Source organism: Fructobacillus evanidus (assembly GCF_963580165.1).
GTDB classification, from domain to species: domain Bacteria; phylum Bacillota; class Bacilli; order Lactobacillales; family Lactobacillaceae; genus Fructobacillus; species Fructobacillus evanidus.
Map to the genome: position 1 here is coordinate 225,447 of NZ_CAUZLM010000001.1, position 54,184 is coordinate 279,630.

Sequence of the window (54,184 nt, forward strand, 5' to 3'; positions counted from 1 at the left end):
TTACAGGTGAAACGCCTCCAGGACCAGGGCGACCAGGCCAATCCGAAGGTCATTGCGCGAATTATGAAGGTCACGGAACGGGTGGTCGTTGGTCGATTAAAGTCAATGGTTGACCGAGGATTGATGAAGATTGCTGGTCAAGGACGCCAGGGCGAAATCTATGACTTCTTGCCACTATACGACCGCTTGCTCAATGGTCAGGGACTGAGGCCAGCCAATAATGTTGTTTCGGCTGGTGAAAAAAGCCGACAAGAAGTGGTCCGGATTTTGCAGGGTGAATTTGGCCGTAACTTGTCGCCACTGGAAATGCAAACCGTGGCTCAGTGGTTTGACCAAGACCACTTTGATCCAAACATGATGGTCTTGGCGATTCAAGAAGCAGTGGCCAACAACGCTCGGAGCCTGCGCTATATTGAAGCCATTTTGGTGAACTGGCAACGTGACAATTTAACTTCGCCTCAGGCAGTGCAAATCGCTAAAGAAAAGCGCCGCGGTGTGGTTTATCAAGCAAAGCCTGCCAATGGTCAGGGGCAAAATCAGCCCGAAAAAAAGCAGCCAATTGTACCAACTTTTAAGTTAGATGACCTCTAAAAAGATTGAAAGTGCATTCAAAGGCTGAGATTCGCTGGGTTTTATTGTAAAATTAAGCGACCGAGGTTATCCTGATGAAAACCTAACAATGGTTTGGGACCGGTCTGATCGACCAAGCAAGCTAGCTTCGTTTTTGGACTAACTTGGCTGAGTCGCGTTTGCAGTTGCCCAAGTGTCAATGGCTTTTTCCCAGCGACAAAGGCGATTTCTGTTTGTTGGTTGAAAAAGCGTAATTGGGCCAGGGGTCTGATTTGGTCGCGGTCGTCTTTGATTTGGCCAAACACTTCGGTTTGATTTGGTAGGTAAGTTGTCAGGGCAAAGAATTCACTGAGTATCATAGTATTTATATTATAAAAGGAAAATGATGGAAAAGAAATATCGTTTAATGGCAACAGTTGCGGCGGGCTTAGAGTCCGTCTTAGGCCAAGAATTAAAGGACCTGGGCTTTGACGTTCAGGTTGAAAACTACCGAGTCTTCTTTGAAGGTACTCAGGCCGATATTTTACGGGCTAATTTGTGGCTTCGGACCGCCGACCGAGTGAAAATCGTGATTGGTTCCTTTCATGCAGAAACTTTTGATGAGCTTTTTGAAGGCATCAAGGCCTTGCCTATGGAAGATTACCTTAATTATGATTCGGAATTCCCTGTTGCCGGTCGTTCTCAAAAATCAGCCTTGCACTCAGTGCCAGACGTTCAGTCAATCACAAAAAAGGCGATTGTTTCCCGTTTGCAGGAAGCTTTTCACGTTCGGACTCGCCTACCAGAAACCGGCTTTTTTGCACAATTAGAAGTCATGGTGACCAAGGACGAAGTCATGTTGACTTTGGACACAACCGGACCATCACTTTTTAAGCGCGGTTACCGAGTTGAAAAAGGACCAGCGCCGTTGAAGGAAAACTTTGCGGCGGCCTTAGTGCTCTTGACCAATTGGAAGAAGGACTTACCCTTTGTCGATCCGACTTGTGGTTCTGGAACTATTCCAATTGAAGCGGCTTTAATTGGTCGCAACTTGGCACCAGGTTTGACCCGTGACTTTGATATTGAAAAGATGGATTGGTTTGATCACAGCCTCTCGGATACGATTCGTGATGAGGCCGAAGATCAGGCCGATTACGACACACCATTGAACATTCGTGGCTATGATATTGATCCGAAAATGGTCAAGATTGCCCAAGAAAACGCTAAGCATGCTGGTTTGTCGCAAGATATCACTTTTGAGGCCCTGGCTGCCGGCGATTGGCAACCAGAAGAAGAGCGCGGCGTCTTAGTAGCAAACCCACCGTACGGTCAACGACTCGGTGAACTTGAAGAGGCGGAGGGCCTTTATAAGCAGATGGGAGCAGTTTATAGTCGTCTGCCTTACTGGTCGAAGTACATCCTAACTTCTGATTTATCCTTTGAAAAAGTTTTCGGTCAAAAAGCGACGAAAAAGCGCAAACTGTTTAACGGGCAGTTGCGGGTTGATTATTTTCAGTTTTGGGCTAAAAAAGCCGAAAAAAAGTAAAATATTCCAAATCAGAATAAAAAATCAGCGAAAAAGATTGTCATTTGACAATCTTTTTTTGTGTTTATTTTTGAATTTATTTTCGTGAAATTGATAAAAATTAAAAAACGAGTGTACGCTTTTCTTGAAGAAGATTGAAAGCGCTATCGTTACAAAAGTGTTGATTTTAAAATTATAAAAGAAAGCGTTTTCTTTTATAATTTGTCTTTTTATAAAGCAGACTATATAATCAAATTGCAACAAACGAAAATAAAGTAAAGGAATGTAAAAATAATGGATACAAATATCAAGAAAAAGTATACAATCTATCAATCGCGTCGCGCTTGGTTGGTTGCGTCGACCGTCTTGGCTTCGAGTGGTTTCACCTTAGTGGATGGCCACTACCAGATTAGTGGTCATGCTGCACAAGTGCAAACGGTAGAAAATGCTCGGGCTGATGACGACCGACAGCAAAATGAGGGACAGTTGGCTGCTAGGGTTAACCTTGACCAGGCTGATTTTGGTGTTGATGTTGACACCAAGGATGATGACAAGAGGGAAAATGAAGCGGATGACGATATCACCGTTGACAATCCGCGCCCTGAGCGCCGGCACCAGGGGCCGGGAACGGTTGTGGTCGTACCAGACAATCCAGGGGAGAATGCAGATCAGCAACAGAATCCTAATACAGAAGGTTCACAGTCAAAGCAGGATCAAAAACCGGATAAAGAGGATTCACAGTCAGGGAAAGATCAAAAGTCAGCTGGCGACCAGCAAAAAAATCCGGGAGTGACTGATTTAGCACAACAGCCATTGCCCTCGCTTTATGAGCAAACAACTGATGCTTATGAAAAATTAGTCACTACCTTAAAAACAAGCGAACCGAATTTAAACGGTGGTGGGGACGCTGTGCTAGACAGTGATCAGCGCCATATCGCTCAAGCTGGACAGATGATTTTTGGTGAACCAGATAAGTCGTTACTTGGCTTGACCGGCATTAAAAATGATTATTCCAACGTTTCTGAAATGCGCTTAACAGCTGATGAATCCTTTACCCAACAAATAACGGATCGCGTCAAAAAAATTCTTGGTGAAAATCAGAAAACGACGAAGACGAGCTACTTCCCAACTCAAAACACTCTTGTATTGGGTGGTGGTATGCCGTTAACGGCAAATATTTCTCCCTCGAATGATTCGATTTTAAATCCAGAACGTTATTATAAGATGCTACAAGCAACCCTGAGTTCTGTTGCAAATGTACTGAGCATGGGTATGGCTGATGATAAGCTAACGAGTAATTATGAGCGAGGCCAATATGGAGTTTATCTGCGTGTGGCGGTGCCTCGTGGTGTTGATCCAAATGAATTTGTTAAAACACTTAATCTGGACAGCACTCGTTTTGCGGCTGAAATGAACTTCAATGCCACACTCGGCTTGGATCGGTTGGGCAATATGGTGCCAGGCCTGAATCAAATTTTGTCGCAGGGCTTAGGCGTGCCATTGAGTGGTAACGTTGGTTCACTTGTTGATGCTGTTTTAGGCAAAACAGTTAGTCAGTTAAACGAAAAGTACGGCACTAATTTAACCTTCAAAAATTCGGACAGTCCGTTTTATCCAATCACAGTGTATCCAAAAGCAACTAAGGTCAGTAATCAAGATGATCCTGTCGCGCTGTACCTGCTAGTTCGTGGTGATGAATTGAATCGCTATAGTGGTGCAGTGACTGAGGCAAAAATTATCTTGACGAAGTTCTTTATGGAGACGCTGTCTTGGGCTGGAAACATCAAGGGTGGTGCCTATGGCTATTTGAACTTTGATTTAAATCGCTACCCAGGTAACATGAGTAGCCAAGAGATGGAAAAGCATTACAATGCCGATGGTCAACACCAACAACGGCTGGCAGACTTGAAAGTTTACGCTGACAATAGCCCGTATAAAATTTTGACTCGCCACCAGCTACCGCCACAAAAATATGGTCACGCTTTTTTGTCGTTAAACCTGATGGATAGCAACGATATGCTTTCTCGGTCGAGTCATGACTATGGTAAAAATGGGGATTTGGGCAGTGACATTGCATTGAAGTATGCAGACCAAAAAGAAGTCCATCCATTACCATTATCAAAAGTACCAACATGGCGGGCCTATATTTCGCTTTTTGATCAAAAGCAAGCCTTAAACACAAAGGAAGTGGCTGGTCATTCTGAAGAATGGGCGGAAGTTGATCATCAGGAACGAGTTTTGCCTGGTCAAGACCTTGACCACCGCGTTGTGAAATTAGCTGATGGGCAGAATTTTTACGATCAAGCATCGCGGTTTGATCGAGTAATTGATTACTTTGACCATCAGGTCTTGCTCGATGAACAAGGTTTCCATCCAAGCCAGAACGTGCAATCACTTCGTCTAGCGCGGTCCGTGGACCCAGCTGGTCAAAAGACTAGTCGGCAAGATTTTGCCATTTATAACCGACCATTTACGGTTTACTATAATGGTGAAATGACGTTGAAAAACGGTGAGGTTGTCCCAGTGCGGCCAACCAAACTAACAGTCTTCCAGGAAAATCAGACCCTGCAATCACCATTGGATAGTCAGCGGAATTCCGCTTTTGCAACCATCGAAAAGCAGGGGGAATACCTTTTTAGTTTGATTAAGCATTTGCAGCCAAAGCTATTGGATCAAACAGTTGCGGACTATGGTCAAAAAATTCAAACGGTGGTTAGTGAAGCCAACCAGAAATTGAACCAAAGTCAAACCATGGATGATATTCGTTCCGTGCAAAAAGATCGACTTGATCAATTGCTGGCCATTCAAAATCAGGCAACGGCAAAGCACCAGTTGGAACCAGCGGTACTAAATACAAATCGTGACTTAGCTTACCAACAAATTGATCAAGAGGCACTCTCGACCAAAGTAACAATTAATAATGCTACGGAACTAACTAAGGAACAAAAACAAGCGTTGCTCGACCAAGTGGAGACGATTGTTCAAACTGGAAAAAATGATGTTGGCCTCGCACCGGATGTTAAATCAGCCCGGCGCGTTCTAGACCGCATTATCGATGCGTTACGAGCAATTTTCTTAGGCAAGGCCGGCAAGGAGGAGGCTAAGGTAGCCTTGGCACAAGCTGGGCAAGAAAAGAAACAAGATTTTGCTAAAATCGCCCATGTCGATCCAAAAAGTTTACACAAACAAGAAAAAGTGGTGGACCATGAGGTTGCCTTTTACCAAAAACGAGTTAGTCAGTCTAAAACAACGGTTGAGTTGGCTCGGACATTGGCGGATGGTTTACACGCTATTAATGACGTGGCTAATCCTGATTTAGAAATTGATTACCAACCAGTTAGCCTCGATGAAGTGAAGGTTGCGGTTGTTGCCCTTGAAGAAAAGGGACGGTCAACCAAAAAGCGCTTTCACGAAATTGCCCATACGGAACCAGCGAGCCTGCTGAGGCAAGAACAATTGGTGACTGAAGCGGTTAATCAAGGATTAACGGCTATTCACGATGCCAAGACGAAGCAAGAACTGAAAGTGGCGTTAGAACGGGCACTGGTAGCAATCGATGGTGTTGCCGAACCACAGTTAATCAAAGAATTTCAACCGGTTTCGGCAGCCGATCGTAAACAAGCGATTGATCAAGTGGTGGCTGTCGGTCAACAAAAAAAGCAGCAATTCAAGCAAGTGGTGCATGTTGAATCCGATAGCCTTAATCAGCAGGCAGACTTTGTGGACCAGTTAGTTCAAAAAGCGACAATTGCTCTTCAGCAGGCCAAAACAAACGGTGATTTAAATGGTACGATGGCAAAAGCGCTCAAAGATATTAATGCAGTTGCCAACCCAACCATGTTGATTGCTTATCAGCCGGTTAGTCAACATGATATTGGTCGTGCAGTGGCGATTTTGCAGCAAATTGGACAAGAAAAAAGCGATTCCTTTGATCAAATTATCGGCGTTGATCCAATGAGCCTGGCTAATCAGAAGGCTAAATTGAATCTTATAATTTCTAATGGTATCGAGAAATTAAATCGAGCGGAAACGAACCGCGAATTTGAGCAAAGTTTCCAAAAGGTGTGCCAAGCAATTCGAGCTGTTGAAAATCCAACAATTCAAGAAATATTGAAGGAGCCAACGGCAGCTGATAAGACCTTGTCGATTAGTTTCTTAGAACAAGCTGCTCAAGACCAACGTGACCTTTTCCAAAAGGTTGCCCATGCTGACCAACAGAGCTTGGCGCAGCAACTGTCAATTTTAGAAGAGGCTCTCAAAGTTGGAACACAAGCAATTAACCAAGCAAAGACGAAGGGCGAACTCGCTAAAGTCAGCGACCAGGCACTAATAAAAATCAGGGCGGTAGCGAAGCCGGAGGTTGAATTTGCTTACAAAGAGGCGACTGCTTATGACATTGGTGTCGCCTATGGTAACCTTTTAGATATTATTTCGGCCAAGCGCAAGCAGTTTGAAACAATTTTGCATGTTGACCCAATCAGTTTGTCGAAACAACTTCAACTTTTAGACTTGATTAAAAAATCCACGACTATCGAACTGAATCAATCGATGATTCAAAAAGACATTCAGGAAGCCTATGAGAAGGGAGCTAAGGCTGTTCATTTGGTAGCAGCGCCACAAATTTTAAGCGAATACCAACCGGTCACGGCAGAGGAACGCCACCTTGGTGAACAGACTTTACGAAAGGCTGGTGAGGCGAAAAAGGCTGATTTTGCAGCTATTAGCCATGTTGATCAAGAAAGTTTACGGGCTCAGCAATCAGTCGTTGACTCGGTTTTGGCAACCGGATTGCAGGAATTGCAAAAAGCAAAAGCCACTGGTGCCTTTCGAAAGGCTGTGGCTGACAACCTTGATCGCATGCAACGAATTGAAGAGCCTTTAATTCAAAAGGACTATCAGCCGGTGACCGATATGGACCGTTACTTAGCACGGCAGGCAATTAATCATGCCGGTCAGGCTAAAAAGCAAGCCATTCTTGCTGTCGAACATGGCGAGAAAAAGAGCGTCCAGCAACAGGTTGAAGCGGTGCAACAAGCGATTATTCAAGCACAGCAGGGTGTTGTCCGAGCAGTAGTTCAAGGTGATTTGAAGCGGGCTGTCCAAGCTGGCTTTGATTCGATTGCTAAAATTGCCGGGCCAGCACTGGAAGCTGATTATCAACCAATTACCCAGGCTGAGCAAGACCAAGCACTTTTGGCCTTGAATCAAGCAGCAAATGATAAAAAAACCGCTTTTGCTGCCATTGATCATGTCGATTTGGTTAGCCTGTCCTTACAGTCAGGTTTGATTGAAACAAACCGAGTGAATGGGCAGCAGTTGCTATCGGCTGCCAAAATCAAGAAAGATCTTCGCCAAAGTTTGGCGGATGCATTAACGCAAATTGACCAGGTGGCTGCTCCAATCAAGGAAATTGGTTATCGCCAAGTTGAGGCCAACGATCAAGCAGATGCCAAGGAGCAATTACGGACAGCCGGTGAGTCCCAAAAACAAAAATTTGCAGCTTTGGTAGGTGTTGATCCTGACAGCTTAGCGAAACAACAGCTTTTAGTTGATCAAGGAGAAAATGCTGCGAGTCAGGCTGTTGACCAGGCACAAACAAACGGGGAGCTAGTCACTGCTTGCCAACGGGGACTGACAGCAATTCGTCAAATAGCAGCACCTGTTGTTTTGGAAGAACTGAAACCAGCAACTATAGCTGATAAGAAAATGGCTAAGGAGTATCTTGGCCAGGTCGTGGCACAACGTGAAGAGTTATTCCGGCAAATTAGTCATGTGGACCAGGCTAGTTTGGCTCAGCAATTGCAGGTATTGAACCAAGCTTTGTCGCAGGGACAAGAAACCATTGACCGGGCGGCAACTAAGGGAGATTTGAACCAAGCCGTCACACAGGCTGAACAAGCGGTTACTAGTATTAGTCAGCCAAGCTTGCTCCCTCTTTTCCGGCTGGTTAGTCAGGATGAAAAATCAGCTGTCGATGATTTATTGGCACGGCAGGCTAACCTGAAAAAGGGTCAATTTGATGCAGTTACCCATGTTGACCCAGAAAGCCTCAACCAACAAAAACAGGCCGTTGATCAAGCTTTGGCACAGGCGCACGATTTAGTTGCCAAGTCTAAAACAAAGCAGGACTTGAACCAGGCATTAGCAGCTGGCTTGCAGGTTATTCAGGATGTTGTTGAACCGGTCGTTCAAACAGAATTCCGTTCGGTTACCAAGGATGACCGTAACCAGGCGCTAGAAATTCTTAACCAGGCCTTTTTGAAAAAGCAAGAGCATTTTTCCGACATTAAAAATGTGGATGAGCAAAGCCTAAAGGCGCAAGTAGCTGCCCTGAAGGCTGCTCGAAGGACAGCGATTGGGATTCTTTCAGCTGCTGAAAACCAAGGGCAGTTGCAGACTGCCTTGCAGGCTGGACTAAGTGGCTTGAACCAAGTGGCCGACCCAGAAGTACAGTTGGCTTATCGACCAGTGACTTTAGCTGATAAAGCCGGCATCGAAAAGATGTTGACCCAGTATGGTCATGCTAAGCAAGAGCGTTTTTCTAAGATTACTCATGTTGACTTGGAGAGCCTCAAACAGCAACAGCAACAAATTGACCGTATCCTGGAACAAGCTAAGGAAGCACTGGCTCAAGCAAAGTTGCATCAAGATTTAACCGCTGTCCAAAAGCAAGCAGTGGCCAAGATTGACTTAGTGGCTAATCCGGTTCTGATTTTTGCTTATCAAGCAGTTACTGACCAAGAAAAAGCGGAAGCGGCACAGCAGCTTAGCGCTGCTGGCCAGGCAAAGAAGGACGACTTCTTGGTCATTGACCATGTTGATCAGCAAAGTTTGGAAAATCAGTTGGCCCAGCTTGCATATGTTTTGCGGAGCGGCCATCATTCGATTGAAAAGGCGACGGTTCACCATGAACTGGTTGCAGCGCTTAAGCAAAGTTTAGCTGATATACAGGCAGTGGCGAAGCCAAGTTTAGCACCCGAATATCGCCAAGCGACAGTCGACCAAAAAGCGGATGGTCAGCAGATGTTATCGGTGGCTGCCAAAGAAAGGCTAGCACGTTTTGAAGCCCTCGATGGTGTCAATCAAGAAAGTCTGTTGGAACAAAAAGGATTGTTAGCGGGTGTTGTGAAGCGCTATTCTGCTTTGATTGATCAGGCAGAAACTGTTAACGATGTCCATGTGCTTGTCAACAAGGGCTTGCAAGACATTAACCAAGTAGCACAGCCAAAGCAAAATTGGCAGGATCAAGCGGTTAACAAGGAAGAAATGCAAGTTGCTATCCAAGATGTGACGGTAGCGGGTCAACATCGAATCCAAGACTTTGGACAAATTACCGGAGTTGACCTTGATGAATTGGCACAGCAACAGCAAGCCGTGAATAAAGTCGTCAAGGAAGGTCTTACTACTATTAGTTTGGCCAAGAACCATGGCCAATTAAAGACTGCGGTTATGAAAATTAAGGAAGCCATTCAGGCGGTTCAAGCACCGCAAATTCAATGGATTTTCCGACAACCGACTGATGCAGATTGCCAAGAAATCCGTAGGAACGTTCAACAAAAGGCGAATGAGCAAAAGAAAATCTTTGAAAAGAATCCAGGGGTTGATGCTGAGTCGTTAGCAAAGCAAGAAGCTGCTATTGATCAAATTGTTCAGCGAGCCAATCAAAAATTGGTTGAAGCCACAGTGAATGCCAGCTTAGTAGCCATTGAACAAGAAGCACTGGATGCCATTGAAGCGGTTGGTCAGCCAGATATGATGCGTTCTTTCCAACCAGTTGATATTGATGAAGCTAACCGCGCCAAGGGTGTGATTCAAACTGCAGGGGATGAGCTGAAGCAGCGGTTTAACGCAATTGAAAATGTTGATCCAGTTAGCCTCCACCAACAAGTGGAGCGGATTGATCAGTTAATGGCAGTTGCCAATCAACGGATTAATGATGCCAATACGAATGCCGATGTTGACCAAGTTCAAGAAGAAACTTTGGATGATTTTGCCATGATTTTAGCACCAAGTACTTTGACGCCTAAGCGCGAAGAACGAACACAGGCACATCGGTCAATTGACTGGGCCGGTGCTAAGAAACAGGCAGAAATTGACCAGGTACCAAATCCAGACGTATCAATCTACCAAGCGACTATTAACCAGTTACGAGAAGCAATGGACCAGGCGCATCAGGCAATTGATCAAGCAAAAACCGGTCAAGAGCTAACAGAGCAATTAACAAAATCCTTGAAGAAAATTAAGGCGCTAACGGTGCCGGTGGCCAATCAGGAACAGCCAAACCAAGCGGTTATTCAGGCGGCTAAGCAGCAGATTGACTGGGCTGGTGCTAAGAAGCAGGCAGAAATTGATCAGGTACTGAATCCTGACCTATCAACATATCAGGTTAGTGTTAATCGTTTACGAGACGTAATGTCCCAGGCACGTCAAGCTATTGACTAAGCAAAGACTGGTCAAGATTTAACAGAACAATTAACGGGATTTTTGAAGAACATTAATACTCTAACGGTTCCGGTCGCTAATCAAGCTCAACCTAGTCAAGCTGAAATTCAGACAGCCAACCAACAAGTAGACCAGGCTGGTGAAAAGAAGCGTGTAGCAATCGAGGCCGTAAGCAATGCTGACAAACGGTCTTATGAAACAGCTATTGCTCGGTTGCAACAGGCTCTTGAACAGGCTCACCAGGCAATTAGCCAAGTAAAAACTCTGCAAAGTCTTGATGGGGATGTCAAGGCGGCGTTGAAGACAATCGAAACGATTGCTGAACCAATGGTTGATCCATCAGTTGAACCATCAGTTGAACCGAAGACGGATGAAAAGAAAACGATGGTACCAGCTACTCCATCAGTTGAACCAAAGGCCGATGAGAAGGAAACAACGGTACCAGCTACTCCATCTGTTGAACCAAAGGCCGATGAGAAGGAAACAACGGTACCAGCTACTCCATCTGTTGAATCGAAGACGGATAAGAGGGGAGCAGTAGTACCGACCAATCAAACCAAAGCATTGCACATCGATGACAAGCAAGTGGCCACATCAGTGAAAGTTAGTGATAGCAAGCTGGCACAAGCCGTTTCTCGGCCAGCAGAAATCGCGCAGTCGAATGCTGGAGCGCAACAGTTGTTAACTGACTTGTCGGAAGATAATTCTGCAACAGCCAAGGATAGTCATATTGAGCAAAAGCAGAAGACAATGATTGATCAAATTGATGCAACTATCCAGCATCGCCAAATTGATGATACTTATACAGACCAGTCTGATTCAATTAGCATCTTGCCAAAAACAAATCATGGCCATATCAATCATCAGCGTTCAGTGAAATCAAGCATTTTGGTTGCTTGGTTAGTGGTCTTAACAGGACTTGGTTTGATTAAGAAAAAGTATGATGATATTGATTTTTAAAGTTTTTAATAAAATTAAAAAAATCACGAAGTTGGGATGAGTTTGATATTTTTGAATAGAAAAACCTCTTGAATAGCCAGATAGAAAAGTTCGATTAGTCACAGATTAATCGAGCTTTTTTGTTTGGAAATGCTCATGCAAAAATTCATGAAAAAATGTGTTTTCAGAGACTTTATTTCCAAATTTGTTGTGCTATAATTGGTGCCTGATGACATTTGGAAAGGAGTAGCGTACTGATATTAGTGCGCGATATTACGCATATGCCAGCAGTATTTATGCGACGAGCACAGGCTCGTGATGTCTCTGAAATTGTTTCAATTTTACAGACCGCCAAAGGTTATTTAAAGGAGCAGGGGATTGACCAGTGGCAATCCGATTACCCAAATGAAGCGACCGTCCAAGCTGATTTGGATGCGCAACAGGGTTTTGTCTTAGTTGTGGGTGACGAGGTGGCGGGATATGCTGCTGCCTTTGAAGGGGAAGACCCACTCTACACGGACATTAAAGAAGGTAGTTGGGCTGATAGCGGTCACCCGCACGACTATGCCTCACTCCATCGGGTAGCGATGTCGGACAAGTTCCGGGGCCAGCGGCTAACACCACGTTTCTTTACGGCGTTAATTTCATTCTTTTATGCACGGGGAGCACGCGATTTTCGCATCGATACCCATCCAGGGAACATGCCCATGCAAAAGGTGATTGCTAATAATGGTTTTGAAAAACGTGGTTCAGTTGATATGCTCGAAGCAGACCATATCTCAACAAAGCGTTTTGCCTACCAATTAATTATTAATGATTAAAGAAGAAACCGCCAATCGACTGATTGACGGTTTTTTCTGAGCTATAATCTTGGCTTAAATTCATTTTTTTACACTAACAGTGCCCCTAATCTTGTAGGGCCTGCATGGCCAGGTGATGAGGGCCTTGATTTTTTCGATCCGATATCCAGGTGTAAAAGGTTAAATCAGGATTGGGTAAGAAGGCTAAAATCAGATCGACTTCTTTTTGATAATGCTTGGCATAGCCCTTTTGCATGGAGCTGACTAGGATCTTTGAATCCGAGACGATTTCGACGAGTTGACTTGTTTTTAGGATTGTTAATTCTGATTTAACCGCCCAAAGTAGAGCTAAAAATTCAGCTTTGTGGTTATCCTCACAGTCTGCTAAGCGAACTTTTTTTTGGTATTGTTGACCGTCTTGAACGAGAACAAGACCAGCACTGGCGTGGTGGCTATCTTTTTGATAGGCCGCATCGATTGCTAAACGAATCACATTTTTTTCCTTTCTCGGACTTTTCTTCAGTTCTAACAATACCAGAATGCATTAGTAAATGGTAAAATAATAGATGTTTAGATACGGAACAAGGAGAACGTTTCATGCGTGTTATTCGCGGTTTTTATCAACCAAAGGCGGACTGGTCCAATATTGCTTGGATTATGTGGTTATCCGTTTTAATCATTAGTCCTATTTGGGCTAGTGAGCTTTTTTACAGTATCGATTGGTGGTGGGCGACCTATACCATTATCATAGTCTTGATTGGCCTGTGGACTTTTTTTGGCCGTAAAATGATGCTTGAAAATCAAACATTGACGATTAAAAGTGCTTGGATGATGAAGAAACAAGTGATTGACTTGAATGACTCAGCGGTCAATTGGTTTTTTGACCAAAAGGCACTCATTATTGTGATTGGTGGCCGGCCACGGGCCTACCATCTTTCAAAGAAAATGGCGCAAGCGCTGAAAGGAATGGCCTAAATGGCTGAAATAACACCGGTCACAATGACAATTGACCAAGAACAGGGACGGTTAGATGCCGTTTTAGGACAGGCAAAGTTACCTTATTCGCGGTCAACGCTGGCTAACTGGATTAAAGAAGGGCTCGTGTTAGTCAATGATCAAGCCGTGAAACGGTCTTATGTGGTCAAAAAGGGTGATGTTGTTAGTATTAACCCACCGGCGGTCAAAGAAACGACACTCGAGGCAGAAAATATTCCTCTTGATGTTGTATACGAAGACGATGACCTGCTGGTTGTGAATAAACCCCAGGGAATGGTTGTTCATCCCGCACCTGGTCATTCAGGCGGCACTTTGGTCAACGCTTTGCTTTATCATGCCCCTCTATCAACGATTAACGGCGAATTCCGTCCCGGAATCGTCCATCGAATTGACCGGGATACTTCTGGCTTGTTGATGGTGGCGAAAAATGACCAAGCTCATCATGCCTTAGCCGCTGAATTAAAGGCTCATAAAACGCAAAGAATTTACTATGCGTTGGTGAAAGGAAACTTTGAGGAGAATGAGGGAACCATTGATGCACCGATCGGTCGACACCCTAAGGACCGTAAGAAACAGGCGGTGATTGGGGATGGCCGTGAGGCCGTGACTCATTTTAAGGTGATTGAACGTTTTGTCGGTTATACACTGCTAGAATTGGCATTAGAGACTGGTCGAACGCATCAAATCCGGGTGCATTTGGCTTATATTGGTCACCCGGTCGTTGGTGATAGTGTTTATGGCCACCAGGACAAAATTTTTAATATTAAATTACCAGGTCAGTTGCTTCATGCAAAAACGCTGGTGCTGACTCAACCAAAGACACAAGAGGAACTTCGCTTTGATTCAGCATTACCACCGCTATTTGAACAGGTATTGCAAGAATTGCGTGAAAACCAAGGTTGATAATTGGTGGAAAATCAGTTAGTAACGTCAATAGGCCCGACAGAAAGGACGAAACATGGCAAATAAAGTAGTGTTAGACCAAGATTCGATGCAACGAGCATTGACCCGAATTACTTACGAAATTTTGGAACGAAATAAGGGTGGTCAAAACCTGATTTTGGTAGGGATTAAGACTCGTGGCGAATATTTGGCTCACCGGATTGCTGATCGTTTGGAGCAGCTCGAACAGGTTCAAATCCCAGTGATGGCGATTGATGTAACGAACTATCGTGACGATCACCTGGATAGCGGTGATGACTTGGGCTTGGACCCAACCGAAAAGCTTAACATTGCCAACCAAAACATTGTTTTAGTTGATGACGTGTTGTTTACCGGCCGGACAACTCGGGCCGCTTTGGACGCCTTGATTCAAATCGGACGTCCTCAGGCGATTGCTTTGGCAGTGTTGGTTGACCGTGGTCACCGTGAATTACCAATCCGGGCCGATTTCGTTGGTAAAAACATCCCAACTGCCCAAAATGAAAAAATTAAGGTCAAGGTTAAGGAATTTGACGGGGAAGACTCGGTTGAAATTGTTCATTAGGACAATTTAACTCGTCTTAACCTGGAAAATCAGGACTGGAGAGAACCTGATTTTTTTGAAAATAGTAGATAATGAGAGAAAAAAGTATGGAACGGCACCTAATCTTAGAGGATGGCACGGTTTTTTCTGGCCAGGGCTTCGGCGCACCAGCGACGACTTTTGGCGAGATTATTTTTGATACCGCTACCTCCGGCTATCAAGAAACAATTACAAATCCAATTTATGATGGGCAGATGATTGTCTTTGCGATGCCTGTTGTTGGCGCCGATGGGATCCATGCGGAGGCCTATGAGTCGACCACACCAAAAATTCGTGGTGTGGTTGTTCACGATTTAGCGGAAGTTTCCACTAATCGGCAGCGGCGGATGAACCTTGACCGCTTTTTGCAGCATCATAATATTCCGGGATTATATGAGGTGGATACGCGCAAGTTAATTCGCCACCTTCGTGAAACAGGTCCCCAAAAGGCGACAATCGTTGATGTTGTCGATGACCACGCAGTTGACCAATTGGTGGCCACCGTGTTAACGAATAAACAGGTGCAAAACACGGCTACTCCAAAGGCCTATGCCAACCCCGGTCACGGTTTTCATATTATCGTGATTGACTTTGGTTTGAAGCACGGGATTCTGCGAGTCCTTGGTGACTATGATGCCAATGTGACCGTTCTGCCCTATACGACGACGGTGGACGAAGTGTTGACACTAGACCCCGATGGCATTATTTTGTCGACTGGCCCCGGTAACCCCGAGGACTTGCCCGATTCGGTTTTGACTTTGATTCGGGTTTTACAGACGAAAATGCCGTTGTTAGGACTGGGCCTTGGGCACGAACTACTGGCCTTAGCCAATGGGGCGGAAATTCAAGCCTTGCCGGCTGAGTACCATGGAATGAACCATCCAATCCAAGAAATTATTTCACAACAGCTTTTTTATGCCCGGCAGGGACGAGGTTATGTGATTGACGAGGATTCCTTAGATGGCAAGAAACTCTTTGTGACCCACCGCGACTTGGTGGATGGCTCGGTACAAGGAATTCGTTTGCGGGATAACCCAGCCTTTTCGGTGCAATTCTTTCCGGATGGGGCCCCGGGACCCCTTGAAGCAAACGGAATCTTTGCGGACTTTTTTGAAACGGTAGCAGATTATGTACAAAAAAATAGTTGAAACGCCGGTTAAAAAAGTACTCTTTATCGGTGGTGGCGAAACAGACTTTGGCCTTCAAGGCGAAAGTGATGCCGCAATTTACCAAGTTTTGCCAATTTTAAATGGACTTGGTTATACAGTGACAGTTTTGGATGATAATCCCTATTCGTTGGCCCTGGAATCACCAGCGGCCACCGGATTCTTGCGGACTCTGACTGTTCAAAACGTCAAAAAAATTATTAAGTCTCAAAAGATTGACGGCGTGATGCCACTTTTTGGTGGTGTCCGGGCGTTACGTTTATGGGATCAGGTCGTTTCGGAGTGGCGTGAAGAGGATGGCGTTCTGCCACAAACACTTGGTTTGTCAGCCGGCGAATTGCATGAAGTGAATGATGGGGCCTTGCTCTTTGATCGAATCGCTGAAATTGGCTTAAGTGTCACCGCCTCAGCCGTGGTACAAAACCAAGAAGAAGCAAACGAAATGCTCCGCGACTTGGAGCTGCCCTTAGTTATCCGGGCCCATAACCCAATTCAGGGAACAACGAGACAGATTGTTGATCGCTTGGATGACTTTGACCGTGTGGTTAACCGGGTCATGGACCAATCATTGACCAACGAAGTCTTGATTGCTAAGGCGATTAACGGCCTCAAGGAAGTCTCTGTTTTGGTTGTTCGTGACCGTGATGGCAACTGCCTGCAGGTCGGAGCTTCAGAAGACATGGATCCAATTGGCATTCATACGGCCGACTCGCTCTCAGTGGCGCCGGTTTTGACGGTCTCCGACCAAATTTTGCAGCAGATGCGGATTCAGGCCTTTGCGATTGCTGATTTGATTGGTCTCCGTGGCGTTTTACATGTTCAATTTGCCTTTGATGAAAAAACGGGTGAAATTTACGTCATCAAGGTCTCACCATATCTGGACCACTTGGCCAATCGAATGGCCGTGATGACCGGATATCCAGTGATGTTGGTGGCTGCGCAGTTGGCCATGGGTAAGAAAATTACCGAGGTTTACCTGCCGAATGCCTTTCATGAAAAAACGGCGATTATGGAACCGGTGATGGACCACATTGTCGTTAAGTTGCCCGTTTTCTCTTTCGGTGACCTGGAAGCAATGGGCATTAAAGTTAATCGCCAGTTGAATTCCGTGCAAAAATCAGTTGGGTCGGCTTTGGGATTTGGACGAACATTTGTGGAAGCCATGGAAAAGGCCATTCGTTCGGCTCACTTCAATAACCGGTCTTTTTCACCCAAGTATATGGCTGACGTCTCGGATGATGAACTGATTCAACAGTTGATTCATCCGCAAGACAACCGGGTTTTGCTCTTAATCGAGGCCTTGCGCCGTGGTTATGAAGTCGATGAACTGGCCGAATTAACCAATATCGATGAATTTTATTTTTATCAGTTGATTCGCTTAATTGATATTGAGCGGTCGGTTGACCGGGATAATATTGATGCGGATGCACTGCGACGGGCGAAGAAGTTTGGCCTTTCGGATGGGTTGATTGCCCGTTTTTGGCAAACTGATTTTCAAGCAATTCGTGCTTTGGCTCGGCAAAATAATATTCAACCTACCTATAAGGCCTTGGAGCCGTCGGCTGGTGAATTTCCCGAACATGCCCGTCAATTTTTTGCAACTTTTGAAGAAGAAAACGAGTCGGAACCAATTTGCGCCCAGTCCGTTTTGATTATTGGACCAGGGGCCTTTCGCATGGGGGACGGGGCTTCAGCTGGTTATATGACCAGTGTGACGCTGTCCGAGCTGCATCGATTGGATTACCAAACGATTATCATGAATAACAATGCGGCAGACCCAACTCTGTTGCCACATCTGTCGGACAAACAGTATTTGGAACCTCTGGAAGTTTCAGATGTGATGTCGGTGGTCGATAAGGAACAGCCGCATGCTATTTTGGTTCCAGGTAACCGTAAGAAATTGATTGAGGCGCTGCAGGACATGGGCCAAAATGTGATTGTCTTTCCCAAAGAGAAGCATCATCCAAGTGGTCCTGAAAAACACCAATCGGAGTTTAGCTTGAACTTCTTCTATGATGGTGAAGAAAAGCATCCACTGGTGGTAACGCAACACCGCCCTGGTGAAATCAGAATTCTTGATCAAGCAATTGATCCAGCCCTTTTGGACGATTTGGCATTGGCCAGTCCAGGTCTGTATCAAATTATCTGGCGCGTCGATTTGGACGCCTGGGTCAGCAAGATTCCTTTGCCTGATTTACGCGTGGATACTTGGCTGCGGCCAATGCCATACGGACATATTGCCTACCTAACAAAGGTTTTGGATATGCCGTTGGGCCGGATGATTGTTCGGGCCTGGGTTGGTCAGCTAAATGAGGCCGATCGCCAATACCTAGCGACTATTAAGGGTCAACATGAAACGGCTAAATTAGCGATGGTAGCGAAAAATACCGATTTTGACTTACACTTGCACCCCGATAAAGCCATTGATTTGACCCGTTTTGAGATGGGGGCCAAGGTGGTACCGTACGAAAGCGAGAATAGCGATGGGCAAGAATAACCAGTATCCAACTGAGATTTTATATGGGGTCATGGTCAGTGAAGGAAAGTCCGGCGAATATCAGGTCAAGGACGGCCAAAAGCTTCACCCCTGGCGGATTGGTAAACACACCAAGGGCAAGGTTGTTGGTCCTGGGCAAATCTTTTTGACCGAACAAAATCAGAAGGTCGTTTTAATTAAAACGGCACCACTAGCTTTTAAGAACCGCCATGACTATCAACCGATGGGGCGGTTCACTAGTGAGACGATGGTTGTCCCAGCTGATTTTCAAGAATAAAATGAAGCATCATAAAAAGGCTGCTGAATCACAAATGATTCGGCAGCCTTTTTTGCTGGTGTGAAAATTTAATTTAAGTCGTACTTGCGGTTGACGTTAAAGAAGAAGAGCAAACCGTTCAGGGCAATGATGCCGGCCGAAACAATAAAGATAGCGCGGTAATCAAAGACGTTGGCGATAGCAGCTCCTAACATTGGGCCCATCACAGAGCCAACCGCTTGGAAGGATTGGTTATAGGAGAAGACCCGAGAAACCATGCCGGCCGGTGAGTTCTTGGTTAGCAAGGTTTGAATGGCCGGTAACATGGTCGAATCCGAAATTCCAACCGCAAACCGTAAAAGAATTAATGCGGTGACGGAAGTAACGAAAGCCGTTGGGACAAAGGCGAAGACGGCCATGACGAAGCCAGCTTGAATCAGGTACTTGGTACCAATCTTATCACCCAAGCGGCCGAAGACTGGGGCAAAAATGACGGTGGCCAAACCAGGCATAGCGGCTACAATCCCAGCGATAAAGGTCACGTTGCCGTGGTTGTGCAAAACTTCGCGGACGAAAAGGGAAACGATTGGGTTAATCGACATATTGACAGTCTGAATTAGCATGGTGGTCAAGAAAAGTGAGACCAGTAGTGATTTCTTTGGCAGCGTCTTCCAAGATACCTTGGCGACAGGATTTTCTTCCTTACCTGCAGCAACTGGTCGTTCCTCGACTAAGAACCAAATAAAGAAGAAAACGACTAGAAGAATTAAACCAGTAATGTGGAAGAGTGTTTGGTAAGAAACGACCGAGGCCATGGCACCACCGAAGAGTGGACCGATTAGTTGACCACCGGTAAAGCCGGTCACGATAATTCCTAATGAACGACCCACTTTTTCCTTGGGCGTCTGAGTTGCAATAAGGGCATTGGCATTGGAAACGAAGCCACCTAAGGCACCCTGCAAGGCCCGCAAGGCCAGTAATTCAAAGACGTTTTGGGCAAAGCCCATCAAAAAGAGTGAAATTGCCAAACCAAGGGCGGCGCGCATCATCATTAATTTGCGTCCCTTTTTGTCGGCTACTTTACCCCAGATGGGTGAGACGACAGCGGTCACTAAAAAGTTGATGGCGAAAGCCGCACCAGAATAAAAGGTTAATTCTGATTTAGAAAAGTGGCCCAATGTATCGATGTACAGGGGCATAAATGGCAAGATTTCAGAAAAGGCAACGCCGGTCATAAAGACGGCGAGCCATACAATCCAAACGTTTCGTTGCCAGTTAATCGCTCGATCAGGTGTTTCTCGATCAGGTTCAGTCATATATTGCCTCCTTGACTGCAAAAATTGATAATCTGCTAATCTAGTAGTTTACTCCTTTTTAAAAAAACTTGCACGAAAGGGAGATGACGATTTCGTGAAAAATGCAATCAAACTGACATATAAAGATTTTAAAAATCAGTGAAGTTGGGGTCGCTGGATAGGGACAATACCTGTCTTTATGGGCTTTGTGTACGGTCAGCGGGATGCTAATTTTAATTTGTGGTAGTTAGCTGATAGAATGTTTGGATTCCTGATTTTGAAAAGGCTTGTTTGCCAGGTTAAAGTATTTTATAATAGGAATTACCTAAACACGTTTCCAAAAAAGAAGGACAGTTATTGTTCTTTTTTTCATTTAGCTAACTCAGGCCGCTGCTGGGTAATCTTCATTTAAAGGAAGGTCTTTTTCGATGACCAAGTACAAGGAATACACTGCCAATGATGTGATGGAGATGGTCAAGGCTTACATGCCTGATGACCAGGTTGTCCAGGTGCAAGCGGCCTATGATTGGGCTAAGAATTTGCATGCTCAACAAAGGCGCCATTCGGGTGAACCATACATTATCCATCCGATTCAAGTCGCTGGGATTTTGGCTGAATTAAAGATGGACGAAGCAACGATTGTTGCTGGTTTTTTGCATGACATCGTAGAAGACACCCCAGTCAGCCTGGAAGATGTGACGGAACATTTTGACCCCGTTGTCGGTCGGATTGTTGACGGTGTGACCAAAATCTCAAAAATTAAGTACCAAGATTCCAAGGTTCAGCTTGCCGAAAACCACCGTAAATTACTGTTGGCAATGGCCAAGGATATTCGGGTCATTATCGTCAAATTAGCGGACCGGTTGCACAATATGCGTACTCTTGATGCTTTGCGCCCTGATAAGCAGCGCCGGATTGCCCATGAAACGCTGTCAATTTATGCCCCTTTGGCTGATCGGCTTGGAATTTCTGCTATTAAGTGGGAACTGGAAGACCTTTCTCTTGCCGTTTTGGAACCAGATGCCTACCATCAAATTGCTGGCCAAATGGACATGAAGCGCGAAGAACGGTTAAAGGCTATCCAAATCGCTGTTGATAAAATTGAAGACAGTATCCATGACCTTGGTTTGGAAAACGTGGTCGTTTATGGCCGACCAAAGCATATCTATTCCATTTACCGTAAGTTAGTTGATAAGCATAAGTCATTTGGCGAAATTTATGATCTTTCAGCCATTCGCGTTTTAACAAATTCGATTCCCGATACCTACGCTGTTTTGGGTGCGATTCATGCGCATTGGACACCAATTCCAGGCCGCTTTAAGGATTATATTGCTTTACCAAAGCCAAACGGCTATCAATCCTTGCATACGACGGTGATTGGCCCTTCTGGCAGGCCTTTGGAAGTGCAAATCAGAACCCATGCGATGCACCAAGTCGCTGAATTCGGGGTTGCGGCCCACTGGGCCTATAAGCAACATGGTGGCACATCCAATCAATCAGCCGATGTTAAGGATCAAAGCGAACGTGCTTTAAACGTGATTCAGGGAATTTTGGAGTTGCAGGAATCAGCAACGGATGCCCAGGACTTCATGGATTCGGTCCAAGCCGACCTCTTCGTTGATCGAGTTTATGCTTTTTCACCCGCGGGCGATGTCTATGAATTGCCAAAGGGTGCGGGTCCCTTGGATATGGCCTTTGCCATCCACTCTAATTTGGGAACTAAGACAACTGGGGCTAAGGCCAATGGCCGAATTGTCCCACTGGACTACAAGATTCAAAATGGCGACATTATGGAAATCTTGACTGGCCCCAATGCAAGTCCCTCAAGAGACTGGTTGGATTTGGTTTCAACGCGCAAGGCTCGACATAAGATTAAGCATTTCTTGAAGTCTCAGGACCGCGCCGATAACATCGAAAACGGACTGGAAGCTATCTCGCGTGCGCTCTTTGAAATGCACTTTAACCCGGTTGAATTCTTAACGGATGAACAAATCGCTGCCGTGGCAGAGTCCATGCAGGCCGGTACCCGCGAGGATTTGTTAGCCGCCGTTGGCTATGGTGATATTTCAAGACTAGCGGTTGCCAAGGAATTGACCCGCCACGTTCGTGAAGAGCGTGAGGCGGCGGATGCCGAAGAGCTGCAGAAAAGCTTGTTGGAAGATGGGCAAGCCATTAAAAAGGAACCTCAGGTACCCAAGCAAAAGAGTCGTGACCGTGACAAGCAGTCCGATGTTGTAATTGCTGGGGTTGATAACTTGTTGGTTCGTTTGTCTGGTTGTTGTACACCAGTGCCGGGTGATCCCGTGATGGGCTATATCTCCCAAGGACGGGGCATCGCTGTTCACCGCTTTGATTGCCCAAATATCCACGCAGCCCAGCAAAAGGGGCAGCGATTGGTGGATGTTATCTGGGCGGATGTTAACGGTCAACGGCCAGATTACACCGCTGATTTAACCATCCATGCCGAAAATGAGCCAGGTATTTTGAATGCCATTTTGCGGTCATTGAATGCCAAGACTCGCTTTATTAAAGAAATTAACGGCCATGTCACCAAAGGTGGCATGGTCCAGGTTCAAGCTTCAATTGGCGTGGCCAACTTAGCCCAATTGAATGGCATTATCGATGCCTTGTTGGCGGATCACTCGGTTTACGATGTGAAGCGAACGATTCATTGAAGTGCTGCTGATTGCCATGGGTGGTTGGCGAGACCACTTGTTCTCGGTTAACCACTCATGTGATTCAGCTATTTATCAATCAGATTATTAGACGTTAAAAGGACGCCCTGTCAGTGTTGATGCACTGGACAGGACGTCCTTTTTAGTTGGTTTGGTCAAGCTGATTTTTTAATGGGCCCTTAACCAGTAGACAAGGCCGAAGGGAATCGTTGATTCGGTTCCCGTAAAGATGCGGCCGATGTTTTTACGATGGCGGTAAAAGACAAAAATCGTTAGCGTAATCGCAACGATGGATAAAATCCAGTCGTGATAGTAAAAGACGGACATGCAGGTGGCGAAGGTAAAGCCAGCTATTGAGGCCACTGAAACCATGGAGAAGAGAATCAGGCATAGAATAAAGGTGGCGCAGACCATCAAAAAGAGTGGGGTATTATAAACGGATAAGACACCGGCTGACACTGCCACGGCCTTGCCACCCTTGAAACCAATCCAAATTGAGAAGGTATGTCCCAAGATAGCAAAGAGGCCAACAAGCATGACATTGACGTGGTGCCAGCCGAAGAGTGCTGGCAAAGAGGCGGCCAAAGCGCCCTTGAGGATGTCTAAACATAAGACAATCGTTCCTGGAACAGGGCCCAGGATTCGAAAGGCATTGGTGGTTCCGATGTTACCAGAGCCTTCGGTCCGGATATCTTTATGATAAAAGACCTTACCTAACCAATATCCTGGGACCATTGACCCTAAGAGATAGGCCAAGACCAGGATGAAAGCGATTTTTAACATAGTTTTTAAAACTCCTTTTTTCTAAAAAAGAAACAGCACGATACATTTTACCACAGGATTTTATTTTCCCCGGTTAAATTTTTCTGAGAAGCCCTGGTGAAAAAGGGCGGACGGGGTTTGGCTGATTTTTACGCTTTAGAACTTTTCTTTTTCCCTATTGTCAGTTTGTAAATTTTAATCTATGATAATTATTGATTGTCTAAGATAGTAGCACCACTTGTTTTAACTGACAAGAGTGCATTATCCTAGACGAAATGACGAGAAGGAAGAAGACCGTGGCAAAGCAAACACACTACGACTCAGATTCAATTAAAATTTTAGAAGGATTGGAGGCAGTCCGAAAACGACCCGGGATGTATATCGGATCGACTGATGGACGTGGTCTCCACCATTTGGTTTATGAAATTGTCGACAACGCCGTTGATGAGGCCTTAGGGGACTTCGGAAATGACATTGCGGTGACAATCGAAGAAAATAATGCCATTACTGTTCGTGATTTCGGTCGTGGTATGCCGGTTGGGATGCACTCTTCCGGAAAACCAACGCCCGAGGTGATTTTGACGGTTCTCCATGCCGGTGGAAAGTTCGGCCAGGGTGGCTATGCGACCTCTGGAGGATTACACGGTGTTGGATCATCCGTTGTCAACGCCTTATCGGAACACCTGAAGGTGACAATCGTTCGCGATGGTCATCGTTTTGAAGAAACTTTCGAAAATGGGGGCCATCCAGTTGGCACCCTGATTGATTTAGGTCCAACAAAGGACCATACCGGGACAACGGTCACGTTTAAACCGGATGCAAGCATTTTTTCAACCACTGTCTTTAAGTTCGATACTTTGGCTGAACGCCTACGCGAGTCGGCCTTTTTGATGTCAGGGGTCAAGTTTACCTTGACGGATAAGCGGGTTACGCCCGTTCGTGAAGAGGTTTACCACTACGACCATGGTCTGCAGTCCTTTGTTCAGTTCTTGAATGAAGAAAAAGAGGGCTTGGGTCCGGTAATGACCTTTGAGGGAACGGCAGATGGCATTTTGGTTGACGTTGCTGCCCAATATAACGATGGCTACTCCGAGACGTTGCTATCCTTTGTTAACAACGTCCGGACACAAGACGGTGGCACCCACGAAGTTGGTTTCCGGTCAGCCTGGACCAAGGCCTTTAATGAGTATGCCCGCCGGGTTAACCTCTTAAAGGAAAAGGATAAGAACCTTGAAGGGTCAGACGTTCGAGAAGGATTGTCGGCCGTGATTTCTTTGCGTGTTCCAGAAGAAATTCTGCAATTCGAAGGACAGACAAAGGATAAATTAGGAACCACCGAGGCCCGGGCGGCTGTGGATGGGGTTGTTAATGAAACCTTGTCCCGCTTTTTGCTGGAAAATGGTGACTTTGGTCAAAAGATTGTCCGTAAGGCACTTCGTGCTCGTGAAGCCCGTGAAGCTGCTCGTAAGGCCCGTGAGGAATCTCGGACTGGTAAGTCGAAGGGCAAGCGTGACCGCTTATTATCTGGTAAGTTGGCGCCAGCCCAGTCGAAGAACGCCGATAAGAACGAATTGTTCCTCGTCGAGGGTGATTCGGCCGGTGGCTCTGCTAAGCAAGGGCGAGACCGGAAGTTCCAGGCGATTTTGCCGTTGCGTGGTAAGGTCTTAAATACCCAGAAGGCGAAATTAGCGGACATCCTCAAAAACGAGGAACTTTCGACCTTGATTTACGCCATTGGTGGCGGAGTTGGTCCTGATTTTAATATCAAAAATGCGGCCTTTGATAAGATCATTATCATGACCGATGCCGATGACGATGGGGCCCACATTCAAACCTTGTTGCTGACTTTCTTTTATAAGTACATGCGGCCATTGATTGAGGCCGGTCGTGTCTACATTGCTTTACCACCACTTTACCGGGTGAAGTACCGTGGCAAGAAGGAAGATTCTTTTGCGTGGACAAATGATGAATTGGCCACGATTACAGCAGCAGCCAAGGTGAAGTACGAATTAACGCGTTTCAAGGGCTTGGGCGAAATGAATGCGCCGCTTCTCTGGGAAACGACGATGGACCCTGAATCGCGGACGTTGATCCGGGTTAAAATTGATGACGCCGTTTTGGCCGAAAAGCGGGTAACAACGTTGATGGGTGATAAGGTTGATCCTCGGCGTCAATGGATTGAAAATAACGTTCAGTTTACCCTGGAGGAAGACGGTTCCATTTTGGATAACGTTGCTGGTGGTGACGAAGCAAACGCCCAGGTTTTTGAACAGGCGATGGCTGGCCACAATGCCGATGATGATGACGACCAAGATGCCCAGGTGATTGTTGCTAAGGGAAAATCAGCTAAGAAACAGGCGGATGACCCAGCAAGAAAAGTTTCAGACCACGTTGAGAACTTAGACTTGTTTTAATAATTAATTTAGAAAGGTGGGGATTGTCAGTATGGCAGACCGCATTACTGAGCTTTCATTGGAAGCTGTGATGGGTGAGCGCTTTGGCCGGTATTCAAAATATATCATTCAAGAACGTGCCCTTCCGGATATCCGTGATGGTCTCAAGCCGGTTCAGCGGCGAATTTTGTACGCCATGGACCAGGATTCAAATACCTATGACCACCCATATCGTAAGTCGGCTAAATCAGTCGGAAACGTGATGGGAAACTTCCACCCCCACGGGGATTCCTCAATCTATGAGGCCATGGTTCGCTTGTCCCAGGATTGGAAGGTCCGCGAACCATTAATTGATATGAACGGGAACAACGGGTCAATTGATAACGACCCAGCCGCTGCGATGCGGTATACCGAATCACGGTTGACAAAGTTATCCGGGGAAATTCTGAAGGACTTAGCCCAGGATACGGTTGAAATGGTCTTAAATTTCGATGATACGACCTACGAACCAACGGTGCTCCCATCTCGAGTACCAAACCTCTTTGTTAACGGGGCAACCGGGATTTCAGCTGGTTATGCCACTGATATTCCACCCCATAACTTAAAGGAAATTAACCAAGCGTTGGTTTACCTGCTTGACCATCCCGATGCACCGTTGTCAGCCTTGATGAAGTACATCAAGGGACCTGATTTCCCAACGGGTGGCATTATCCAGGGAATCGATGGCATTAAGCAGGCCTACAAGACCGGTCGAGGCCGGGTTGTTGTCCGTGCGAAAACGACGGTTTCTGATCTGAAGGGCGGCAAGAAAAAGATTGAAGTGACGGAGTTGCCATACGAAGTCGTCAAATCGAACTTGGTTGCTAAAATTGATGCGATTCGGGCGAACAAAGAAGTCGCCGGCATGATTGAAGTTCGTGATGAATCCGACCGTGAGGGGATGTCAATTGTCATCGAGTTGGCCAAGGATGCCTCGGCCGATGGGATTTTGACTTATCTCTTTAAGAAAACAGACTTACAGATTTCGTATAACTTCAACATGGTTGCCATTCACGACCAGCGCCCCGTCTTGGTGACTTTGAAGGATGGCTTGACTGCCTTTTTGGACTTCCGTAAGGAAGTTGTTCGCAAGCGGTCAGCTTATGACTTGAAAAAGGCGAAAGCCCGCCAACACATCGTTGAGGGGCTGATTCGGATGTTGTCCATCCTTGATGAAGTCGTGGCAACAATTCGTTCTTCAAAGAACCGCAAGGATGCAACGGAAAACTTGGTGAAGGAATATCAATTCACCAAGGAACAGGCCGAAGCCATCGTGGCTTTGCAGCTGTACCGGTTGACCAATACCGACGTGACGCAGTTGGAAGAGGAGCACAAGGCATTGGCTGAAAAGATTGCCATGCTCGAGAAAATCCTGAATGAAGAGGAAGCCCTTCATGATGTGATTCGGACTGAATTGAAGGCCATCACGAAGGAATATGCGAGTCCACGCTTGACGGAAATCGAAGAAGAAATCCAATCGTTGGTCATCGACACGGCAGTGACGGTACCAGACGAAGATGTCCGCATCTTGGTTTCAAAGAATGGTTACGCCAAGCGGTCATCATTGCGCTCTTACAAGGCCTCTGCTGCCGAGAACGGCTTAGCCGAGGATGATGCGGTTATCTTGAACCAAACGGCGAACACGACTCAGCACTTGCTGATGTTTACGAATTTTGGGAACCTGATTTACCGGCCAATTTATGAGTTGGCGGAGTATAGGTGGAAGGAACCAGGGGAGCACTTCTCGCAGGCGCTTTCGAACTGGGATAGCCAGGAAAGTATTATCCAGGCCTATGTGGTTGCCGAAACCGATAGCAACCAGGCCTTCTTGCTGGCTTCTAATGATGGCTTTATCAAGCAAAGTTTGCTGAAAGACATTGTGCCTAAGTCCTACAAGAAGAAATCAGCGATTGTGATGAAGCTCAAGACAGAAGACTCACGGGTTGTCACAGCAACGCTGGTAGCCAAGCAGGAGGAAGTCTTGGTTTTGGCCAAGACTGGCCTAGCCCTGCGCTTTGAACTGGCCGATGTGCCAGTTGTTGGTGCGCGGACCGCCGGCGTCAAGGCGATTAAGCTGACCGAGGGCGATACCGTGGTTGCGGCATTAGCCTTAGCGCCACAAGATAAGTTCCTGGCCTTGGTGACTAATCAGGGAACCTTTAAGTACAGCTTGCTGGACGATATTACGCTTGGCCACCGAGCTAATAAGGGCTTGCAGGTTCTTAGCCCACGGAAGACTGTTTCCTATGAGATTGCTGCCGCAACAGTCGTTAGCCCGGACCAGAGCGCTTTAAGGATTGAAACGGACCGCTTAAAGGACTTTGACATCCAATTGGCCGATCATTCATTAGCGAGCCGGACCAGCAACGGTCAGGCGCTATTGGATGTGAAGAGCGATGGGCAAGCAACGGCTATTTTCCCTTTGAATTTAACGGAAAATGACTAGGCAAAGTAGACCCATTCGGGTTACAATCTAAGTATTGACAGTTGCCAAAAAATTGGCACTAGAGGAGTGAAAAGACATGGCAAAGATTCAAGTTTTTGGACACAAGAACCCAGATACTGACACCGTTGCTTCTGCAATGGGTGCCGCTGATTTGTTGGCACAGCAAGGTTTGGAAACCCAAGCCGTTGCGCAAGGAAAGCCAAACGCTGAAACGCAATTTGCGTTGGATCACTTTGGCTTGGCTGCCTTGCCAATTATTGACAAGGCCGAAACAGCAGAAGTTGTTTTGGTTGACCACAATGAAGCCGCGCAGTCAGTTGATAATTTGGCTGACGTCCAAGTTTATGGCATCTACGATCACCACAAGTTTGCTTTTGAAAACGCAACCCCTTTGTATATCACGGCTAAGCCATGGGGTTCTGTTTCAACAATTTTGTACTATGAATATTTGCAAGCTGGTTTGACGATTCCTGCTAAGGTTGCGGGAATGTTGGCTTCTGGTTTGATTTCAGATACTTTGTTGTTGAAGAGCCCAACGACAACGGATGTTGACCGTAAGGCCTTGCCTGAATTAGCTAAGATTGCTGGTATCGAAGACTTGGATGGCTATGGTTTGGCCATGTTGAAGGCCGGTACTGATTTGTCAACGCGGACAGATGAAGAATTGTTGGAAGGGGATGCTAAGTCCTTTACCATGGGTTCACACGAATTCCGCATTGGTCAGGTCAACACAGTTGATATTGATGATGTTTTGGCTCGTAAGGAAGGCTTGGAAAAGGCAATTAAGGCCGCTGGTTATGAGGACTTCTTGTTTGTGATTACAGACATCTTGAACTCAAACTCAAAGGGTCTTTATATTGGGGATGCCCCAGAAGCTATCGAGGCTGCCTTTGGTGCCAAGCTTGAAAATGATGTGATTGACTTGCCAGGGGTTGTTTCCCGTAAGAAGCAAGTGGTCCCACCATTGCAAGGTCAATTCTAAGCTCAGAATTATTTCGATAAATCTGGGAAATGGGCTTTACAGCCGTCTAAAATCTATGTATAATATTATTTTGTATTGACAAGCAAATAATTTTTATAAAAAAATCTAACATTCGAGGAGCAGGGAATATGCGTATTCATGTCGTATTAGGCAATGATGAAACTGGAGAGCGTATTTACTTGACGTCAAAGAACCGTCGTAATACGCCTGACCGTTTGGAGTTGAAGAAGTACTCACCAAAACTTCGTAAAGTGGTAACATTCAAGGAGATCAAGTAATGGCTAAGAAATCAAAGATTGCAAAGGCAAAGCAACGTGAAGCTTTGGTAGCAAAGTACGCTGACAAGCGTGCCGCTTTGAAGGCTGCTGGTGATTACATCGGATTGGCAGCTTTGCCAAAGGATTCATCACCTGTTCGTCTTCACAACCGTGACCAAATTGATGGTCGCCCACACGGTTACATGCGTGAATTTGGTATGTCACGTTTGAACTTCCGTCAATTAGCACACAAGGGCCAGATTCCTGGTGTTCGTAAGGCTTCTTGGTAAGAATTTAATACCTTTTAAACCACAGTTTTGCTGTGGTTTTTTTTGTGCCTGCCTTGCTTTTTCTAGTAAAATCAGCTATGATAAAAGTAAGTTAATTTACATAGAGGTTGTAAATGAGCGGGTCAGGGGGATTTGACCGGCTCATTTTTTATGGCAGAAAACCAAAAAGGAGTTTGGATGGCACAGGCAAAGAATCAAGCCTTGCTTGAGATTTTAAATCCAATCATTGAAAAACAGGGGCTTTTGCTCTGGGATTTAAACATCAAGAAGGTTGGTGGACAAAAAACAGTCGAAGTGTTAGTTGATTTACCAGACCACCAAAACATTTCCATGGCGCAGATTACTGAGTTTACTCAGTTGGTCAATGAAGCCTTGGATGATGCAGCAGTTGATCCGGTTCCGGGTGAGTATATGTTAGACATTGCTTCTCCCGGGATGGACCGCAGCCTGGCTGAACCTTGGCACTTTGCCTGGGCGAAGGAAGGCGATTTGGCGGTGACCGTTGCTTTATTTGCGGCCAAGGATGGTCAAAAGCAGTGGACCGGTCAAATCACTGATTTGAATGAAGATGGTTTGTCACTGCAAAGTGATCAAGAAAAGTTAGATGTTACCTTTGATGAAATTGCCAAAGCCATTGTGGCCGTTCAATTTTAAATTAATTGAAAGTGGAGAAAGCAAATGAGTAAAGAATTAGTACAAGCCTTGGATGCCTTAGAGCAAGAACGTGGAATCGACCGCGAAGTTGTTGTAGAAGCTCTGGAAAATGCTTTGAAGGCCGCTTATAAGAAGCAGTACAACGCGGCTCAAAATGTTGAAGCAACTTTTGATGACAAGAAGGGCCAAATGACTATTAAGCAGGTCAAGTTGGTTGTCTTGGATGAGGACTTGGTCGACCCCGATACTGAAATCCCTTTGACGGAAGCTTTGGAAATTAACAAGGCTTACGAACCAGGTGATGAAATTCGTTTCGATGTCACACCAAAGGACTTCGGTCGAATGGCTGCCCAGGCTGCTAAGCAGGTGATCGTGCAGAAGATGCGCGAAGCAACCCGTCAAGCAATTTATGACAAGTATCAAGATTATCAAGATGAAATTATCACTGGTGAGGTTGAACGTCAAGACAGCCGCTTCTTGTATGTGATGTTGCCAGGTAAGCAGGAAGCCGTGATGACACAGGGCGACCAAATGCCAAATGAAACCTACCGTATGCGCGATCGCATCAAGGTTTTGGTGAACAAGGTTGACAATTCCTTGAAGGGACCACAAATCTTTGTTTCACGGACGGCTCCTGATTTGGTTAAGCGTTTGTTTGAACAAGAAGTGCCAGAAGTTTATGATGGTACAGTGGAAATTGTTTCCATTGCCCGTGAAGCTGGTGACCGGTCAAAGATTGCGGTTTACACGCACGATGCTGATTTGGACCCCGTTGGTGCTTTAGTTGGACAACGTGGTGCCCGTGTTCAAGCCGTTGTCACGGAATTGGGTGGCGAGCATATGGATATCGTGGAATGGGTGGAAGATGAAGCCCAATACATCGCCAATGCATTGAACCCAGCCGAAGTCACGGATGTGATTTTTGATGCCAATAATGAGCAATCAGTTACTGTGATTGTACCGGACGACCAATTGTCATTGGCAATTGGTAAGAAGGGGCAAAACGCCCGTTTGGCGGCCCGCTTGACTGGCTTTAAGATTGATATCAAGGCCGAAAGTGAAGCCCACGACTTAGCTGTTGAAAGGGCAGAAGCAAACGAAACGGCTGATGGTGGTGACCAGTCAGTGGTTGAGGAAACTCAGGCACCCGTTGAACCAGCAGATGACAACCAAGCAGCAACAGACCAAGAAGACTAAGTATTAGAGGAGGTTCTTTCATGAAAACACGGAAGGTTCCCTTAAGAAAAGATATCGTGACTGGCGAAATGTTTGCCAAAAAGGACCTGGTCCGGGTCGTTAAAAATAAGGAAGGGGAGGTCTTCTTAGATCCCTCTGGTAAACAAAATGGCCGTGGTGCCTATATTTCCTTAAACCGTGAGGTTGCCAAGGAAGCAAAGGAAAAGCGCGTCTTTGAAAAGGCCTTTTCAATGCCAATTGATCCGGCTTTTTATGAAGAACTCTTTGCTTATGTTGACCATCAGCAAGCCCGAAAAGAGTTATTTGAAAATGAAAAGTGAAGAAGAACAAATCTTACACTTACTCGGTTTGGCGCGCATGTCTAAAGGTCTTGTTTATGGGACCAATGATACGCTAACTGCTATTCAAGGAAAAAAGGCGAAAGTCGCCTTTTTTCCAAAAGATGGTGGTGCCAGCCAACAAAAGAAATTTCGGGACAAAACCAGCTTTTATCAGGTGACCTTGGTTGAAGATTTCACCAAGGATGAATTAAGTCAAGCAATTGGCTTAAATCGGTCGATTATGGCTATCACCAATAATGGCTTTGCGAAAAAAATCAAACAATTACTCGAAGAAAAGGAGCGGAATTAATGGCAGAAGAAAAAAAGTTTTCAGGATCCAACCGGCCAACCCGCAAACAGGCAGTACCAGAACGAAAAGAATTGCCTGCTTCTCAGCGTCGGCACGCCGCCAAATTATCAGATGAAGCCAAGCCACAAAATTCAAACCGGCCTCGTCCAAAGACACAAGAAGGTGGTCAACAAAACCGCCGCAACAATAATAACAACCGTCCAAGCAACGGCCAGCATGGTCAGGGCGGAAACCGTCGCAACAATAACAACAACCGGAGTAACAATGCCGGTCGACCAATGATTCGTGAAAAGAAGTCATGGTCAACAAAGCCACGGGAAGGGCAGATTAACTATTCTGCTCAAAAAGATGATAGTTTGAAGGAATACGTTTCTGAAAACAAGAAGGCCCAAGAAGCCAAGCAACAGGCAAAGAAGAAGCCAGCTGCTAAGAAGCCGGCTGACGCCAAGAAGCCTGCCGCTGCTGCTAAGCCAGCTGCTTCAGGTGCCAAGACGGAAGCTAATTCTGGTCAAGGTCGTTTCGGTGGTTCACTTGCTTCAGGCAATAATTCTGCCAGAAATAACACTCGCAAGCGCAATACTAACGGTACCGGTCAGCAAACACCACGCCGTAATGACAAGCCACACGGCTCAAAGAAGGCCCGGCGTATTGCTGCTAAGCAAGCGCCAAAGAAGCCAGTGACAGTTCGTAAGGAACAGCCATTGCCAGCAGTTTTGGAATACAAGGTCGGCATGAACGTGCAGGACTTGGCTAAGCTTTTGCACCGTGATGCCACTGAAATCATTAAGAAGTTGTTCTTACTTGGTGTTGTGACCAACCAAAACCAATCATTGGATGAAGATACCATTGAAGTTTTGGCAGCTGATTACGGCATTGAAGCAAAGCAAAAAGAAGAAGAAGATGTGGCCGATATCGATCGCTTCTTCGATGATGAAACGATTAACGAAGAGGCCTTGGAACCACGTGCTCCTGTTGTGACTATCATGGGACACGTCGATCACGGTAAGACGACGCTGTTGGATTACTTGCGTAAGACAAACGTGACTGCTGGCGAAGCTGGTGGAATCACACAGCATATCGGTGCCTACCAAGCGCGTTTGAACGATAAGTTGATTACTTTCTTGGATACTCCTGGTCACGCGGCCTTTACGGAAATGCGTGCCCGTGGTGCCAACGTGACGGATATCACGGTTCTGGTTGTTGCTGCTGATGATGGTGTGCAACCACAGACAATCGAAGCCATTAACCATGCCAAGGCCGCTGGAACGCCAGTGATTGTTGCTGTTAACAAGATTGATAAGGAAGGGGCTAACCCTGAACAAGTCATGAACGAATTGATGGCCCATGATTTGGTTCCTGAAGAATATGGTGGTGACACGATCTTCGTTCAAATTTCAGCCAAGTTTGGAAAGAACGTTGACCAGTTGCTGGAAATGATTTTGTTGGAAGCTGATGTTTTGGAATTGAAGGCTGACCCAACACAACCTGCTCGTGGTTCTGTTATCGAAGCTCGTTTGGATAAGGGACGCGGTCCTGTCTCAACTGTTTTGATTCAACAAGGAACGCTCCATGTTGGTGATCCAATCGTTGTTGGAAATACCTATGGTCGTGTCCGGACGATGACCAACGAAAAGGGTCAAGACATTGATGCAGCTAAGCCAGCTACACCTGTTCAAATCACTGGTTTGAACGAAGTGCCTTTGGCTGGTGATCGCTTTATCGTCATGGCAGACGAAAAGACTGCTCGTGCCGCTGGTGAAGAACGTGCAAAGCGTGCCCGTGAAGAAGTCCGGAATGCCGGTTCTGTCGTGACATTGGATACTTTGTTCAACACGATGGCTGAAAAGGCCATGAAGACAGTTCCAGTTATTGTGAAGGCCGATGTTCAGGGTTCTGTTGAAGCCTTGACTGGTTCATTGAAGAAGATTGAAGTTGATGGTGTTCGAGTAGATGTTGTTCACTCTGCCGTTGGTGCCATTAACGAATCAGATGTTTCTTTGGCGGAAGCTTCTGGTGCCATCATCTTAGGCTTCAACGTTCGCCCAACACCATTTGCCAAGTCACAAGCTAATAACGACAAGATTGACATGCGTTTCTACTCAGTCATCTATGACGCTATTGATGATGTGACGGCCGCAATGAAGGGTCAACTTGAACCTGTTTACGAAGAAAAGGTTATTGGCCAAATCGTTGTGAAGGAACTCTTCAAGTTCTCTAAGGTTGGTACCATTGCCGGTGCCAGCGTTGAAGAAGGTAAGATTACCAAGGATTCAAAGGTTCGCATTATCCGTAACGGTACAGTTATTTATGATGGTCAATTAGCTTCCTTGCAACGTGGTAAGGATGCAGTTAACGAAGTGAAGTTCGGCTACGAATTTGGTTTCACCGTCAACAAGTTCAACGATATTCAACCAGGTGATGCAGTTGAAGCTTACATCATGGAAGAAGTAAAGCCTAAGTAAGCTTTACTGATGGGAGGTCTTGATGGCAAATGCACAACGCGCTGGGCGTTTGGCCCAGGAAATTCAAAAAGATGTGACTGACCTGATTTTAAAGCGAGTGAATGATCCGCGCGTCCAGGACGTTACGGTAACTTCTGTGGAAGTTTCCGGTGACCTGCAAATCGCCACGATTTATTACTCAATTTTGTCAGACTACGCCTCTGATCGAAAGAAGGCCCAGGCTGGCTTAGAAGCTGCCTCAGGCTTGATTCGTCGAGAATTAGGCGCACGGTTAACTGTTTATAAGATTCCGGAATTGCATTTCGTCTTGGATAGTTCAATTCAGTATGGTGACCATATTGAAGAATTGATCCGCGGTTTGCATAAGAAGGATTAAGGTCAAGGAAACTTGATTGAAAAAGAGACTTGCTATTGTGATAGTGAGTCTCTTTTTGTCTGTCTTGAAAAATCAGCTTCCGCTCGGAATGCAGTTGCCGCCGTTATCTTTTTTCACCTCAAGCATTGCTCTTTTATTTTCTTTTTATCCCTTTTTGTTATGATGGATAGTAGAAAGTGATTAAAAATCACGATAACTTACAATAGTTTCATGTTTATCACCTATGAAAAAACAAGTACTTTGTGTAGACTAAGAAACTAAGAAGAAGGGCCGTTGTTGGTCCGCTTGTAAAATGAATCAGTCGAAAGGATTTCACCATGCCAAAACCATTAAACAATGCAGTTTTAAGCTTAACACCCGACAAGCTTTTAGACTTTCAACACTCCGTTGCCAATATTGAAGGGCTGGTCTCATTGACCTTTGGAGAACCTGGTTTTGCGACGCCCGCGCCGGTGAAGGAAGCGACGATTCAAGCCATCGAGGAAGATCGGTCCCACTATGGTGACTCTCAAGGAGAACCAAAGCTCCGGTCAGCCATTTTAGACTATATGGCTGACCGCTATGACCTCCACTACCCAGGTATTGATAACGTGATTGTGACCGTTGGGGTTACAGAGGCGATGCAATCAATCTTCAAAACTTTGCTCGCACCGGGTCAGGGTCTCTTAATCCCAGACCCAGCATATGGCTCTTACTTCTCAGCTTTGAGTTTGGCAGGAGGCACGGCCGTCCCAATTGATACAGCAAAGACTGCTTACAAGCTGACGCCCGCCTTGATTGACGAAACGATGGCTGAAACGACAGAAGACGTGCATGCTATTCTCTTTAACTATCCTAATAACCCAACTGGTGTGACTTATACAAAATCAGAACTGGAGGAGTTGGCAGAAGCTTTCAAGCGCCATGACCTCTGGGTGATTTCAGACGAAATTTACTCTGAATTGACTTACGAAGGTGACCACTATTCCATGGGCAAGCTCTTACCTGACCAAACGGTCGTGGTCAACGGTTTGTCGAAATCACATGCTATGACGGGTTACCGCCTTGGCTTTATCCTTGGACCAACCGCACTGATTGAACAAATTCAAAAGGTGCACGGTCCCTTGGTCTTTGCTGTGCCAACCTTTATTCAAGATGGGGCAGTTGCTGCTTTGCAGATTCCAAAGGAAGACTTAGCCTTTATGAAGGTTGAATACCAAAAGCGCCGAGACTATGCTAAGAAGTTTTTGGAAGACTTGGGCTTCGAACTGGTTTCGCCAAAGGGGGCTTTTTACCTCTTTGCCAAGTTGCCAGCTGATTTGGGCGAAGATGGCTGGGCATTTGCGACGGACTTGGCTCAGCAGGCCAAGGTTTCGGTGATTCCTGGCGCTGGTTTCTCCTTCTTTGATGAAGCGAAGAAGTTTATCCGAATTTCTTATGCGGCCGATATGGCGCAGCTGCAAGAAGGCCTGAACCGTTTGAAAGCATACGTGGACGAACAACGGGCAGCCCAAGCAACTGCTGAGGCACTGTCAGAGGATATGACGGCCTTGGCTGACTAATAATGATTGGCTTTCATTAAAAAAATCAGCTTTGCCCTGGATGGGATGTGGCTGCCATGATGAAGTACAACAAAAGGAACCTCTTGTGATATGAGCCTCCCAAATTGGGAGCTGTCATCGAGTGAGTTCTTTTTTTGAGTTAATTTATAAAAGATAAATGAGGATAAATCTCATAAAAATGCCATAAATCCTTTCAAAAAAGTTCATTTTCGTGTAAACTGGATTGTGCGATGGATGCCATGCGAATGGCTGCTTTCACCAGCAAGACGAAAGGAACCAGGAAAATGACAGAACCACTTTTACCAGTTAACCAGGCGGTTGTTTCAATCGCCCCCGATAAGTTGTTGGGCTTCCAACGACAAGTTTCAGGAATTGAGGACTTAACCTTTTTGACCTTTGGGGAGCCGGGCTTTGATACGCCAGCTGTCGTCAAGGAGGCAACAATTGATGCCATTAATAATAACCGTTCGCATTATGGAAACTCCCAGGGGGAACCCGGTGTCCGTAAGGCAATCCTGGGTTATATGAAGGACCGCTACGACCTCGATTATCCAAGCATTGATAACGTTGTTGTGACCGTTGGTGTAACGGAAGCCATGCAATCAATCTTTAAGACCTTGATTGCGAAAGGCGAGGGACTTTTGATTCCAGAACCTGCCTACGGTTCTTACTTTGCTTCGTTAAGCTTGGCCGACGGCGTGGCGGTACCAATTGATACAGCGAAGAATAAATTTAAGTTGACCCCGGCACTCGTTGATGAAGCATTGGCTCAGGCAACGGTGCCGGTTCGCGCCATTCTCTTGAACTATCCCAATAATCCAACTGGGGTGACTTACTCAAAGGCAGAGCTGGAAGAATTGGCCGCATGCTTTAAGAAACACCAAATTTGGGTGATCTCAGATGAAATTTATTCTGAATTAACTTACGCCCATGACCACTACTCGATTGGTAAGTTGTTGCCAGAACAAACGCTGGTGGTTAACGGTCTTTCGAAGTCCCATGCCATGACGGGTTACCGCTTCGGCTTTATTTTGGGCCCAGCGAGTGTGATGCAGTATATTCAAAAGGTTCATGGCTCTTTGACCTACTCTGTACCAACTTTTATCGAAGACGGGGCAGAGACGGCCTTGCAGATGACACGAGCAGAGTTGGACTACATGAAGGAAAGCTACCAAGATCGACGCGACTTTGCCAAGCAGGCCCTCGAGGACCTTGGCTTTGACGTTGTTGATCCCGAAGGAGCCTTTTACCTCTTTGCCAAGATTCCGGCTGATTTTGGCACGGATGGCTGGACTTTTGCTGAGAAATTAGCAGAAGAGGGTAAGGTTGCAGTCATTCCTGGAGCAGCTTTCTCCCACTTTAAAGAGGCGAACGCTTATATCCGGATTTCTTATGCAACTGCTCAAGACCAATTAGAAATCGGCTTTGCAAAATTGCGGGACTACATTGAAAAGGCCCGTGCAAATCGGTAAAATAAGAACCGACTAAAAAGACGCTTTTGATTAGAAACCTCGAAATTTGGATAAATTTTGGGGTTGAATCATTTCGCACTTTGGTCGGTTTTTTTAATTGCACAGATGGAGGCCAATGATGGCAACAGAAAAGCACCCCGAACTATCCGGCCTGCTGGTCGTAAATAAGCCCAAGGAGATGACTTCCTTTGGCGTGGTTGCACGACTACGGCGGGTAACCGGACAGAAGAAGATTGGCCACGCCGGGACTTTAGATCCAAACGTCGAGGGCGTTTTAGTGGTCGCCTTGGGAAAGGCGACCAAGTTAATCGACCTTTTGCAAAGCCGGCCAAAAACCTACACGGGGACGGTGACCTTTGGCTATGCAACAGAAAGCCAGGATGCAGATGGCGCGGTTGTTGAGGAAAAGCCTTTGACAGCAGCCATTGACCAGGGTCAGCTCGATGCAGCTCGAGCTGATTTGACTGGGGATATTATCCAGATTCCGCCAATCTATTCGGCCGTCAAGGTCAATGGCAAGCGCCTCTATGAATATGCGCGAGCGGGGGAAGAGGTTGAACTCCCCAAGCGAGAGGCGACTATTTATCGCTTCGACCAGACCAGTCCGTTAACCTGGGTCAAGGGGCAACCTTACCAGCAAATGGACTTCATGGCCCAAGTTTCCAAGGGAACCTATATTCGGACTTTGGCCTATGACCTTGGCCAAAAATTAGGACTGCCCGCGACGATGACGGCCTTGAAGCGCACAGCTGGCTCCGGCTTTACCATCGATCAAGCAGTCCCACTCGATGATTTGTTGGCGATGGACTATCCCGAAATTTTAACGCACGTGCATTCCATTGAGTCTGTGTTGACTTGGCCGAAGAAGGTGTTGACCGAAGATGAGGTCTTTGCGGTCAAGAACGGTCAAAAAATTCCGGCCAGCACCTGGCCAGAAAATGATGCCGGTTACTATCAAGTGTATGACCAAGACCAGTTGCTGGCGGTCTATGCCTTTGACGCCGAGCAAAATCTCTGGCGGTCGCGGTATTTCTTTGCCCAAAATTGAAAGAAGCTAAGTGATTGAACTAGCAGAAACTCTGCTATAATATGCCCATGACTGAATTAATATCTTTGCATTATCCATTAAAAGAATTGCCCCAGTTGACTAGCAAGCAAGTGCTGGCAATGGGCTTTTTTGACGGGGTCCACCTGGGCCACCAGAAGGTGATCCAGGAAGCAGCGCGGGTGGCACACGAAAACGGTCTGCCACTGGCGGTCTTGACTTATAGCCCTTATCCGGGCCTAGTGTTTAAAAAGCTGTCCCAACCCTGGCATGATTTAACACCCCTGGACCAGAAGGTCCAGCTCTTAGGGAAACTGGGCGTTGATCGGGTGTATTGTCTCCAATTGACGTCACACCTTTCGGCCTTGCATCCAGAAGAATTTATTAAAGAAATCCTCTTGCCCCTCCAGGTTCATACGGTGGTTGCGGGCTTTGACCACCGCTACGGCAAGAAAGAGTATCAGGCTGACATGGCTCACTTGCCTGAATATGCTGCTGGTCGCTTTGATGTCCTGACGGTTGCCAAAAAGACCCTCGGTAAATCAGCTGCTAAGGTAGCTTCAAGACAGATCCGTCAAGACCTAGCCGCCGGTGACTTAACTGCCGTAACGGAAAGCCTTGGTCGCGTCCACGAGACAACCGGGCTGATTGTCCATGGTGATGCTCGAGGTCGGACGCTGGGCTTTCCAACGATTAATATCTGGACGCCGGAAGTTGAGTTCCTGCCTGGTATTGGTGTTTACGCCGTGAGCGCCTATGTCGATGGCCGTTGGGTCGATGGTATGGCCTCGATTGGTCGCAATGTAACCTTTGAAGCTAACCGACCGGTGACGGTTGAAATCAACCTCTTTGATTTCGCTGATGAAGTTTATGGCGAACCGGTGAAGGTTCAGTGGTATGCGAAGTTACGCAATGAAGTGAAGTTCGATTCCGCAGAAGCCCTGGTTGACCAGTTACTGATTGACCAACAAAAGACACGTGAATACTTTCAAGAAAAAGCGGATTAATTTTAATCTGCTTTTTTCTTTGCCATGACATAATCGCTGTTAAGGTTGGTAGATAAGGGCTTTTTAATAAAATTAGCACTCGTTTATAAAGAGTGCTAAAAACAGTTTGCATTTTTCTGAATCTTTTGTATAATATAGTTGTTAGCAGTTAAGAGTTTTGAGTGCTAAACAAAATTAAAGGGGGTTTGGGTTGATGTTAACTGATCGACAGCAATTAATTTTGGCGGCGATTATTTATGAATATACCCAGACCGCCCGAGCGGTCGGGTCAAAGACCTTACATGACCAGTTGAACTTGGAATTTTCACCGGCAACGATTCGCAATGAGATGAGTTTTTTGGAGGAAGCCGAGCTGATTAAAAAGCTCCATACTTCCGCCGGTCGAATTCCTTCGAAGGCTGGTTACCGCTACTACCTTGACCACCTTATGGTGGCCGACCAGGTTTCCGACCAAGATGTTGCGCTGATTGCTCAACAAATTCGTGGTAACTTCCACGAATTGGATGATTTGCTTGGCCAAACGGCCCGGCAGTTAGCAGACATGACAGGGTTAACGGCATTGGTCTTAAAGCCAAAGGCCATTAACCTCAAAATCTCGTCTTTCCAGTTGATTCAGTTGGAACGGCAACAGGTTTTGGCCGTCTTGGCAACTTCTGATGGCAAGGTAACCTCGCAAACTTTCCGTCTGCCAAAGGAAATGACCGTCTCGTCCTTAACGGACATGGTGGCCTATATCAATGCGCAGATGGTTGGTCGGCCGGTTCAAGAAGTCCTTTCACTGATGAACTCAGAGGAACTGCCTGTTACGCTTTCACGCAACGTTGAAAGCCCGGCAGCTTTCCTGCAGCTCTTTGGGGAAGTCTTGGCTCGGTCGGTTGAAGAGCAAGTCCACATTGGTGGCCGGCTCAATCTCTTAGAGGTGGCCGACGATGCTTACTTAAACTTAAAGGAAGCTCGGTCGGTCCTGGAGTTGTTTGACTCACCTCAAGCAGTTCGTCAATTGGCTGCGACTCAAAAACAGTCCGTGACGATTCGCTTGGGTCAGGAGTTACCAACGACACTTTTGCAGGACTACGCCATTCTTGCCGCACCGTTTTCGGTTGGTGGCGATGATGGTGGCGTGATTGCACTGGTGGGTCCCATCCGGATGCCATATGCGAAGGTTGCTCGGTTACTATCAACCTTTGCCAAAGCACTAGATACAAAATTACTCGAATATGTTTAACCAAAAGGAGGAACGCCCGTGGCGAAGTCTGAAGATGAAAAAGATTTGAAGCAAGCTGATATTGAGGAAGAAACAGAGGCAGAGGAATTTGCTGATGCTGACCAAACTCAAGAAGAAGCAAAAGACAAATCAGAAGAGACGCAAGCAAAATCAGTAGAGGAACCAGCAGTGGATCCACTAGCTGATTTGCAAGCAGCCCTTGAGAAGAAGGATGATGAATTACTTCGCGCTCAAGCTGAAATTCAAAACATCCAAAGTCGTAATGCTCGTGAAATTCAAAATATTCGCAAGTATGACGGCCAGAAATTAGCCGAAGCCATCTTACCGGTGGTTGATAACTTGGAACGCGCCCTTGCCGTTGAAGTGGGGGATGACGACCAGGTGGCACAAATCCACAAGGGTGTTGAAATCACGTTGAAGACTTTGAAGCAGGCGTTGACCACTAATGGTATTCAAGAAGTCGGTCAAGTTGGTGATAACTTTGATCCAAATACCATGCAAGGTGTTCAATCCGTGCCGGCAGAAGGCAAAATTAAGGCCGACCAAGTGGCAACGGTCTTGCAAAAGGGCTATGTTCTTCAAGATCGCATCATTCGCCCAGCGATGGTCGCGGTTGCGCAATAATATCTGCTAAACAGCAAATATCTCTGGTGACTCAGCCCTTTGGCACCACACCTTAAAAAGCTTAAGAATATGATTTAAAAAATAGGAAGGGTCGATATACTATGTCAAAGATTATCGGAATTGATTTAGGAACTACTAACTCAGCTGTTGCCGTTTTGGAAGGTGGCAAGCCAAAGATTATTACAAACCCTGATGGTGGTCGTACGACACCTTCAGTTGTGTCATTTAAGAATGGGGAGACCCAGGTTGGTGACGTTGCCAAGCGTCAAGCAATCACAAACCCAGACACCATTTCATCAATCAAGTCTCACATGGGCGAAGAAGGTTACAAGGTAACCGTTGGTGGTAAGGACTATACACCACAAGAAATCTCAGCCATGATTTTGCAGTACATCAAGGGTTATGCAGAAGACTACTTGGGTGAAAAGGTTGACAAGGCCGTGATTACGGTTCCTGCATACTTTAACGATGCTCAACGTCAAGCTACCAAGGATGCCGGTAAGATTGCTGGTTTGGAAGTTGAACGAATCATCAACGAACCAACGGCCGCTTCATTGGCTTATGGAATGGACAAGTTGGACAAGGACGAAAAGATCTTGGTTTATGACCTTGGTGGAGGAACATTTGATGTTTCTGTCCTTGAATTGGGCGATGGTGTCTTTGAAGTTTTGTCAACAAACGGTGACACTCACCTTGGTGGGGATGACTTCGATGCTAAGATTATTGATTACTTGGCTGACGAATTTAAGAAGGAAAACGGCATCGACTTGAAGCAAGACAAGTTGGCCTTGCAACGTTTGAAGGATGCTGCTGAAACTGCTAAGAAGACTTTGTCTTCAGCAACTGAAGCACAAATCGACTTGCCATTTATCGCTTCTGGCGACCAAGGACCTTTGCACTTGCAAACTTCTTTGACTCGGGCAAAGTTCAACGAATTGACAGCTGATTTGGTCAAGAAGGCCGAAGCACCTGTGATGAACGCCTTGAAGGATGCTGGCTTGTCATTTGATGATATCGATGAAGTAATCTTGAACGGTGGTTCAACTCGTATCCCTGCTGTCCAAGAATCAGTCAAGAAGATGACTGGTAAGGAACCAAACCACTCAATCAACCCTGATGAAGCCGTTGCCTTGGGTGCCGCTGTTCAAGGTGGTGTGATTACTGGGGATGTCAAGGACGTTGTCTTGTTGGATGTTACGCCTTTGTCACTTGGTATCGAAACCATGGGTGGTGTCTTCACGAAGTTGATTGACCGTAACACGACAATCCCAACTTCAAAGTCACAAGTCTTCTCAACTGCAGAAGACAACCAGCCAGCTGTTGACATTCATGTTTTGCAAGGTGAACGTTCAATGGCCGCTGATAACAAGACTTTGGGTCGTTTCCAATTGTCTGACATCCCTGCCGCAAAGCGTGGTGTCCCACAAATCGAAGTGACGTTTGATATCGACCGTAACGGTATCGTAAACGTTTCTGCTAAGGATTTGGGAACGCAAAAGGAACAAAAGATTACCATCCAAGCTGCCGGTGGTTTGTCTGACGAAGAAATCGAAAAGATGATGAACGACGCTAAGGCAAACGAAGAAGCCGACAACAAGAAGAAGGAAGCAGTTGAAACGCGCAACAACGCCGACCAATTGATTTTCCAGACTGAAAAGACGTTGGAAGAAGTTGGCGACAAGTTGTCAGATGACGACAAGAAGCCAACACAAGATGCCTTGGATGCTTTGAAGAAGGCTAAGGAAGATGCTGCTGCAGAAGACGCTGACTTGACTGATTTGAAGGCCAAGACAGACGACTTGCAAAAGGTAGCTACTGAATTGGCAACGAAGTTGTACCAGCAAGCACAACAAGCCCAAGAAGCACAGGGTGGTGCCGAAGGTGCTAAGAAGGATGACAACACTGTTGATGGTGACTTCGAAGAAGTTAACCCAGACGATAAGAAGTAATCTTTTCTTTGCCAGTGAAAACTGATAAAATGGACCAGCTGCGGCTCGGTCCGTACATATTTGAATCAAAGGAGTCCGCTTGTGAATAACACTGAATTTTACGACCGTCTTGGGGTTTCTAAGACAGCTAGTCAAGATGAAATTAAAAAAGCATATCGCAAACTTTCAAAGAAGTACCACCCTGATTTGAACCATGAACCAGGGGCAGAGGACAAGTATAAGGAAGTTCAGGAAGCCTTTGAAACGCTTGGCGACCCACAAAAGCGCCAGCAGTATGACCAATTTGGTGCTGCTGGTGCCCAGGGTGGTTTTGGCGGTCAAGGCGGCTTCGGCGGTGCCCAGGGTGGTTTCGGTGACTTTTCTGATTTGGGCGATATCTTCTCTCAAATGTTTGGTGGTGGATTCCAGGATCCAAATGCGCCTCGTCAGGGTCGTGACCTTCAGTACCGGATGCACTTGACCTTTGAGGAAGCTATTTTTGGAACTGAAAAGAACGTCAAGTATACGCGTTCACAGGCCGACCGCTCACAGCACGAAGTCAAGGTGAAGGTACCGGCCGGCGTGGAAAGCGGTCAGCAGATGCGCTTATCTGGCCAAGGAGAAGACGGGGTCAACGGTGGTCCAAAGGGCGACTTGTACGTGGTCTTCTCTGTTGCGGCTTCAAAGGATGGTTTTGAGCGTGATGGCGCTGATATTTACCTCCAGCAAGACATTGACTTTATCACGGCAGCCTTGGGGGCTGAAATCCCCGTTAAGACGGTTCACGGTGAAGTGAAGTTGAAGATTCCAGCTGGTACGCAAAATGGTCGTCGCTTCCGCTTAGGCGGCAAGGGCGCTGCTCGTTTGCATGGTAACGGCTATGGCGACCAATTCGTCGTAGTAAACGTTGTTGTCCCAACGAAGCTCAACAAGGACCAGAAGACAGCCTTAGAGGCTTTTGCAACCGCTTCAGGTGCCAAGGTTTCTAAGAAGAAGTCAATCTTTGATAAATAAGACAATTTAAAATCAGTTAAGACGTCTATGGTCTTAATCTGTTCAAGTAAAAAAGCCGGCTCGGAATGAGTCGGCTTTTTGTGTTTGACTAATTATTTTTAAAGGTACTTGGTTGAATCATCCACGTGCCATGGATCCTGGCGGTTGATGTGGTCGTAGTACAACTTACCGTGCAAGTGGTCAATTTCATGTTGGAAGACGATGGCAGGGTAGTTACGCAACGTCTTTGTCTGTGTCTGACCAGATTCATCTTGGTAACGAACGGTAATCTTCTTTGACCGAGGAACGAAGCCAGGAACATCTTCGTCCACCGAGAGGCAACCTTCGCCGGTTTCCAATGCAGCCCGTCCAACGGTTTCAGACACAATGACCGGGTTAAAGACAACGCCCTTGAAGAATGGTTTTTCTTCGGCATCCTCGGCTGGGTCAGCAGATGGGATCAAGATGGCTGTCATCTGCAAGGATTCCCCAACCTGTGGGGCAGCCAGGCCAACGCCGGGGCGTAGACCGTACTTTTCATTTTCTTCCTCGTCTTGTGAGACTTCTAAGTAAGTCATCATATCTTTGGCGAGTTGTTGGTGCTCAGGGCTGAGGGGGAAAGGAACTTCCTTAGCCTGGTCACGCAAGACGGGATCGCCGTCGCGCGTGATTTTATCCATGGTGAAACGAATTGTCATGTTGGTTAACTCCTACTCACAATTTATCAACTTTTAGTATAGCAGAAATCAGTTAATAACGGGCTTTTGCTCTTCGACTTTCCTGATTTTTTCGTGGATTGGTGCGGGAATTTGCCCGTTAAAACAATTGTCTTTCCTGGAAAGGGAAACGAAAGCTTGTTAAAATATAGGTGATACGTTCATCTTGCATTTGAAAGGATTTTCTATGGCAGAGCAATACCAGCTTCCAATTGATGGTAATTGGAATCAGGACGATATTATTGCGGTTTCAAATTTGATTGATGCCGTTTTGCAGGTTTATGAGGGCGGCTGTGACCGTGAATACCTCTTAACGACTTACCACCGCTTCTTGACTGTTATTCCATCAAAGTCGGAGCAAAAGGCCTTTGACCGTGATTTTGAGCAACAAACTGGCCGGTCCATCTATCAGACGATGAAGTTGACTGATAAGCCAGTCAAGCGGGTTTTAGTCAATGACTGAGTGGACGGGTGATCAATTAATCCAGGTTGACCAAACGGTGCGACGCTGGTTGGTCGAATTGGGCCGTGAAGCAAGAGAAACCAAGAATCAAGATTTACACGTTGGTCAAAAAGAGGGCGATTTTCGCAACATTGTGACCAACCTTGATACCACCAACCAGGCGTGGCTTGTTGACCATATTCGGTCAATCGACCCCGATGCCCATATCGTTGCTGAAGAAGGTGACCTGCAGCGTCCTGAAACGATGGCTGGTCATGTCTGGTTTATCGACCCGATTGATGGCACGCTAAATTTTGTCCATGAAAAGACTGATTTTGCCATTATGGTGGCCCTCTATATTGACGGTAAGCCAACACTGGGCTGGATTGCCAAAGTGATGACCAATCAGGTCTTTCATGGTGGCCCTACAATTGGTGCCTTCGTGAATGACCAAAAATTAGTGCCAGTGGCGGACCTGGGCCTCAAAGAATCGATTTTAATTGTGTCCGGTCGCCGCTTAATTAGTGGGGAAAAGCCTTATGTAGCCATTGCCTCGGCAGCCTTGGCTTACCGAGTTTTGGGTTCGGCTGGGATTTCCTTTAGTCGCTTGTTCCTACAACAGGCAACGGGGTATTTCTCCAAGCTGTCCCCATGGGATTTAGCGGCCGGTCGCGTCTTAGCTGAAACGCTCGGTTACGTGGTCAAATCACTTGACGGAAGTCCGCTAAATATGCTATCATCAAACACAGTATTAATCGCTACAACCAAGACGTATCGCGAGTCAGTCAAGATAGTGAAAGACTAGGGAAAAAAGCCCTAGTCTTTCTTGTGAGTAGCAAAGACAAAGGAGCACGAAACATTGGCAAATCTTCGCGAAGATATTCGTAATATCGCTATTATCGCCCACGTCGATCACGGAAAGACGACGTTGGTGAACGAAATGTTAAAGCAGTCTGACACGTTGGACGCCCGTAAGGAAGAATCTTTGGGTGACCGTGTGATGGACACCAATGATATTGAAAAAGAACGTGGAATCACGATCTTGTCAAAGAACACTGCTGTTCGCGTTGGCGACAAGCAGATCAACATCTTGGATACCCCAGGTCACGCCGATTTCGGTGGAGAAGTTGAACGAATCATGGGAATGGTTGACGGGGTTTTGCTCGTCGTTGATGCCTTTGAAGGTACCATGCCTCAGACTCGTTTCGTTTTGAAGAAGGCCTTTGAACAACACTTGACACCAATCGTGATCGTCAACAAAGTTGACCGTCCAGGTGCCCGCCCAGAAGAAGTCGTTGATGAAGTCTTGGACTTGTTCATCGAATTGGGTGCTGATGAAGATGACTTGGACTTCCCAGTTATCTACGCTTCAGCCATGAATGGAACATCATCATTTGATCCAGACATCGAAAAGCAAGAACATACCATGGACCCAATCTTCAAGACGGTCTTTGAAACGATTCCTGCACCAGTTGACAACTCTGACGAACCATTGCAGTTCCAAGTTGCCATGCTGGACTATAACGATTTCGTTGGTCGTATCGGTATTGGTCGTGTTAAGCGTGGAACAATCAAGGTTGGTGACAACGTTGACGTTTTGAAGCTTGACGGCTCAGCACAAAACTTCCGTGTTACGAAGTTGGCTGGTTTCATCGCTTTGGACCAAGTTGAAATCCAAGAAGCCAAGGCCGGTGATTTGATTGCCGTTTCTGGTATGGAAGACATCTCAGTTGGTGAAACTGTTGTTGACCCAGCTCATCACGATGAATTGCCATTGCTTCGTATCGATGAACCAACGTTGCAAATGACTTTCCGTCAAAACGACAGCCCCTTTGCTGGTCGTGAAGGAAAGTTCGTGACTGCTCGCCAAATCGAAGATCGTTTGTTGCGCGAATTGCACACTGATGTTTCTTTGCGTGTTGAAGACACTGACCAAGCTGGTGCTTGGTTGGTCTCAGGACGTGGTGAATTGCACCTTTCAATCTTGATTGAAAACATGCGTCGTGAAGGCTTCGAATTGCAAGCTTCACGTCCACAAGTTATCTTCCGTGAGGAAGACGGTCAAACCACAGAACCTTACGAATCAATCCAAATCGATACACCAGATGAATATTCATCAACTGTTATCGATTCATTGAACCAACGTAAGGGTGAAATGCAAAACATGGAAGCTGTCGGAAACGGTCAAACTCGTTTGACTTATATGGCACCTTCACGTGGTTTGATTGGTTACGCCACTGAATTTATGACAGCAACTCACGGTTATGGTATCTATAACCACACATTTGCTGAATACCGTCCAATGGTTAAGAATTGGGAACCAGGTCGTCGTAACGGTGCCTTGGTTTCAATCAACCAAGGACAAACAACCAACTACGCTATCATGGGTGTTGAAGATCGTGGCCAAATGTTTGTTGGCGCCGGTGTTGACGTCTATGAAGGAATGGTTGTTGGTATGAACGCTCGTGACAACGACATCTCTGTTAACGTAACAAAGATGAAGCCACAGTCAAACGTTCGTTCATCAAACAAGGACCAAACTGCTTCAATCAAGACTCCACGTGAGATGAACTTGGAAGCATCAATGGAATTCTTGAACGATGACGAATACGTTGAAGTAACGCCAGAAAACGTTCGTATCCGTAAGGCTATCTTGAACACTGCTGAGCGTGAAAAGGCTGCTAAGCGTCGTAAGTAAGCGTTTAAGCACCATCTGAAACAAACAAATAATCATAGTGGCATGGACCAACCTTCATGTCACTATTATTTTGGAGCTATGGCACAATCCGGTACTGCAGCGGACTCGAAATCCGTCGAGCCGTCTTATGGCGGTGTGCGGGTTCAAATCCCGCTAGCTCCTTGAGCGGAACCAAGAGCAGTTAAGAACTGCTAAGATTTCCAGTGTTAAGCAATTTCAAATTTTTTAGTAGTCAAGAATAATCAAGAGAAATCACACAAAATAACACACAAAAAAATAAGCGCCCTAGCAATGTGACGACCTTTGGGTCGTCTTTTTTGTTGTCAAAATTGGAAAAATGGGTATGATACAATTAAAAAAAAGGTATTTTTAGTTAGAAGAGGAAAGTCTGTTTGTAAAATAGAAAGAAAATACATTGTTATTACTTCATCAATAGTATGTTTAATAATTGCTGGGGGAGTAGTTACTAAATTAGTATCAAAATAAAATGAGGCGGAAAAGCAAAAATCTATTTCATCAGAGAGTGCAAAACTTGATAGGATGTCAAAAAAGTTTAATGCTAGTAACTTAAGTCAGGCTGATAAAGATATCCAGACACTGACAAATATGAAAGTATATTCTGCTGATAAAAGTAAAAAAGAAAGGTTATTTGCCAGTTTTAAGAAGTAGTTTATAACAGCCATTAATAGCAAAATTGATAGTAATTCAGTATCAGATTTTGATGGGTTAACCAAGCAAATTAAAGGCTTTAAATCTTTAACTAAGACTGAACAAAAAAAGCTGAAACCGCTCAAGCTACGAGTAATGCTCAGCAAGGTGGTGCAACCTCCAGTTCAGCACTAACGCCAAATACTGGAAGTAACACTGCTTCAGCATCAACAAATGTAGCAGGATCTACTGCTGGTACTATTTCAAAATCAGGTTCATCAAATAATGGTGGGACATCATATAGTGCATCAAAGTCTGGTTCAAGCGCTTCAGTACCAGCAGCTTCGTCGGGGCCAAGTTATAGTGCGTCTGCATCAAGTGGAGCAAGTTCAAATAATGGTAGCTTATAAGGTACTTGGGCGGCGGATAATGGTAATGTGTCTCATGACACAATATATAGCAATGGATATGATACTGATAGTGGTATTAAGATTCGCTTTTAATATTGTAAAGTCAAGATTTCGGTTTTGGCTTTTTTATGTTCCCTTATAGCTGTAAATGGGGATTACTTTCTGATATTTATCTTAGATGTGTTCTCGTTATATATATACTTATTTTTTATTTTATAATGATTATACTTAATAAAAGATTTTTGGGGGAAGAAATGAGTAAATATTTTAATTATCTTGAAATTCAGGAGGGAAAAATCAATCAATCACTTAGCAATTTAAATTTGCAAGATGATAAATATTTTGATCCTGATTCGTATAGTTTAGAATTATATGCAGATATGAAAACTGTTTTTTAAAATAGAAGTTTTCCAAATGGATTCTATATTGAAAAAGTTGAAGTAACCCATTCTTATAATAATTTTGATTTACAATTTTTAATTGCAAATCAAGAAAATAAGACAGTTTACATTATGAATATAGGTGCTGATTGCTTTGGTATTTCAAAAAAATGGTTAGCTAATCGTGCACATTTTACATTTAATGAGATTAAGGAAGTACTGAGTATTTCTAGATTGTTAGGTGGGCATATGCTATTCCCGAGAAATGTGAGAAATTTGACTAATGACGAGTATATTGGAGGCTTACCATCTGTAAATACAGCAAGAGGTGGAAGGCCAATGTTTGATAGAACAGATTTATTTTTGGTGTTTTAAATTCGACCATTGCAATTCTCCTATATTATCTTTATAAGTAGAAGCTAACAGTCAGTCATACCTGTCAGTATAGCCTGTCATACAGATGTGAGCCTCTATTAATCTAATACAGTCATTTCCTTTATTTCGCTTTCGGCTGCATAATATCGGACTCCATCATCACCACGGATATCATATTCGACTTCACGGCTTTCAGTATCTCTAGGGGGATTTTGTGCAATTAAAACATCATAAACAACAGATCCCTCGATTGATACAACTTTAACTCTGTGCCCTAAATAATTGTATTTGATTTTATAATTTATATCCATTATTGTCTTCCTTAAATCATTATAAGAATGCTGATCTAGTCAATTACCTTGTAAATCTTAAGTTCGTTATCTTCAATTTCGTATAGGTGTCTATTTCCATCATCAATATCAAACTCAATATCTCCGCTTTCAGTGTCATATTGATCGAAGGCCCAATTACTAATATTTTGGTTAGAAGTTTGTACTTTTTAAGCAACTTCACGTAGTGTTTTATGTTGTTCTTGCCTACGTTCATTAATTCTGTTCTGAACGCCCATAATGCATCTTCACTATATCTTTTAGGCATTATTTTAAATCATTTTAACTATTTTGCCAAAATAATTTGGAAGGATAAAAAACGAAAGCGTTAAGAAAAAGTTTTGTTGATGTTCTGACTGTTAAGTAAGCCCAAACCTACTTGGGATATGCTGACGCTTCTATTATTTTGGATATTTATAGTGAAATCACTGAAAAACGAGTGAACAAACTAGCTAGGTATTAGATGGATTAATTGAAAATATTCAGTAATAACACACAAAGTAACACAAAACAGATAATAGTTTGTTTTAGTGGGTATGTATGGAGTACTTTTAGCTCCTGAGAGTCAATATGTATGTAATTTCAAACCAAAACCACCACGGTTTTGGTTTTTTTTGTTCTAAAATAAAAATATTTTTTTGCAATTAATTAGAATAATAATAAGTTATCAATATTTTATGGTTACAAGTTTATGACAAAGTTTATATTAAATGAATATAAAATGTAGATTAAATTGATTTAAAATTTTTTATATTAAGGATTGTATTTTTTATAGAAAAATGTCTTTCGCCTTGATATGATTCATTTATCACAATCTAATTAAGATTGATAATAAATTTATCTAAGTGATATTGAGGAGTAAAAGGTTAATGGTGAGAAAAAAGTTATATAAATCAGGAAAAATGTGGGTTGCTGCAGTTCTTGGAACTGCTTTTGTTACTGTTGGAAGCGTGACAGTTAGTGCTGATGGGGGTGACGCCACAACGCAATCAGTGTCTACAACGCAATCGGCGCCTACGACGACACAATCAACGCCTACGTCTTACAGTAGCTATAGTGACAAATCTCAGGATAAGACGAGTTCGGTTGATTCATCTGCCAACACTGTAACTTCGAATGTTGATGCTAGTTCAAACAATGCAAGTAGTAATAGCGATATTTCAAAAGCTCCAACAAGTTATAGTAATAAAGATTCTTCCGTTACGACTAATCCAATTCCAAATTCACATCCGGATTTTGATTCAACTACAGCTGTTAAAAAGTACCTGCAAAAGGGGATAAAATTATACGAAAACTCTAATTCAAGTACCGAAAAAGACACTGTTAGTGACAACAATGTTGTCATTTTAGCTCAAAGTGATGTTCAAAATGGACGAGTCCGTGTTCTGTTACAAGATGCTGATACAATTTATTGGGTGAACCAAAGTGATATTAGTGATTCACCTATAGTTGTTAACGATGACAATGGTTTTGGTCATTATACGCGTTCAGACATGAATTCTATTCCAGAAGCATTAAAGAATAAAGATGTTTGGGCTCCAAATTATGATTATGACACTCTTTCTAAAAGATTAGTTGGTGCCGTTACTCATGATGATGTTACGGGTAAAGATGTTGAATTAAATGTTTGGGATTCATGGCCAGTTGAGAATAAAGATGGTTCAATTGCTGATTATCATGGTTATCATTTAGCAGTTGGTTTAACGGCACCGGTGGATTGGTCACATCCTTGGTATTATGCTAAAATGGGACTTTTTGCTCAAAATATATCAAGTAGCCAAACGGATATTACGTCTTGGCAATATATTGGCAATCTTTTTAATTCATTTGACGAAGGCGCTAATCCTGATGATCCGTATTTATCAAAAATGTTGGGTGAATGGTCAGGTTCGACTGTTTATCTAGGTAATGACTCTTCAACATTACGAGTTTTATATACTAACTTTAGTAGCGTTGGGCAAGTTTTGACTACAGCACAAATTTCGGTTCTTCCAAAGGATAATGGAGATTGGAATAGTGGACTGGTTATTGATCATAGTGCAACTACTGATCATAAAAGTATTTTTACGGGTGATGGTAATATGTATCAGACCATTTCTCAGTCTCAGAATCCAAGCAATGCACAAGTTACAACAACTGTTGGTGACGATTTTTCATTGCGAGACCCTCATTTGGTTTATGATGGGGACCAAGCTTATATTACATTTGAATCAAGTACTGGATTAAAATCAGGTTATCAGGGGATAGATAACCTTTATAATCAAGCTTATTTTGGAACAACTGGATCTGATTTTGATAAAGAACAGTATAGTTTGCTGAATAATAAAAATAAAGAATCTTATGAACAAGCATATTTTGCTAATGCAGCATTAGGATTTGCAAAATTAGACGATAATTTCAATGTTTCGTCAGTTGAAAAACCGTTAATTTCTGCTAACGCTGTAAGTGATGAAATGGAACGTCCTAATTTATTTGAGTATCAAGGAAAATGGTACCTATTTACAGATGCTCATGGATATCATATGGCGACTGACGACAAGACCATTAAAAGTGGAAATAGCGGTTACATCAACTATATGTTCGGATTTGTCTCTGATGATGGTATTCAAGGTCATTATCGACCTTTAAACGGTAACGGATTGGTTCTTGTCACTGATACACCTAATGATTGGTCAGCTACAAGTAATTATAGTTATTCTTTTTTGGTGGTAAAAAATGCTGATTCAACTAGTAACCGATTTGTTGTTACAAGTTATTTAGCAAGTCGGACTTTTGCACCAAGTTTTGTTATTGAAATTAATGGTGACACCACACGTGTTATTAACGATGTTGTGTTGGATCAAGGTGCATTGGATGAACAACATACAAAAGTATATGAAGCTAAAGGACTTTTAGATGGGAAGTCATCAAGTACTAGCACAACTACTGAAAATAAAGAAGACAGCAGTAATACTGATAGTACTAATAATGCTGGCACAAATAATAGTAGTTCTAACAATGGCGGTACGACGCCAATAAATCCAACCGATAACGGTGGTAACACCAATAATGGCGGTACGACGCCAACGACCCCAACGGATAACGGTGGTAACACCAACAATGGCGGTACGACGCCAACGACCCCAACGGATAACGGTGGTAACACCAACAATGGCGGTACGACGCCAACGACCCCAACGGATAACGGTGGTAACACCAACAATGGCGGTACGACGCCAA

At 45.0% G+C, this 54,184-nt stretch carries 42 protein-coding genes and 1 tRNA gene (1 of these 43 running past the window's edge); 37 read left to right on the top strand and 6 right to left on the bottom strand.

Going from position 1 to position 54,184, the window contains the following annotated elements; all coding sequences use genetic code 11:
• Nucleotides 1–591, top strand: the 3' portion of a protein-coding gene (locus AABI08_RS01230) for a DnaD domain-containing protein (protein WP_338343079.1). The gene continues 111 nt to the left of window position 1, outside the view; only the last 591 of its 702 coding nucleotides appear in the window; its start codon lies beyond the left edge, outside the window; its stop codon occupies nt 589–591.
• A 41-nt stretch (nt 592–632) separates the two neighbouring features.
• On the opposite strand, the gene AABI08_RS01235 is transcribed toward AABI08_RS01230, so the two are convergent.
• Complete coding sequence (locus AABI08_RS01235) at nt 633–929, bottom strand: hypothetical protein (RefSeq protein ID WP_338343078.1); 297 nt, start codon at nt 927–929, stop codon at nt 633–635.
• A gap of 26 nt (nt 930–955) precedes the next feature.
• Between AABI08_RS01235 and AABI08_RS01240 the strand changes: the two genes are divergently transcribed.
• The 4 genes from AABI08_RS01240 to AABI08_RS01255 all read left to right on the top strand — a co-directional run bounded on the left by AABI08_RS01240 (nt 956) and on the right by AABI08_RS01255 (nt 12,276).
• Entirely contained in the window at nt 956–2,095 is a 1,140-nt protein-coding gene (locus AABI08_RS01240) for a THUMP domain-containing class I SAM-dependent RNA methyltransferase (protein ID WP_338343330.1), read from the top strand.
• Between the two features lie 273 nt (nt 2,096–2,368).
• A complete protein-coding gene (locus tag AABI08_RS01245) occupies nt 2,369–10,516 on the top strand; it encodes a DUF1542 domain-containing protein (protein ID WP_338344092.1) in 8,148 nt (2,715 codons plus the stop codon).
• Nucleotides 10,517–10,558: 42 nt separating this feature from the next.
• Entirely contained in the window at nt 10,559–11,476 is a 918-nt protein-coding gene (locus AABI08_RS01250; RefSeq protein WP_338343075.1) for a DUF1542 domain-containing protein, read from the top strand.
• Between the two features lie 275 nt (nt 11,477–11,751).
• Nucleotides 11,752–12,276 (top strand): GNAT family N-acetyltransferase, encoded by a 525-nt coding sequence (locus tag AABI08_RS01255; protein WP_239061165.1) that lies wholly within the window; start codon nt 11,752–11,754, stop codon nt 12,274–12,276.
• Between the two features lie 85 nt (nt 12,277–12,361).
• Here the strand turns inward: AABI08_RS01255 and AABI08_RS01260 are convergent, their stop codons facing one another.
• On the bottom strand, nt 12,362–12,748 hold the full coding sequence (locus AABI08_RS01260) for an RNase H family protein (RefSeq protein WP_338343071.1): 387 nt from the start codon (nt 12,746–12,748) through the stop codon (nt 12,362–12,364).
• A gap of 104 nt (nt 12,749–12,852) precedes the next feature.
• Here AABI08_RS01260 and AABI08_RS01265 point away from each other — a divergent pair, with 104 nt between their 5' ends.
• From AABI08_RS01265 to AABI08_RS01290, 6 genes are all read left to right on the top strand, one after another.
• Nucleotides 12,853–13,230 (top strand): EbsA family protein, encoded by a 378-nt coding sequence (locus AABI08_RS01265; RefSeq protein WP_338343070.1) that lies wholly within the window; start codon nt 12,853–12,855, stop codon nt 13,228–13,230.
• A complete protein-coding gene (locus AABI08_RS01270) occupies nt 13,231–14,154 on the top strand; it encodes an RluA family pseudouridine synthase (protein ID WP_338343068.1) in 924 nt (307 codons plus the stop codon).
• Nucleotides 14,155–14,209: 55 nt separating this feature from the next.
• Nucleotides 14,210–14,737, top strand: coding sequence for a bifunctional pyr operon transcriptional regulator/uracil phosphoribosyltransferase PyrR (gene pyrR / locus AABI08_RS01275; protein ID WP_338343067.1), 528 nt, complete (start codon nt 14,210–14,212; stop codon nt 14,735–14,737).
• 86 nt (nt 14,738–14,823) lie between these two features.
• Complete coding sequence (locus AABI08_RS01280) at nt 14,824–15,903, top strand: carbamoyl phosphate synthase small subunit (RefSeq protein ID WP_338343065.1); 1,080 nt, start codon at nt 14,824–14,826, stop codon at nt 15,901–15,903.
• Nucleotides 15,884–18,418, top strand: a complete 2,535-nt coding sequence (locus AABI08_RS01285) for an ATP-binding protein (RefSeq protein ID WP_338343063.1) — start codon at nt 15,884–15,886, stop codon at nt 18,416–18,418. Before AABI08_RS01280 ends, AABI08_RS01285 begins: the two co-directional genes overlap by 20 nt.
• Nucleotides 18,405–18,695: a DUF7671 family protein gene (locus tag AABI08_RS01290; protein WP_338343062.1), complete on the top strand. Its 291-nt coding sequence runs from the start codon at nt 18,405–18,407 to the stop codon at nt 18,693–18,695. Before AABI08_RS01285 ends, AABI08_RS01290 begins: the two co-directional genes overlap by 14 nt.
• Before the next feature lie 68 nt (nt 18,696–18,763).
• Here AABI08_RS01290 and AABI08_RS01295 read toward each other — a convergent pair whose 3' ends face one another.
• A complete protein-coding gene (locus tag AABI08_RS01295) occupies nt 18,764–19,990 on the bottom strand; it encodes an MFS transporter (RefSeq protein ID WP_338343061.1) in 1,227 nt (408 codons plus the stop codon).
• A 407-nt stretch (nt 19,991–20,397) separates the two neighbouring features.
• Between AABI08_RS01295 and AABI08_RS01300 the strand changes: the two genes are divergently transcribed.
• On the top strand, nt 20,398–22,644 hold the full coding sequence (locus AABI08_RS01300; RefSeq protein ID WP_338343060.1) for a RelA/SpoT family protein: 2,247 nt from the start codon (nt 20,398–20,400) through the stop codon (nt 22,642–22,644).
• Nucleotides 22,645–22,812: 168 nt separating this feature from the next.
• On the opposite strand, the gene plsY is transcribed toward AABI08_RS01300, so the two are convergent.
• Nucleotides 22,813–23,427 (bottom strand): glycerol-3-phosphate 1-O-acyltransferase PlsY, encoded by a 615-nt coding sequence (gene plsY / locus AABI08_RS01305; protein WP_338343059.1) that lies wholly within the window; start codon nt 23,425–23,427, stop codon nt 22,813–22,815.
• Nucleotides 23,428–23,702: 275 nt separating this feature from the next.
• Here plsY and parE point away from each other — a divergent pair, with 275 nt between their 5' ends.
• The 19 genes from parE to AABI08_RS01400 all read left to right on the top strand — a co-directional run bounded on the left by parE (nt 23,703) and on the right by AABI08_RS01400 (nt 44,988).
• A complete protein-coding gene (gene parE / locus AABI08_RS01310) occupies nt 23,703–25,820 on the top strand; it encodes a DNA topoisomerase IV subunit B (protein ID WP_338343058.1) in 2,118 nt (705 codons plus the stop codon).
• Nucleotides 25,821–25,851: 31 nt separating this feature from the next.
• Entirely contained in the window at nt 25,852–28,284 is a 2,433-nt protein-coding gene (gene parC, locus AABI08_RS01315) for a DNA topoisomerase IV subunit A (protein ID WP_338343057.1), read from the top strand.
• A gap of 76 nt (nt 28,285–28,360) precedes the next feature.
• A complete protein-coding gene (locus AABI08_RS01320; RefSeq protein WP_338343056.1) occupies nt 28,361–29,266 on the top strand; it encodes a manganese-dependent inorganic pyrophosphatase in 906 nt (301 codons plus the stop codon).
• A gap of 128 nt (nt 29,267–29,394) precedes the next feature.
• The gene (rpmG, locus tag AABI08_RS01325; protein ID WP_002815032.1) at nt 29,395–29,544 is read left to right on the top strand and encodes a 50S ribosomal protein L33; all 150 of its coding nucleotides are present in this window, start codon (nt 29,395–29,397) and stop codon (nt 29,542–29,544) included.
• Nucleotides 29,544–29,813 (top strand): 30S ribosomal protein S14, encoded by a 270-nt coding sequence (rpsN, locus tag AABI08_RS01330; protein WP_047974832.1) that lies wholly within the window; start codon nt 29,544–29,546, stop codon nt 29,811–29,813. The genes rpmG and rpsN overlap by 1 nt, the downstream gene beginning before the upstream one ends.
• 177 nt (nt 29,814–29,990) lie before the next feature.
• The gene (locus AABI08_RS01335) at nt 29,991–30,467 is read left to right on the top strand and encodes a ribosome maturation factor RimP (RefSeq protein WP_338343055.1); all 477 of its coding nucleotides are present in this window, start codon (nt 29,991–29,993) and stop codon (nt 30,465–30,467) included.
• A 24-nt stretch (nt 30,468–30,491) separates the two neighbouring features.
• On the top strand, nt 30,492–31,664 hold the full coding sequence (nusA, locus tag AABI08_RS01340) for a transcription termination factor NusA (RefSeq protein ID WP_338344096.1): 1,173 nt from the start codon (nt 30,492–30,494) through the stop codon (nt 31,662–31,664).
• Between the two features lie 20 nt (nt 31,665–31,684).
• Entirely contained in the window at nt 31,685–31,984 is a 300-nt protein-coding gene (rnpM, locus tag AABI08_RS01345) for an RNase P modulator RnpM (RefSeq protein WP_047974834.1), read from the top strand.
• Nucleotides 31,974–32,294, top strand: coding sequence for a L7Ae/L30e/S12e/Gadd45 family ribosomal protein (locus tag AABI08_RS01350; RefSeq protein WP_338343053.1), 321 nt, complete (start codon nt 31,974–31,976; stop codon nt 32,292–32,294). The genes rnpM and AABI08_RS01350 overlap by 11 nt, the downstream gene beginning before the upstream one ends.
• The gene (infB, locus tag AABI08_RS01355) at nt 32,294–34,756 is read left to right on the top strand and encodes a translation initiation factor IF-2 (protein WP_338343052.1); all 2,463 of its coding nucleotides are present in this window, start codon (nt 32,294–32,296) and stop codon (nt 34,754–34,756) included. The genes AABI08_RS01350 and infB overlap by 1 nt, the downstream gene beginning before the upstream one ends.
• 22 nt (nt 34,757–34,778) lie before the next feature.
• Entirely contained in the window at nt 34,779–35,132 is a 354-nt protein-coding gene (gene rbfA / locus AABI08_RS01360) for a 30S ribosome-binding factor RbfA (RefSeq protein ID WP_338343051.1), read from the top strand.
• Nucleotides 35,133–35,449: 317 nt separating this feature from the next.
• Complete coding sequence (locus AABI08_RS01365; RefSeq protein WP_338343050.1) at nt 35,450–36,673, top strand: aminotransferase class I/II-fold pyridoxal phosphate-dependent enzyme; 1,224 nt, start codon at nt 35,450–35,452, stop codon at nt 36,671–36,673.
• Between the two features lie 284 nt (nt 36,674–36,957).
• The gene (locus AABI08_RS01370; protein ID WP_338344098.1) at nt 36,958–38,145 is read left to right on the top strand and encodes an aminotransferase class I/II-fold pyridoxal phosphate-dependent enzyme; all 1,188 of its coding nucleotides are present in this window, start codon (nt 36,958–36,960) and stop codon (nt 38,143–38,145) included.
• Nucleotides 38,146–38,263: 118 nt separating this feature from the next.
• Nucleotides 38,264–39,193, top strand: coding sequence for a tRNA pseudouridine(55) synthase TruB (truB, locus tag AABI08_RS01375; RefSeq protein WP_421823465.1), 930 nt, complete (start codon nt 38,264–38,266; stop codon nt 39,191–39,193).
• A gap of 47 nt (nt 39,194–39,240) precedes the next feature.
• Nucleotides 39,241–40,197 carry a riboflavin biosynthesis protein RibF gene (gene ribF / locus AABI08_RS01380; RefSeq protein ID WP_338343328.1) on the top strand — a complete coding sequence of 319 codons (957 nt, stop codon included), beginning with the start codon at nt 39,241–39,243 and terminating at the stop codon, nt 40,195–40,197.
• 193 nt (nt 40,198–40,390) lie between these two features.
• Entirely contained in the window at nt 40,391–41,422 is a 1,032-nt protein-coding gene (hrcA, locus tag AABI08_RS01385; RefSeq protein ID WP_338343047.1) for a heat-inducible transcriptional repressor HrcA, read from the top strand.
• An 18-nt stretch (nt 41,423–41,440) separates the two neighbouring features.
• Nucleotides 41,441–42,046 carry a nucleotide exchange factor GrpE gene (gene grpE / locus AABI08_RS01390; protein WP_338344100.1) on the top strand — a complete coding sequence of 202 codons (606 nt, stop codon included), beginning with the start codon at nt 41,441–41,443 and terminating at the stop codon, nt 42,044–42,046.
• Between the two features lie 101 nt (nt 42,047–42,147).
• Nucleotides 42,148–43,995: a molecular chaperone DnaK gene (gene dnaK, locus AABI08_RS01395; RefSeq protein ID WP_338343045.1), complete on the top strand. Its 1,848-nt coding sequence runs from the start codon at nt 42,148–42,150 to the stop codon at nt 43,993–43,995.
• 81 nt (nt 43,996–44,076) lie between these two features.
• Nucleotides 44,077–44,988 carry a DnaJ C-terminal domain-containing protein gene (locus AABI08_RS01400; protein ID WP_338343044.1) on the top strand — a complete coding sequence of 304 codons (912 nt, stop codon included), beginning with the start codon at nt 44,077–44,079 and terminating at the stop codon, nt 44,986–44,988.
• A 98-nt stretch (nt 44,989–45,086) separates the two neighbouring features.
• Here AABI08_RS01400 and def read toward each other — a convergent pair whose 3' ends face one another.
• Nucleotides 45,087–45,665, bottom strand: a complete 579-nt coding sequence (gene def / locus AABI08_RS01405) for a peptide deformylase (protein WP_338343043.1) — start codon at nt 45,663–45,665, stop codon at nt 45,087–45,089.
• A 205-nt stretch (nt 45,666–45,870) separates the two neighbouring features.
• Here def and AABI08_RS01410 point away from each other — a divergent pair, with 205 nt between their 5' ends.
• The 5 genes from AABI08_RS01410 (at nt 45,871) to AABI08_RS01430 (ending at nt 50,279) form a co-directional block, all read left to right on the top strand.
• Nucleotides 45,871–46,146: a UPF0223 family protein gene (locus AABI08_RS01410; protein WP_338343042.1), complete on the top strand. Its 276-nt coding sequence runs from the start codon at nt 45,871–45,873 to the stop codon at nt 46,144–46,146.
• Nucleotides 46,139–46,930, top strand: coding sequence for an inositol monophosphatase family protein (locus AABI08_RS01415; RefSeq protein WP_338343041.1), 792 nt, complete (start codon nt 46,139–46,141; stop codon nt 46,928–46,930). Before AABI08_RS01410 ends, AABI08_RS01415 begins: the two co-directional genes overlap by 8 nt.
• A gap of 54 nt (nt 46,931–46,984) precedes the next feature.
• On the top strand, nt 46,985–48,823 hold the full coding sequence (typA, locus tag AABI08_RS01420; protein ID WP_338343040.1) for a translational GTPase TypA: 1,839 nt from the start codon (nt 46,985–46,987) through the stop codon (nt 48,821–48,823).
• A 72-nt stretch (nt 48,824–48,895) separates the two neighbouring features.
• Nucleotides 48,896–48,985, top strand: a tRNA-Ser gene (locus tag AABI08_RS01425).
• Nucleotides 48,986–50,135: 1,150 nt separating this feature from the next.
• Complete coding sequence (locus AABI08_RS01430) at nt 50,136–50,279, top strand: hypothetical protein (RefSeq protein ID WP_338343039.1); 144 nt, start codon at nt 50,136–50,138, stop codon at nt 50,277–50,279.
• Nucleotides 50,280–50,734: 455 nt separating this feature from the next.
• Here AABI08_RS01430 and AABI08_RS01435 read toward each other — a convergent pair whose 3' ends face one another.
• The gene (locus tag AABI08_RS01435) at nt 50,735–50,947 is read right to left on the bottom strand and encodes a hypothetical protein (RefSeq protein WP_338343038.1); all 213 of its coding nucleotides are present in this window, start codon (nt 50,945–50,947) and stop codon (nt 50,735–50,737) included.
• An 887-nt stretch (nt 50,948–51,834) separates the two neighbouring features.
• Between AABI08_RS01435 and AABI08_RS01440 the strand changes: the two genes are divergently transcribed.
• On the top strand, nt 51,835–54,184 hold a 2,350-nt coding region (locus AABI08_RS01440), incomplete at its 3' end, for a glycoside hydrolase family 68 protein (protein WP_338344104.1).

Bases quoted from the DNA above. Each gene is read 5' to 3' on its own strand.
- AABI08_RS01235 (WP_338343078.1), bottom strand. From the start codon at position 929: ATGATACTCAGTGAATTCTTTGCCCTGACAACTTACCTACCAAATCAA.
- AABI08_RS01240 (WP_338343330.1), top strand. From the start codon at position 956: ATGGAAAAGAAATATCGTTTAATGGCAACAGTTGCGGCGGGCTTAGAG.
- AABI08_RS01245 (WP_338344092.1), top strand. From the start codon at position 2,369: ATGGATACAAATATCAAGAAAAAGTATACAATCTATCAATCGCGTCGC.
- AABI08_RS01255 (WP_239061165.1), top strand. From the start codon at position 11,752: ATGCGACGAGCACAGGCTCGTGATGTCTCTGAAATTGTTTCAATTTTA.
- AABI08_RS01265 (WP_338343070.1), top strand. From the start codon at position 12,853: ATGCGTGTTATTCGCGGTTTTTATCAACCAAAGGCGGACTGGTCCAAT.
- AABI08_RS01270 (WP_338343068.1), top strand. From the start codon at position 13,231: ATGGCTGAAATAACACCGGTCACAATGACAATTGACCAAGAACAGGGA.
- pyrR (WP_338343067.1), top strand. From the start codon at position 14,210: ATGGCAAATAAAGTAGTGTTAGACCAAGATTCGATGCAACGAGCATTG.
- AABI08_RS01280 (WP_338343065.1), top strand. From the start codon at position 14,824: ATGGAACGGCACCTAATCTTAGAGGATGGCACGGTTTTTTCTGGCCAG.
- AABI08_RS01285 (WP_338343063.1), top strand. From the start codon at position 15,884: ATGTACAAAAAAATAGTTGAAACGCCGGTTAAAAAAGTACTCTTTATC.
- AABI08_RS01290 (WP_338343062.1), top strand. From the start codon at position 18,405: ATGGGCAAGAATAACCAGTATCCAACTGAGATTTTATATGGGGTCATG.
- AABI08_RS01295 (WP_338343061.1), bottom strand. From the start codon at position 19,990: ATGACTGAACCTGATCGAGAAACACCTGATCGAGCGATTAACTGGCAA.
- AABI08_RS01300 (WP_338343060.1), top strand. From the start codon at position 20,398: ATGACCAAGTACAAGGAATACACTGCCAATGATGTGATGGAGATGGTC.
- plsY (WP_338343059.1), bottom strand. From the start codon at position 23,427: ATGTTAAAAATCGCTTTCATCCTGGTCTTGGCCTATCTCTTAGGGTCA.
- parC (WP_338343057.1), top strand. From the start codon at position 25,852: ATGGCAGACCGCATTACTGAGCTTTCATTGGAAGCTGTGATGGGTGAG.
- AABI08_RS01320 (WP_338343056.1), top strand. From the start codon at position 28,361: ATGGCAAAGATTCAAGTTTTTGGACACAAGAACCCAGATACTGACACC.
- rpmG (WP_002815032.1), top strand. From the start codon at position 29,395: ATGCGTATTCATGTCGTATTAGGCAATGATGAAACTGGAGAGCGTATT.
- rpsN (WP_047974832.1), top strand. From the start codon at position 29,544: ATGGCTAAGAAATCAAAGATTGCAAAGGCAAAGCAACGTGAAGCTTTG.
- AABI08_RS01335 (WP_338343055.1), top strand. From the start codon at position 29,991: ATGGCACAGGCAAAGAATCAAGCCTTGCTTGAGATTTTAAATCCAATC.
- nusA (WP_338344096.1), top strand. From the start codon at position 30,492: ATGAGTAAAGAATTAGTACAAGCCTTGGATGCCTTAGAGCAAGAACGT.
- rnpM (WP_047974834.1), top strand. From the start codon at position 31,685: ATGAAAACACGGAAGGTTCCCTTAAGAAAAGATATCGTGACTGGCGAA.
- AABI08_RS01350 (WP_338343053.1), top strand. From the start codon at position 31,974: ATGAAAAGTGAAGAAGAACAAATCTTACACTTACTCGGTTTGGCGCGC.
- infB (WP_338343052.1), top strand. From the start codon at position 32,294: ATGGCAGAAGAAAAAAAGTTTTCAGGATCCAACCGGCCAACCCGCAAA.
- rbfA (WP_338343051.1), top strand. From the start codon at position 34,779: ATGGCAAATGCACAACGCGCTGGGCGTTTGGCCCAGGAAATTCAAAAA.
- AABI08_RS01365 (WP_338343050.1), top strand. From the start codon at position 35,450: ATGCCAAAACCATTAAACAATGCAGTTTTAAGCTTAACACCCGACAAG.
- AABI08_RS01370 (WP_338344098.1), top strand. From the start codon at position 36,958: ATGACAGAACCACTTTTACCAGTTAACCAGGCGGTTGTTTCAATCGCC.
- truB (WP_421823465.1), top strand. From the start codon at position 38,264: ATGGCAACAGAAAAGCACCCCGAACTATCCGGCCTGCTGGTCGTAAAT.
- ribF (WP_338343328.1), top strand. From the start codon at position 39,241: ATGACTGAATTAATATCTTTGCATTATCCATTAAAAGAATTGCCCCAG.
- hrcA (WP_338343047.1), top strand. From the start codon at position 40,391: ATGTTAACTGATCGACAGCAATTAATTTTGGCGGCGATTATTTATGAA.
- dnaK (WP_338343045.1), top strand. From the start codon at position 42,148: ATGTCAAAGATTATCGGAATTGATTTAGGAACTACTAACTCAGCTGTT.
- def (WP_338343043.1), bottom strand. From the start codon at position 45,665: ATGACAATTCGTTTCACCATGGATAAAATCACGCGCGACGGCGATCCC.
- AABI08_RS01410 (WP_338343042.1), top strand. From the start codon at position 45,871: ATGGCAGAGCAATACCAGCTTCCAATTGATGGTAATTGGAATCAGGAC.
- AABI08_RS01415 (WP_338343041.1), top strand. From the start codon at position 46,139: ATGACTGAGTGGACGGGTGATCAATTAATCCAGGTTGACCAAACGGTG.
- AABI08_RS01430 (WP_338343039.1), top strand. From the start codon at position 50,136: ATGAGTAAATATTTTAATTATCTTGAAATTCAGGAGGGAAAAATCAAT.
- AABI08_RS01435 (WP_338343038.1), bottom strand. From the start codon at position 50,947: ATGGATATAAATTATAAAATCAAATACAATTATTTAGGGCACAGAGTT.